At 68.2% G+C, this 56,140-nt stretch carries 53 protein-coding genes and 1 tRNA gene; 26 read left to right on the top strand and 28 right to left on the bottom strand.

The genetic code is table 11. The annotated features are described in order from the left end of the window. Window positions 1-34: 34 nt before the first annotated feature. The gene (locus ACFSCU_RS03650; RefSeq protein ID WP_180550579.1) at window positions 35-742 is read right to left on the bottom strand and encodes a response regulator; all 708 of its coding nucleotides are present in this window, start codon (window positions 740-742) and stop codon (window positions 35-37) included. A gap of 165 nt (window positions 743-907) precedes the next feature. Then, entirely contained in the window at window positions 908-2,260 is a 1,353-nt protein-coding gene (locus ACFSCU_RS03645; protein WP_180550578.1) for an AmpG family muropeptide MFS transporter, read from the bottom strand. Between the two features lie 91 nt (window positions 2,261-2,351). On the opposite strand from ACFSCU_RS03645, the gene ACFSCU_RS03640 reads away from it, so the two are divergent. The 4 genes from ACFSCU_RS03640 (at window position 2,352) to ACFSCU_RS03625 (ending at window position 8,574) form a co-directional block, all read left to right on the top strand. Next, window positions 2,352-3,320, top strand: a complete 969-nt coding sequence (locus tag ACFSCU_RS03640) for a M48 family metallopeptidase (protein WP_377559936.1) — start codon at window positions 2,352-2,354, stop codon at window positions 3,318-3,320. Between the two features lie 130 nt (window positions 3,321-3,450). Next, entirely contained in the window at window positions 3,451-5,274 is a 1,824-nt protein-coding gene (locus tag ACFSCU_RS03635) for an adenylate/guanylate cyclase domain-containing protein (RefSeq protein ID WP_377559934.1), read from the top strand. Between the two features lie 22 nt (window positions 5,275-5,296). Continuing rightward, window positions 5,297-6,451, top strand: a complete 1,155-nt coding sequence (locus ACFSCU_RS03630) for a phosphatase PAP2 family protein (protein ID WP_377559933.1) — start codon at window positions 5,297-5,299, stop codon at window positions 6,449-6,451. Next, the gene (locus ACFSCU_RS03625) at window positions 6,448-8,574 is read left to right on the top strand and encodes a S8/S53 family peptidase (protein WP_377559932.1); all 2,127 of its coding nucleotides are present in this window, start codon (window positions 6,448-6,450) and stop codon (window positions 8,572-8,574) included. The genes ACFSCU_RS03630 and ACFSCU_RS03625 overlap by 4 nt, the downstream gene beginning before the upstream one ends. On the opposite strand, the gene ACFSCU_RS03620 is transcribed toward ACFSCU_RS03625, so the two are convergent. From ACFSCU_RS03620 to ACFSCU_RS03600, 5 genes are all read right to left on the bottom strand, one after another. Beyond that, window positions 8,480-9,154, bottom strand: coding sequence for a Crp/Fnr family transcriptional regulator (locus tag ACFSCU_RS03620; RefSeq protein WP_333705270.1), 675 nt, complete (start codon window positions 9,152-9,154; stop codon window positions 8,480-8,482). The two genes, ACFSCU_RS03625 and ACFSCU_RS03620, sit on opposite strands and share 95 nt — an antisense overlap. Before the next feature lie 6 nt (window positions 9,155-9,160). After that, on the bottom strand, window positions 9,161-9,859 hold the full coding sequence (locus ACFSCU_RS03615) for a helix-turn-helix transcriptional regulator (RefSeq protein WP_377559931.1): 699 nt from the start codon (window positions 9,857-9,859) through the stop codon (window positions 9,161-9,163). A 161-nt stretch (window positions 9,860-10,020) separates the two neighbouring features. Continuing rightward, complete coding sequence (locus ACFSCU_RS03610; RefSeq protein WP_308645839.1) at window positions 10,021-10,668, bottom strand: MBL fold metallo-hydrolase; 648 nt, start codon at window positions 10,666-10,668, stop codon at window positions 10,021-10,023. Window positions 10,669-10,955: 287 nt separating this feature from the next. Continuing rightward, a complete protein-coding gene (locus ACFSCU_RS03605; RefSeq protein ID WP_180550569.1) occupies window positions 10,956-11,432 on the bottom strand; it encodes a glycine zipper domain-containing protein in 477 nt (158 codons plus the stop codon). Between the two features lie 266 nt (window positions 11,433-11,698). Next, complete coding sequence (locus ACFSCU_RS03600; RefSeq protein ID WP_180550568.1) at window positions 11,699-12,496, bottom strand: exodeoxyribonuclease III; 798 nt, start codon at window positions 12,494-12,496, stop codon at window positions 11,699-11,701. A gap of 13 nt (window positions 12,497-12,509) precedes the next feature. Between ACFSCU_RS03600 and pyrE the strand changes: the two genes are divergently transcribed. Next, the gene (gene pyrE, locus ACFSCU_RS03595; protein ID WP_180550567.1) at window positions 12,510-13,196 is read left to right on the top strand and encodes an orotate phosphoribosyltransferase; all 687 of its coding nucleotides are present in this window, start codon (window positions 12,510-12,512) and stop codon (window positions 13,194-13,196) included. A gap of 5 nt (window positions 13,197-13,201) precedes the next feature. After that, window positions 13,202-13,897, top strand: coding sequence for a DUF4124 domain-containing protein (locus ACFSCU_RS03590; protein ID WP_180550566.1), 696 nt, complete (start codon window positions 13,202-13,204; stop codon window positions 13,895-13,897). A gap of 67 nt (window positions 13,898-13,964) precedes the next feature. On the opposite strand, the gene gatB is transcribed toward ACFSCU_RS03590, so the two are convergent. From gatB to gatC, 3 genes are read right to left on the bottom strand one after another with little or no spacing between them, the layout of a single operon-like run. After that, the gene (gene gatB, locus ACFSCU_RS03585) at window positions 13,965-15,422 is read right to left on the bottom strand and encodes an Asp-tRNA(Asn)/Glu-tRNA(Gln) amidotransferase subunit GatB (protein WP_180550565.1); all 1,458 of its coding nucleotides are present in this window, start codon (window positions 15,420-15,422) and stop codon (window positions 13,965-13,967) included. Between the two features lie 17 nt (window positions 15,423-15,439). Continuing rightward, on the bottom strand, window positions 15,440-16,903 hold the full coding sequence (gene gatA / locus ACFSCU_RS03580; protein ID WP_180550564.1) for an Asp-tRNA(Asn)/Glu-tRNA(Gln) amidotransferase subunit GatA: 1,464 nt from the start codon (window positions 16,901-16,903) through the stop codon (window positions 15,440-15,442). A 2-nt stretch (window positions 16,904-16,905) separates the two neighbouring features. After that, on the bottom strand, window positions 16,906-17,205 hold the full coding sequence (gatC, locus tag ACFSCU_RS03575) for an Asp-tRNA(Asn)/Glu-tRNA(Gln) amidotransferase subunit GatC (protein ID WP_180550563.1): 300 nt from the start codon (window positions 17,203-17,205) through the stop codon (window positions 16,906-16,908). Window positions 17,206-17,408: 203 nt separating this feature from the next. On the opposite strand from gatC, the gene ACFSCU_RS03570 reads away from it, so the two are divergent. From ACFSCU_RS03570 to ACFSCU_RS03540, 7 genes are all read left to right on the top strand, one after another. Beyond that, a complete protein-coding gene (locus tag ACFSCU_RS03570; RefSeq protein WP_180550562.1) occupies window positions 17,409-18,452 on the top strand; it encodes a rod shape-determining protein in 1,044 nt (347 codons plus the stop codon). A 258-nt stretch (window positions 18,453-18,710) separates the two neighbouring features. Beyond that, on the top strand, window positions 18,711-19,709 hold the full coding sequence (mreC, locus tag ACFSCU_RS03565) for a rod shape-determining protein MreC (protein WP_333705278.1): 999 nt from the start codon (window positions 18,711-18,713) through the stop codon (window positions 19,707-19,709). Next, window positions 19,706-20,224, top strand: coding sequence for a rod shape-determining protein MreD (mreD, locus tag ACFSCU_RS03560; protein ID WP_180550561.1), 519 nt, complete (start codon window positions 19,706-19,708; stop codon window positions 20,222-20,224). The genes mreC and mreD overlap by 4 nt, the downstream gene beginning before the upstream one ends. Window positions 20,225-20,566: 342 nt before the next feature. After that, window positions 20,567-22,519: a penicillin-binding protein 2 gene (gene mrdA / locus ACFSCU_RS03555; protein WP_377560258.1), complete on the top strand. Its 1,953-nt coding sequence runs from the start codon at window positions 20,567-20,569 to the stop codon at window positions 22,517-22,519. Window positions 22,520-22,769: 250 nt separating this feature from the next. Beyond that, window positions 22,770-24,308 (top strand): catalase, encoded by a 1,539-nt coding sequence (locus tag ACFSCU_RS03550; RefSeq protein WP_180550560.1) that lies wholly within the window; start codon window positions 22,770-22,772, stop codon window positions 24,306-24,308. Window positions 24,309-24,680: 372 nt separating this feature from the next. After that, on the top strand, window positions 24,681-25,829 hold the full coding sequence (locus ACFSCU_RS03545; RefSeq protein ID WP_377559930.1) for a baeRF3 domain-containing protein: 1,149 nt from the start codon (window positions 24,681-24,683) through the stop codon (window positions 25,827-25,829). 72 nt (window positions 25,830-25,901) lie between these two features. After that, window positions 25,902-26,249 carry an HPF/RaiA family ribosome-associated protein gene (locus ACFSCU_RS03540; protein ID WP_377559929.1) on the top strand — a complete coding sequence of 116 codons (348 nt, stop codon included), beginning with the start codon at window positions 25,902-25,904 and terminating at the stop codon, window positions 26,247-26,249. Between the two features lie 194 nt (window positions 26,250-26,443). Here the strand turns inward: ACFSCU_RS03540 and ACFSCU_RS03535 are convergent. After that, window positions 26,444-26,519: transfer RNA gene (locus tag ACFSCU_RS03535), tRNA-Arg, on the bottom strand. Next, window positions 26,510-27,199, bottom strand: a complete 690-nt coding sequence (locus ACFSCU_RS03530; RefSeq protein WP_377559928.1) for a TetR family transcriptional regulator — start codon at window positions 27,197-27,199, stop codon at window positions 26,510-26,512. Before ACFSCU_RS03530 ends, ACFSCU_RS03535 begins: the two co-directional genes overlap by 10 nt. A gap of 207 nt (window positions 27,200-27,406) precedes the next feature. Here ACFSCU_RS03530 and ACFSCU_RS03525 point away from each other — a divergent pair, with 207 nt between their 5' ends. The 4 genes from ACFSCU_RS03525 (at window position 27,407) to ACFSCU_RS03510 (ending at window position 34,524) form a co-directional block, all read left to right on the top strand. Beyond that, complete coding sequence (locus ACFSCU_RS03525) at window positions 27,407-28,720, top strand: efflux RND transporter periplasmic adaptor subunit (RefSeq protein ID WP_377559927.1); 1,314 nt, start codon at window positions 27,407-27,409, stop codon at window positions 28,718-28,720. An 18-nt stretch (window positions 28,721-28,738) separates the two neighbouring features. Further along, window positions 28,739-31,933 carry an efflux RND transporter permease subunit gene (locus tag ACFSCU_RS03520; protein ID WP_377559926.1) on the top strand — a complete coding sequence of 1,065 codons (3,195 nt, stop codon included), beginning with the start codon at window positions 28,739-28,741 and terminating at the stop codon, window positions 31,931-31,933. Next, entirely contained in the window at window positions 31,930-33,450 is a 1,521-nt protein-coding gene (locus ACFSCU_RS03515) for an efflux transporter outer membrane subunit (protein WP_180550557.1), read from the top strand. The genes ACFSCU_RS03520 and ACFSCU_RS03515 overlap by 4 nt, the downstream gene beginning before the upstream one ends. Before the next feature lie 153 nt (window positions 33,451-33,603). Further along, window positions 33,604-34,524 carry a c-type cytochrome gene (locus ACFSCU_RS03510; RefSeq protein ID WP_180550556.1) on the top strand — a complete coding sequence of 307 codons (921 nt, stop codon included), beginning with the start codon at window positions 33,604-33,606 and terminating at the stop codon, window positions 34,522-34,524. A gap of 277 nt (window positions 34,525-34,801) precedes the next feature. Here the strand turns inward: ACFSCU_RS03510 and ACFSCU_RS03505 are convergent, their stop codons facing one another. From ACFSCU_RS03505 to ACFSCU_RS03495, 3 genes are all read right to left on the bottom strand, one after another. Beyond that, window positions 34,802-35,344 (bottom strand): DUF2946 family protein, encoded by a 543-nt coding sequence (locus tag ACFSCU_RS03505; RefSeq protein WP_180550555.1) that lies wholly within the window; start codon window positions 35,342-35,344, stop codon window positions 34,802-34,804. 196 nt (window positions 35,345-35,540) lie between these two features. Then, complete coding sequence (locus ACFSCU_RS03500; protein WP_333705287.1) at window positions 35,541-36,557, bottom strand: YheT family hydrolase; 1,017 nt, start codon at window positions 36,555-36,557, stop codon at window positions 35,541-35,543. Window positions 36,558-36,636: 79 nt separating this feature from the next. Then, on the bottom strand, window positions 36,637-37,083 hold the full coding sequence (locus tag ACFSCU_RS03495) for a YybH family protein (RefSeq protein ID WP_180550554.1): 447 nt from the start codon (window positions 37,081-37,083) through the stop codon (window positions 36,637-36,639). A 170-nt stretch (window positions 37,084-37,253) separates the two neighbouring features. On the opposite strand from ACFSCU_RS03495, the gene ACFSCU_RS03490 reads away from it, so the two are divergent. The 3 genes from ACFSCU_RS03490 to ACFSCU_RS03480 are packed head-to-tail and all read left to right on the top strand — an operon-like array spanning window position 37,254 to window position 39,404. Beyond that, the gene (locus ACFSCU_RS03490) at window positions 37,254-37,874 is read left to right on the top strand and encodes a LemA family protein (RefSeq protein ID WP_180550553.1); all 621 of its coding nucleotides are present in this window, start codon (window positions 37,254-37,256) and stop codon (window positions 37,872-37,874) included. Window positions 37,875-37,920: 46 nt separating this feature from the next. After that, complete coding sequence (locus ACFSCU_RS03485) at window positions 37,921-38,862, top strand: TPM domain-containing protein (RefSeq protein WP_377559924.1); 942 nt, start codon at window positions 37,921-37,923, stop codon at window positions 38,860-38,862. Between the two features lie 2 nt (window positions 38,863-38,864). Then, window positions 38,865-39,404 carry a TPM domain-containing protein gene (locus ACFSCU_RS03480; protein WP_377560257.1) on the top strand — a complete coding sequence of 180 codons (540 nt, stop codon included), beginning with the start codon at window positions 38,865-38,867 and terminating at the stop codon, window positions 39,402-39,404. Between the two features lie 21 nt (window positions 39,405-39,425). On the opposite strand, the gene ACFSCU_RS03475 is transcribed toward ACFSCU_RS03480, so the two are convergent. From ACFSCU_RS03475 to ACFSCU_RS03430, 10 genes are all read right to left on the bottom strand, one after another. Beyond that, window positions 39,426-40,043: a cyclic nucleotide-binding domain-containing protein gene (locus ACFSCU_RS03475; protein WP_180550552.1), complete on the bottom strand. Its 618-nt coding sequence runs from the start codon at window positions 40,041-40,043 to the stop codon at window positions 39,426-39,428. Window positions 40,044-40,173: 130 nt separating this feature from the next. Beyond that, a complete protein-coding gene (locus ACFSCU_RS03470) occupies window positions 40,174-40,593 on the bottom strand; it encodes a F0F1 ATP synthase subunit epsilon (protein ID WP_180550551.1) in 420 nt (139 codons plus the stop codon). A 176-nt stretch (window positions 40,594-40,769) separates the two neighbouring features. Further along, window positions 40,770-42,197, bottom strand: coding sequence for a F0F1 ATP synthase subunit beta (gene atpD, locus ACFSCU_RS03465; RefSeq protein WP_180550550.1), 1,428 nt, complete (start codon window positions 42,195-42,197; stop codon window positions 40,770-40,772). Between the two features lie 39 nt (window positions 42,198-42,236). Further along, complete coding sequence (gene atpG, locus ACFSCU_RS03460; RefSeq protein ID WP_180550549.1) at window positions 42,237-43,115, bottom strand: F0F1 ATP synthase subunit gamma; 879 nt, start codon at window positions 43,113-43,115, stop codon at window positions 42,237-42,239. A gap of 26 nt (window positions 43,116-43,141) precedes the next feature. After that, window positions 43,142-44,701, bottom strand: coding sequence for a F0F1 ATP synthase subunit alpha (gene atpA, locus ACFSCU_RS03455; RefSeq protein ID WP_180550548.1), 1,560 nt, complete (start codon window positions 44,699-44,701; stop codon window positions 43,142-43,144). Between the two features lie 49 nt (window positions 44,702-44,750). After that, window positions 44,751-45,281, bottom strand: coding sequence for a F0F1 ATP synthase subunit delta (locus tag ACFSCU_RS03450; protein WP_180550547.1), 531 nt, complete (start codon window positions 45,279-45,281; stop codon window positions 44,751-44,753). A gap of 31 nt (window positions 45,282-45,312) precedes the next feature. After that, a complete protein-coding gene (locus ACFSCU_RS03445) occupies window positions 45,313-45,783 on the bottom strand; it encodes a F0F1 ATP synthase subunit B (protein WP_180550546.1) in 471 nt (156 codons plus the stop codon). Window positions 45,784-45,819: 36 nt separating this feature from the next. Beyond that, window positions 45,820-46,068 (bottom strand): F0F1 ATP synthase subunit C, encoded by a 249-nt coding sequence (gene atpE / locus ACFSCU_RS03440; RefSeq protein WP_028603996.1) that lies wholly within the window; start codon window positions 46,066-46,068, stop codon window positions 45,820-45,822. 57 nt (window positions 46,069-46,125) lie between these two features. Then, a complete protein-coding gene (atpB, locus tag ACFSCU_RS03435; protein ID WP_377559922.1) occupies window positions 46,126-47,013 on the bottom strand; it encodes a F0F1 ATP synthase subunit A in 888 nt (295 codons plus the stop codon). Between the two features lie 18 nt (window positions 47,014-47,031). After that, window positions 47,032-47,547, bottom strand: a complete 516-nt coding sequence (locus tag ACFSCU_RS03430; protein ID WP_333705293.1) for an ATP synthase subunit I — start codon at window positions 47,545-47,547, stop codon at window positions 47,032-47,034. A 169-nt stretch (window positions 47,548-47,716) separates the two neighbouring features. Here ACFSCU_RS03430 and ACFSCU_RS03425 point away from each other — a divergent pair, with 169 nt between their 5' ends. Together ACFSCU_RS03425 and ACFSCU_RS03420 are read left to right on the top strand one after the other, a co-directional pair. Beyond that, a complete protein-coding gene (locus ACFSCU_RS03425) occupies window positions 47,717-48,625 on the top strand; it encodes an aminotransferase class IV (protein ID WP_180550545.1) in 909 nt (302 codons plus the stop codon). Then, entirely contained in the window at window positions 48,622-48,933 is a 312-nt protein-coding gene (locus ACFSCU_RS03420) for a YbeD family protein (RefSeq protein ID WP_377559921.1), read from the top strand. Before ACFSCU_RS03425 ends, ACFSCU_RS03420 begins: the two co-directional genes overlap by 4 nt. Before the next feature lie 276 nt (window positions 48,934-49,209). Here the strand turns inward: ACFSCU_RS03420 and ACFSCU_RS03415 are convergent, their stop codons facing one another. From ACFSCU_RS03415 to ACFSCU_RS03405, 3 genes are all read right to left on the bottom strand, one after another. After that, a complete protein-coding gene (locus tag ACFSCU_RS03415; protein WP_377559920.1) occupies window positions 49,210-49,893 on the bottom strand; it encodes a hypothetical protein in 684 nt (227 codons plus the stop codon). Between the two features lie 236 nt (window positions 49,894-50,129). Beyond that, a complete protein-coding gene (locus ACFSCU_RS03410) occupies window positions 50,130-51,020 on the bottom strand; it encodes a DMT family transporter (RefSeq protein ID WP_377559918.1) in 891 nt (296 codons plus the stop codon). A 112-nt stretch (window positions 51,021-51,132) separates the two neighbouring features. Continuing rightward, window positions 51,133-51,645, bottom strand: coding sequence for an O-acetyl-ADP-ribose deacetylase (locus ACFSCU_RS03405; RefSeq protein ID WP_180550541.1), 513 nt, complete (start codon window positions 51,643-51,645; stop codon window positions 51,133-51,135). A 25-nt stretch (window positions 51,646-51,670) separates the two neighbouring features. On the opposite strand from ACFSCU_RS03405, the gene lipB reads away from it, so the two are divergent. From lipB to ACFSCU_RS03385, 4 genes are all read left to right on the top strand, one after another. Continuing rightward, complete coding sequence (gene lipB / locus ACFSCU_RS03400) at window positions 51,671-52,363, top strand: lipoyl(octanoyl) transferase LipB (RefSeq protein ID WP_180550540.1); 693 nt, start codon at window positions 51,671-51,673, stop codon at window positions 52,361-52,363. Window positions 52,364-52,449: 86 nt separating this feature from the next. Further along, window positions 52,450-53,463 carry a lipoyl synthase gene (gene lipA / locus ACFSCU_RS03395; protein ID WP_180550539.1) on the top strand — a complete coding sequence of 338 codons (1,014 nt, stop codon included), beginning with the start codon at window positions 52,450-52,452 and terminating at the stop codon, window positions 53,461-53,463. A 324-nt stretch (window positions 53,464-53,787) separates the two neighbouring features. After that, window positions 53,788-54,975 carry a serine hydrolase domain-containing protein gene (locus ACFSCU_RS03390; RefSeq protein ID WP_377559916.1) on the top strand — a complete coding sequence of 396 codons (1,188 nt, stop codon included), beginning with the start codon at window positions 53,788-53,790 and terminating at the stop codon, window positions 54,973-54,975. Between the two features lie 38 nt (window positions 54,976-55,013). Continuing rightward, on the top strand, window positions 55,014-56,027 hold the full coding sequence (locus ACFSCU_RS03385) for an AraC family transcriptional regulator (protein ID WP_180550538.1): 1,014 nt from the start codon (window positions 55,014-55,016) through the stop codon (window positions 56,025-56,027). Window positions 56,028-56,140 lie beyond the last annotated feature (113 nt).

The following is a 56,140-nucleotide window of genomic DNA, read 5'->3' as shown; positions in this document are numbered from 1 at the left end:
TCCACTATCAATTCAATAACATCCGTCACCGTGCTCAATCCTGCTGCTTGGCGAAGACGTAGCCCACGCCGCGCACCGTCAGGATGCGCTTGGGGTTCTTCACGTCGGCCTCGATGGCGGCGCGGATGCGGCCCATGTGCACGTCGATCGAGCGGTCGAAGGCCTCCAGCTCGCGCCCGCGCACGGCCTCCATGATCTGGTCGCGCGTCAGCACGCGGCCGGCGCGCTCGGCCAGCGTCACCAGCAGGTCGAACTGGTAGCTTGTCAGCTCGGCCGGCTGGCCGCCCACGGTGACGACGCGCGCATCGCGGTCGATCTCCAGCGTGCCGAAGCGCAGCACCTGGGCCTCGGGCGCGGCGCCCGGCTGGTGGCGGCGCAGCACGGCACGGATGCGTGCCAGCAGCTCGCGCGGCTCGAACGGCTTGGGCAGGTAGTCGTCGGCGCCCAGCTCCAGGCCGACGATTCGGTCCATCGGGTCGCCCTTGGCGGTCAGCATCAGCACCGGCACGCGCGCCACCGGGCCGGGCAGCGCGCGAATGCGGCGGCACACCTCCAGGCCGTCGATGTCGGGCAGCATGAGGTCGAGGATCACCAGGTCGACCGCCTTGTCCTGCAGCGCCGCCAGGCCCGATTCGCCGTCGGCCATGTGCGTCACCGTGAAGCCGGATTGCGTCAGGTACTCGCCCACCATGGCGGCCAGGCGGGTGTCGTCTTCGATCATCAGCAGGTGGTGGGTGCTCATGGGCTCCTTTCAGCGGCCGGGCGCGCTGGCGCCGTCCAGCCGATCATGATGGGGCGCCGGTGCAGTGCGCGCTTGAACCGGGGGTAAAGATAGGTAAACCGCGCGCCGCTCGGCCCAGCAATCAACTATACAAAATATAGCTACCCGCGCCCGGCACACTTGCGCTCAGGCCGGTTTTGGCTTTGAACTTACCCGCTGCGCCCGCGCCGCCAGCGCCACCAGCACCAGCACCGGCAACCCCAGCAGCGCGGTGCTGGTGAAGAAGCCCGCGTAGCCGAAGGCGTTGACGTAGTCGCCCGAGAAGCCCGCCACGAACTTCGGCAGCATCAGCATCAGCGACGAGAACAGCGCGTACTGCGTGGCCGAGTAGCTGATGTTGGTCAGGCTGCTCAGATACCCCACGAACGCCGCCGAGGCAATGCCGCTGGCCAGGTTGTCGGCCGACACCACGGCAATCAGCGCCGACACGCTGTGACCATGGCCTGCCAGCCAGGCGAACAGCAGGTTGGTCAGCGCGCTCAGCACCGCGCCCAGCATCAGGATGCGCATCACGCCGAAGCGCAGCGACAGCGATCCGCCCACGAAGGCGCCCACCAGCGTCATGATGACGCCGTAGATCTTGGTCACCGCCGCCACCTCGTCCTTGGTGTAGCCCATGTCCACATAGAACGGGTTGGCCATGATGCCCATCACCACGTCGCTGATGCGGTACACCGCGATCAGCGCCAGGATCAGCGCCGCCTGCCACTTGTAGCGGCGGAAAAAGTCGGCAAACGGCGCCACCAGCGCGCTCTGCACCCACTCCTGCGCGCTGCGCGCCGCCGGCAGCGGCAACGGCGCCGGCTCGGGCGAGACCAGCACCGTCAGCACGCCCAGCGCCATGCTGGCAGCCATCACGAAGTACGCCACCTGCCAGGCGTGGTTGTCGTAACCCGCCGCGCCGCCCTGTGCCCGCGCGGCCAGCCACAGCACGCCGGCGCCGGCCCAGATCATGGCCAGGCGGTAACCCGTCTGGTAGGTGGCCGCCAGCGCGGGCTGCTGCTCGGTCGGGGCCGATTCGATGCGGTAGGCGTCCAGCGCGATGTCCTGCGTGGCCGAGGCAAAGGCTACCGCCAGCGCGCACCACACCACGGCCGTGAGCGACACGCGCGGATCGGCCAGCGCCATGCCCACCAGCCCCGCCGCCACGCCCAGCTGCGCCAGCAGCAGCCAGCTGCGCCGCCGGCCCAGCAGGCGCGTCAGCCCCGGCAGCGGCACACGGTCCACCAGCGGCGCCCAGGCCCACTTGAAGCCGTAGGCCAGCCCCACCCAGCTGAGGTAGCCGATGGTGCTGCGGTCGATGCCCGCCTCGCGCAGGCGGAACGACAGCGTGCCCAGCACCAGCAGCAGCGGCAGCCCGGCCGAAAAGCCCAGCGCCAGCATGCGCAGGCTGGCCGGCTGCAGGTAGACCTTGACCGTGTCGATCCACGACGGCTTGGGCGCCGCCGCGGTGGTGGCGGGATTGGCGCTGTCAGACAAGGCCTGCACCCGTTTGCGCCGCGCGCGCCATCCGGCCGGTGCCCGGCTGCGTTATCTTGACCATCCTCATCGGCCTCATTATTCACCCGCCATGTGCTGGATCTGCAACGCCAAGACTTCGCTCTCGCCCGCCCCCCGCCAGCCCGCGGGCCGTTCGATGTGGTCGCCGCGCCGCGCCTTCCTGCTGGCCGCCGGCAGCGCTGCGGCGGCGCCGGTGCTGGGGCAGGTGGACGTGGGGCGCTCGTCGTCGCTGCGCACCCTGGTGCCGGCCGAGGCCTTGGAACAGGCCTCGCAAAAGGAATACAGCGAGCTGATGGCCCAGGCCCGCGCCCAGCGCGCGCTGGGCCCCGACAACCACCCCCAGGTGCGCCGCCTGCGCAGCATTGCCAGCCGGCTGATCCCGCACACCGCGCAGTGGAACGACCGCGCCCGCGGCTGGCGCTGGGAGGTGAACCTCATCGGCAGCCAGCAGATCAACGCCTACTGCATGCCCGGCGGCAAGATCGCCTTCTTCAGCGGCATCCTCGACCAGCTGAAGCTGAGCGACCATGAAGTCGCCATGATCATGGGCCACGAAATGGCCCACGCGCTGCGCGAGCACGCGCGCGAACGCATCGCCAAGACACAGGCCACCGGGCTGGGGCTGTCGGTGGCGGCCTCATTGTTCGGGCTGGGGCAGCTGGGCGAGCTGGGCGCCAACATCGGCACCCAGCTGCTGAGCCTTAAATACAGCCGCGACGACGAGACCGAGGCCGACCTGGTGGGCCTGGAGGTGGCCGCGCGCGGCGCCTACGACCCCGATGCCAGCGTCAGCCTGTGGAACAAGATGATGGCCGCCAGCAAGCGCCAGGGCGGCACCAGCTTCCTCAGCAGCCACCCCAGCGGACCCGACCGCATCCGCCAGCTGCAGGCCAACATCCCGCGTGTGGAAGGGTTGTACCGGCAGGCGCAGCGTACGCAACCCGCCGCCAGCCCCGCGCTGGCGCGCCAACCTGTCGGCACGCCCACGGGCACGCCGCGCTACGACACACCCATCGGCCGCGCCATCGACGCGCGCTGAACCGGCCCCGACCATTCCCTGGCGGCCCACGGGCCGCTTTCTTTTTTGGCCAGGACGCCATCCGCGTTAGTAGCGACTGAAAGGCGCAGCCGGCACAATGGGTTCTTCACCCCTTTCACCCCTACAGGGTATGACGCCGCCGCCCCCGCCCTCCGACACTGTCCATCTCAACGCTTTGACCGACGAGGCGCTGGCATGGGGCTTGCCCCGTCGGCAGAAGGTGGTGCTGGTGATGGACCTGGTGGAATCCGTGCGCCTGATGGCGGCCAACGAGGCCGCCGTCGTGCAGCGCTGGCACGCCTTCGTGCAGCATGCGCGTGCCCAGGTGCTCCCCGCGCGCCATGGCCGCCACGTCAAGAGCCTGGGCGACGGCCTGCTGGCCGAGTTCGATTCGGCGCCCGAGGCGGTGCAGGCCGCGCACGAGTTGCACCATTACTTCGACGACAGTAACCGCAGCCTGCCGCCCGATCAGCAGTTCCACCTGCGCGCCGGCCTGAACGCGGCGCAGATCTACGTCGACGCCATCGACATCTACGGCTCTGGCGTCAACCTGGCGGCCCGCGTCGCCAGCCTGGCCGGGCCGGGCGAGACCACCGTGACGGCCGAAGTGCACGATCTGCTGACCGCTGGGCTGGACGCCGATCTGGAAGACTTGGGTGAGTGCTACCTCAAGCACATCGCCCAGCCAGTGCGCGTGTGGCGGGTTGGGCCCGTCGGGCCCGCGCCCGTGATTCAGCAAGGTGATGCCACGCCGCAGGATTTGCGGCCGACCATCGCCGTCATCCCCTTCGCCGCACAGGGCGGCGAGGCAGGCCACGAAATGCTGGGCGAGGCGCTCGCCGACGAGGTGATCGCGGCGCTGTCGCGTACGTCCGAACTGCACGTGATCTCGCGTCTGTCAACCACTGTGTTTGGCCAGCGCACCCAGCCCATCGCCGACATCCGGCACCACTTGGGCGCCAACTACGTCCTGTCGGGCACCTGCCGGTCCAGCCAGACGCAAGTGGCTTTGTTTGTCGAACTCACCGACACGCGCAGCGGCTTGGTGGTCTGGGCCGAGCAATTGCGCGGACAGGTGCAAGGCATCTTTCTGGACGACGACGACTTGATCGCTCGGCTGGTCGCCGGGATTACCTCGTCCGTCATGTCGTCCGAGCTGGAGCGTGGCCGCACGCAGGCCTTGCCCACACTGGAAAGCCACACCCTGCTGCTGAGTGCGGTGTCGCTGATGCACCGGCTGTCGCGTGCGGACTTCGAGCGCGCCAAGGCCATGCTCGACCATCTGGCCGAACGCATGCCGCGTCACCCGCTGCCGCATGCGTCGCTGGCGCAGTGGCACGTGCTGAAGGTGCAGCAAGGCTGGGCCACGGACCGCCAATTGCAGGCACGTCTGGCGCTGGACAGCACCCGACGCGCCCTGGACATCCGACCCGACTGCGCGGCCGCCATGACAGCTGAGGGATTCGTTCACGTCAACCTGCTGCGTGATCCGGACGCCGGCATGCAAAGCTATGAACAGGCCTTACAGATCAATCCCAACGATTCGGTGGCGTGGCTGCTCAAGGGCACGCTGCACGCGTTCCGCGACGAAGGTGCTGCGGCGGTGGCCGACACGGGCCGCGCACTCAATCTGTCGCCGCTGGACCCGCTGAAGTATTTCTACGACTCACTGGCGGCCACTGCGGCCCTGGCCGCGCAGGACTACAAGCTTGCCCACACCTTGGCACTGCGCTCGTTGCGCGCCAATCGCACGCACACATCGACGCTGCGGGCATTGATCGTGGCTCAAGCCATGTTGGGCGACACCGTGGCCGCCCGTGAGACGGTGGCGCAACTGCACCAGCTGGAACCGGACTTCAGCGTGAGCAGTTTCCTGGCCAAGTCTGCGAGCAACATGTCCGAACTCGGACAGCGCTGTGCACAGGCTTTTCGACTGGTCGGCGTGTCGGAGTGATCAACGCAATGGAGGCAGCACCATGAGTCAGATGGGCGGGATCGGGGGAATTGGCGGAATCGGTGGTATCGGAGGGATCGGTGGCATCGGGGGGATTGGGGGTATCGGAGGCATTGGCGGAATCGGAGGGATCGGTGGCATCGCCAGCGTGTCCGCGCTGGTGGACCCTGCCAACCCGTTGCTTTCCACGGCCAAGAATCTCAGCCGAGCGGCCTTGGCGGGGCCGTTTCAGCCGCCACCGAACCCGCCGATGCTGCCCGCACTGGATCAACCCGATGCCCTAACGCGCTGGGATCCTGCGCCGCGGCTGCAGGCCTGCGTGCTCGACCTGCTGTCCGGCATGGATGTCGCCAAGGATGCCTCGAATGCCGAGCGCATGCACGTGGCCTTCGTCGACCTTGCCACCACCGCGCGGGTCGAGTTGGTGTCGCTGACGCGGCCGACGCCGGCGATCTTCCAGCAGCAGACCAGTCTGGTCGCCAATTACGCCGAACTGCGCGGAGACCGGCAGGCCGAAGTCCTGACCCAGATGCCCAACCAGAACGAGTTCTGGGGCGGCGTCATCGGCCTCAGCGGCGAGCGTCACAAGTGGACGCTGCAACTGGCGGCCCTGCTCATGACCCTCGTCAACGCGGTGGAGATGCGGCTCAAGCATGCGTTCGCCTGCCCACGCCCCGTCGAGCAGTCACCGCAGGTGCAACCACTGATCCCGACGCCCGGACACGCCAGCTGGCCCAGCGGGCATGCGACCGAGATTTACGCCACGGTCGAACTGCTCAAGATGCTGCTGCCCGCACGGCTGATGACACCGCTGATGCAGGCGCAACTCGACCGCCTGGCGGCGCGCGTGGCGGTCAACCGCACGGTGGCCGGCGTGCATTACCCGGTGGACAGCGCTGCCGGCCGGCTGCTTGGCACGGCACTGGGTCGGTTCTTCGCCGCGCGCTGCGGCAGCGCCGTGACGCCCACTGCAACCGACGCCCAGGCCACGGTGGACCATTGGGGTTTCGACGGTCCGGCCTTCGTCGGGCCGGGCGGCGCGATGCTCGACTTCGACCCGCGCGTGTCCCTGGTCAACGGGGCGCCCTATTACCGCCACACCGCGAGTGCCACCGCCATTGCTTTCTCGCCCATGCTGCACCTGGTCTGGAGCAAGACGCTGGAAGAGTGGGCATGAACTGGACGCCGCTGCCCAGGGGCACGTTCACCGGCATCGACTGGGCACGGGACGGCGCCATCGACGGGGCCGACCCCTACCTGGCCTGGGCCGAAGCGACAGGCTTCGAGAGCTACGGGCGCCGTGTGGACGAGCGTGGCCCCATCCAGCACCTTTGGTTGCCCGTGGCGCTGGAGTTGGAAGAAGGCCGTGGTGTGGCGGACCTGCTGGCGGTGCCGGGCGCTGCCGCCTGGCTGCGCATACCGCGCGTCTACCATGGCGGGCCGTTCTCGGCCGGTACGGCGGTGCCGGCTTCGGTGCGCTTCTGCAGCGCACGCGTGCGGCGCGAGTTCTTCCGGCAATTGGGCCCGCGCGGGCGCCTGCATGGTCTGGTTCGGCGTGTCGAGCTGGGCTTGCCGGTGCGTGATGCGGTCAACTACGAAACCATGGCCGTCCTCGCACCTGGCCGTCGACTTGGCGCTGGCGAGGCGCCGCCCCCGGTGGCAGCCAACCGGGTATTCGGCCTGATTGACGACGGCCTGGCGCTCGCGCATGCGCATTTTCTCGATGCGGCAGAGTGCAGCCGCGTGGCCTATTTCTGGCGCCAGGATGGCTTGGGCCGGGGCGTACGGCCCAAGGCGCTCGGCTACGGGCGCGAGCTCGGCGCGGCGCAGATCGACAACGCCATGAATGCCGTGCGCGATGCCAGCGGTGCGGTGGATGAGGATGCCGTCTACACGGCACTGGGCCTGTCCAGGCTGGGCAAGCCGTGGCCGGCGGGGCGCGTGCCGTATCACGCCCTCGACACGGCAATCAGCCACGGCACACATGTCATGGACCTGGCGGCCGGCCCCTGGGACGTGCTCGCCCGCCTGTCCAACCCACCGTCCGACCTTGACGCGCCGCCCAACTGGCACCGCCTGCAGGACCCGGCCAGCCAGGCACCCATCGTCGCGGTGCAGCTCGACTACCGCACCGTGCAGGACACGTCGGGCGGGTCGATGAACGTGCACGTGCTGGACGCGCTGATGTACATCCTGGCGCGCTGTCAGCCAAGCGCCGAGGTCGTGGTCAACATCAGCTTTGGCGCGCTGGCGGGACCACACGATGGCAGTTCGCTGCTGGAAGCGGCCATGGACGACCTGGTGCAGCGCTGCGCCGGCCGGCTGCAGATCGTGCTGGCTGCCGGCAACAGCTACCAGTCGCGCACGCACGCCAACCTGACATTGCAGGCGGGGGAAAGCCACAGCCTGCGCTGGCTGGTGCCACCGGATGACACGACACCAAGCTTTCTTGAGCTCTGGCTTCCCGAGGGCGCCTCTGCGGTGCAGCTTCAACTCACGCCACCCGGCCACCCTCCACTGCCGCCATTCGTGCCAGGCCAATCTGGCGCGTGGCTGCAGGACAAGCTGCTGCGCTGCGCCATGATCTATCCGCGCCGCTCTGCCAGCGGCGCCAACGGCACCTGCGCGCTGCTGGCACTGCAGCCCACCACCGCTTTCGAGCCCGCCGTCGCGACGGCGCCCAGCGGGGTGTGGGAGATCACCCTCACGCAGCAGGGTGGCGGTGCGGTCACGATCGACGCCTATGTGGAGCGCGACGACATCACCATCGGCACGCGCACTGGTGCGCGCCAGTCACGCTTCGAGGACGAGAGTTACGACACCAGCGGCAACCCGTGGGCGTTCGTCGACGATCCGGCCAACCCAAGTCCGATCCGGCGCAGTGGCAATTTCAGCGACATCGCCACCGGCGGCCGCACCGTGTCTGTTGGCGGCATACGTGCGCGCGACGGCAGTTGGGCGCGCTACAGCCCGCGCTGGCCCGACCCGGACGCCGCGCGCGCGGCGCGGCCCGGCGTCAGCAGCATTCCAGATGAGCAGGCGTACAGTGACGAATGCGCCGCGGTGGAAGGCTGGAGCGCTGCCGGCACGCGCAGCGCCAGCACCGTGCGGCTGCGCGGCACCAGCGCCGCCGCGCCGCAGGTCGCGCGGCGCTTGTTCAATCGGCTGTCAGCCCACGCCGCAGCCCCGGCCGCCCCACCACCGGCTACCACCGCGCCGGCAGCGCCTTCAGCAGCACCAGCCGCCGCTCGCGCAGCGCCACGTAGCCGCCGATCTCCAGGTCCTTCAGCAGGCGGCTGACCATCTCGCGCGAGCAGGCCAGGTGGCTGGCGATCTGCTGGTGCGTCAAACGCTCGCGCAGCAGGCGGTGGCCCTCTGCGTCGGGCGGCTCGGCCAGGCGGTGCAGCAGGCTGGTGAGGCGGCCGTACACGTCGATCAGCGCCACGCTGCGCGCGTTCTCGGTGGCCAGGCGGGCGCGGCGGATCAGGCGCGACATCAACTCCAGCGCGAAGTCGGGGTGGTCGGCGATGTAGGCCAGCAGGTCGTCGCGCGTGATGACGGCGCACACGGTGGCCTCGGCCGCCTCGACGCTGGCCGAGCGCGGGCCGCCGTCGAGCGACATTTCGCCCACGTATTCGCCGGGGCCGTACAGGCCCAGGGTCAGTTCCTTGCCGCTGGCGTCGGCCACGAAGGCGCGCAGGCGGCCCGAGCGCACGATGTACAGCGTGTCGCCACGGTCGCCTTCCTGGATGATGAGCGTGCCGCGCCGGTAATGGCGTTCGGCGCCCCGATGCGCCAGCGCCTCGACGTGGGCCGAGGCGCTGTCTGCCGCTGGCAGGCTGTGGGGGGGTGAGCGAAGACCGTCAGGCGCGGGGGGCATGCCCCATCATACGAACTGGAACCCCGCGGCGGCTGACCGCCGCGGCGCGCACCCTTCGCTGCGCAGCGCGGGCACCACGGGCGGCAAGGCCAGCACGCGCTGCACCAGCTGGCGGATGCCGTTGGCGCCGGTCTTGTCGCGCAGCGAACGCACCTGCGTGCGCACGGTGGATTCGGCCACGCCGTGCTGCACGGCAATCTCGTCCACGTCGCGGCCATCGCACAGCGCGCGCAGCACCGATTCCTCGGTGGGTGTCAGGCTGTGCTCGCGGGCGAACATCTGCAGCGCCAGGTTGTCGCCCACGCGCTGGCGCGCCATGACCAGCAGCACGCTGCCGCAGGATTCTTCCACCGCGTGCGACAGCGGGATCACGGCCACGGGCAGCGTGTGCTCGCCGTGCGTGAGGTACAGCAGGCGCCGGCGCCCCTGCAGCGCACCGTGCACGGCCGACATCAGTTGCTGGCCGAGGGTGGCGGTGCGGCCGGTGATGGTCTCGCCGATGGCGCCGTCGAGCAGCCGGCCGCGCGCCAGCTCATGCCGCGCCAGGTGGTTGGCGTGCTGGATCTTGCCTTGCTCATCGACCAGCACCAGCCCGTAGTCGATCTCGTCCAGCAGCCGCAGCAAGAAGCCGGGCGGCAGGTCGTCGGCCTTTTCGGTCGTGACGGGTTGGTGGGTCTCCTCCCTGATGGTGGCGACAGCTTCCATGTGTTCCTCCATGTCGTTGCTTTGCGTGAGGGCCAGTCTAGGAACGCGCTGCCGCCAGGGCCAGTAACTGGCTAACACCTGGTTTGTGATCTATTCACCTTTTGCTTGCCGCGCCGGGGATCGTGCGATACGCCCTTGCCTTGCAGCGTCGGCGCGACACGTCAGCCGCCGCGCACGAACGGGTTGTGCCGGCGCTCTTCGCCGAAGGTGCTTTCAGGGCCATGGCCGGGGATGAACACCGTGTCGTCGCCCATGGGCCACAGGCGTTCGCGGATGCTGGCGATGAGCTGCGCGTGGTTGCCGCCCGGAAAGTCGGTGCGGCCGATGCTGCCGGCGAACAGCACGTCGCCCACGAAGGCGCGCTGCGCCTCGGGCGAATGAAACACCACGTGGCCCGGCGTGTGACCGGGGCAGTGGCGCACGGCCAGCACGCAATCGCCCACCTGCACCGTGTCGCCATCCTGCAGCCAGCGCGTGGGCGTGAAGCCGGCCACCTGCGGAAAGCCGAACATGCGGCCCTGTTCGGCGATGCCGTCGATCCAGAACTGGTCGCCCGGGTGCGGGCCGATGATGGGCAGGCTCAGCCGCGCGCTCAGCTCGGCCGTGCCACCGGCGTGGTCGATGTGGGCGTGGGTGAGCCAGATCTGCTTCAGGTCGACGCCCAGCTGTTGCACCGCCGCCTCGATGCGCGGCAAGTCGCCACCGGGGTCGATGACGGCGGCCTGCTTCGTGGCATCGCACCAGACGATGGAGCAGTTCTGCGCGAACGGGGTGACGGGGATGGTGTGGTAGCGGAAGGTAGTGGTCACGAGGTCGAAAACGGAAGCTGACAATCTGCGCCTATTGTGCGCAAGCTGCAGGCGCCCTGCCGCTCGCCCTGCCGGGCGCGCGGCGCAACGGACCGGCCTTGGACGCCGATGCGCAGGCGCTGGCATGGCACGCGATGGCAGCGTGCGCCTTGGCGCACGTAGGCAGAGCCACCATATACTCCCCATATAGATAGCCTGCAGCGCCCGTCAATCAAGCGCCGGAGACATATACTCCCACAATCAACGACATGGCGCACGCTGCGCCATGCCCCGCGAACGGGCCGCCCTCAGACCGCGCCGCGATCGCGCTGGGCGCGCTCCCACGCGGCGCGGGCCGCCGGGCTGGCCTCGGGCCAGGTCAGGCGCGATTCACCGCGGTAGATATCCCAGTCGCGCGCCAGGTCGGCCTCGTACTCGTCGAACGGGCGGCCGCGGTACTTCTCGGCCAGCGTGCTGCCCATGCCCACGCCGTAGGCCGGCGCGTAGTCGTCGTAGGTGTAGCCGTCGCGGTAGTAGGGCTCGCTCACGTAGCGGTCGCGCCAGTAGGCGTCTTCCACCGTAGGATCGATGGCTTCGGCCGTGGCCTTGCCGGCCAGGCCGCCGGCCACCGCGCCGATCACGGCCCCCAGCGCCGTGCCCAGCGGGCCCACCACGCTGCCGATGGCCGCGCCGGTGGCGCCGCCCGCGGCAGCGCCCACGCCGGTACCCACGGGGTGGGCGCCCGGTGCGCCGGTCAGGGGATCTCGGTTTGCGTCGTTCGTCATGGTCTGAATCCTTTGAAGTCTGTGCATCTGCCAACGAGATGCTGGAATCAGGTTAGGGCACGCGCCGGCCCGAGGCTGTAGGACAGGCGTTGCCGCCCACGTCGGCCGATGTGTTTGAACGCGGTGCATAGCGGCCGGATGGGCCACGCTTGTGGATGCGTGCTTGCCCGCGATGCGGCACTTGCGGCGACGGATGCGCTGGCATCGCGGGCCAGCCCGCTCCACAGCAGGTCAGGGGCACGCCACCGTGCGCCGCAAAACAGCCTTCAGACGACCCGCATGGCGTAGTCGATGGTGATCGGCGCGTGGTCGCTGAACTTCTGGTCCTTGTAGATCGCCGCCGTGCGCGCGGCCTCGGCGATGGCGGGGGTGGCCAGGTGGTAGTCCAGCCGCCAGCCCACGTTCTTGGCGTAGGCCTGGCCGCGGTTGCTCCACCACGTGTACGACTCACCCGTCGCCTCTGGGTGCAGGCGGCGGTACACGTCGACCAGGTTCAGTTCGTCGATGACCTTGGTGACCCAGGCGCGCTCTTCGGGCAGAAAGCCGCTGTTCTTCTGGTTGCTCTTCCAGTTCTTCAGGTCGATTTCCTGGTGCGCCACGTTCACGTCGCCGCACAGCACGAACTCGCGCTCGGCCTTCAGGCGGTGCAGCACGGGGTAGAACTCGGCCAGGAAGCGGTACTTGGCCTCCTGCCGCTCGGGGCCGGACGAGCCGCTGGGAAAGTAGCAGCTGATGACGGAGAACTTGCGCGAGGGCGTGTCAAACCGCGTCTCCAGGTAGCGGCCCTCCTCGTCGAACTCGGGCGAGCCGTAGCCGGCGATCACCTCGCTGGGCTCATGCCGCGTGTAGATGCCCACGCCCGAATAGCCCTTCTTGGCCGTGGCCAGGTGAAAGTGGCCGCGCATGCCGGCCAGGATCTCGAAGCGGCCTTCGATGTCAGGCATCTGGGCCTTGATCTCCTGCACGCAAATACAATCCGGCGCGTGTTGCTCCAGCCAGGCTTCCACGCCCTTGGTGGCGGCAGAGCGGATGCCATTGAGGTTGAGGCTGGTGAGCTTGAACAAAGGGGTATCTCCAATGAACGGACCACAGGCGGCCAGCGGCGAGCGCGACCAGCTGGCGCAGGATTTCGTGCAATTCGCCATCGAAAGCGGCGTGCTGCGCTTCGGCGAATTCAAGACCAAGGCGGGGCGCATGAGCCCCTATTTCTTCAACGCCGGCCTGTTCGACGACGGGGCCAAGCTGGGCCGGCTGGCGCAATTCTATGCCCGCGCCCTGCTGGCCTCGGGCATCGAGTTCGACGTACTCTTCGGCCCGGCCTACAAGGGCATTCCGCTGGGCGCGGCGGTGGCGGTGGAACTGGCGCGCCTGGGCGTGAACAAGCCCTTTGCCTACAACCGCAAGGAGGCCAAGGACCACGGCGAAGGCGGCACGCTGGTGGGCGCGCCGCTGAAAGGCCGCGTGCTGATCGTGGACGACGTGATCTCGGCCGGCACCGCGGTGCGCGAGTCGATCGCGCTGATCCAGGCCGCCGGCGCCACGCCGCACGCGGTGGCGATCGCGCTGGATCGTCAGGAGAAAGCAACCGAGAACGGCGAAGATGTTTCCTGGTCGGCCGTGCAATATGTCCGCGATACGCTGGGTTTGCAGGTGTGCGCCATCGCCAACCTGGCCCAGTTATTGCAGCACCTGTCCAAGACTGACAATTTTTGTACTCATTTTGAAGCCGTGTCGGCCTACCGGGCCCGGTACGGCGTTGATTGAAGGCAATGATCTTTTCCGCTCGTCGATTCGTGGTGAATGCGCTGCCGGCCATCGGCCTGGCGGCCGCTGTGCTGGGTGGGGCGCCGGCGTGGGCGCAGGCCGGCAAGCAGGGTGCCGCGGGCGGCATCTATACCTGCATCGACGCGCACGGCCGCCGGCTGACGTCGGACCGTCCCATCCTGTCCTGCATCGACCGCGAGCAGCGCGAGCTGAACAGCAGCGGTACCACGCGCCGCGTCATCCCGCCGACGCTGACCGCCGCCGAGCGCGAGGCGCGCGAAGCCCGCGAGCGCGAGCTTGCCATCGAGCGCCAGCGCGCGCAGAACATCATCCGGCGTGATCAGGCGCTGATCACCCGCTACCCCGACAAGGCCGCCCACGACGCGGGGCGTGCGGAAGCTTTGTCGCAGACGCAGATCGTGGTCGACGCCGCCGAGGCGCGCCTTGCCGAGCTGGCCAAGGAACGCAAGGCGCTGGACGATGAGATGGAGTTCTACAGGAAGGACCCGTCGAAGGCGCCCGCCAAGGTGCGCCGCGGCATCGAGGACAACGCCCAGGCCGTGGAGGCGCAGCGCCGCGCCATCGCCGGCCAGCAGGACGAGCGCAACCGCATCAACGCGCGCTTCGACGAGGAAGCCGCGCGCCTGCAGCAGCTGTGGCAAGCCCGGGCCGACCATGCGGCCGGCAGCGCCAAGCGCTGATTTCAAGCCAAATCAGCCTCCAGCGCCCGCCCACCGGGCGCTGATAGCTATATTTATTGCAGCAAACTCAGCCGCCCAGCTTGCTGCGCAGCAGCTCATTCACCTGCGCCGGGTTGGCCTTGCCCTTGCTGGCCTTCATGACCTGGCCGACCAGCGCATTGAAGGCCTTGTCCTTGCCGGCCTTGAACTGCGCCACGTTGTCCGGGTTGGCGGCGATGACCTCGTCGACGATCTTTTCCAGCGCGCCGGTGTCATTCATCTGCTTGAGGCCCTTGGCCTCGATGACGGCGTCGACCTCGCTCGCCTCGCCATTCCACAGCGCCTCGAACACCTGGCGCGCGGCGGCGTTGCTGATGGTGCCGTCCTGGATGCGGCCGATCAGCGCGGCCAGTTGCGCCGTCGACACCTTGGCGGCCTCGATGCCGATCTCCTCGGCGTTCAGCCGCTTGGAGATTTCGCCCATCACCCAGTTGCTGGCCAGCTTGGGCTGGCCGCTGGCGTTGGCGGCGGCTTCAAAGTAAGCACCCATCGCCGGCGTCTGCGTCAGCGTGGTGGCGTCGTACTCGGGCAGGCCGTAGTCGGCCACGAAGCGCTCGGCCATCCTGCGCGGCAATTCGGGCATCTGCGCCCGCGTGTTCTCGATCCATTGCTCTGAAATGCAGAGCGGCGGCAAATCGGGATCAGGGAAGTAGCGGTAGTCGGCGCTGTCTTCCTTGCTGCGCATGGCGCGCGTCTCGCCCGTGTCGGGGTCGAACAGCACGGTGGCCTGCTGGATCTTGTGGCCGTCTTCCAGCTGCTCGATCTGCCAGCGGATCTCGTAGTCGATGGCCTGCTGCATGAACCGGAAGCTGTTCAGGTTCTTGATCTCGCGCCGCGTGCCCAGCGGCTGGCCCGGCTTGCGCACGCTGACGTTGGCGTCGCAGCGGAAGCTGCCCTCCTGCATGTTGCCGTCGCACACGCCGATCCAGGTGACGATCTTGTGCAGCTCCTTCGCATACGCCACCGCTTCTTCGCTGCTGCGCATGTCGGGTTCGGTCACGATCTCGAGCAGGGGCGTGCCGGCGCGGTTCAGGTCGATGCCGCTCATGCCGTGGTAGTCCTCGTGCAGCGACTTGCCGGCGTCTTCTTCGAGGTGGGCTCGCACGAGCCTGACGACTTTGCGCACCGTCTGCTTGTCTTCTTCCACGAAGAACGACACCTCGCCGCCCTGCACCACCGGAATCTCGAACTGGCTGATCTGGTAGCCCTTGGGCAGATCGGGGTAGAAGTAGTTCTTGCGGGCAAAAATGCTGCGCGGCGCAATGTGGGAGCCGAGGGCCAATCCCAATTTGATAGCACACTGCACCGCTTCGCGGTTCATCACCGGCAGCGCGCCGGGCAGCGCCAGATCGACCGCGCTGGCCTGCGTGTTGGGTGCCGCACCGAAGGCGGTGGCGGCACGGCTGAAGATCTTGCTTTGCGTTTGCAGCTGGGCGTGCGTCTCGAAGCCGATCACGACTTCGTAGCCCTGGATAAGTTTGCTCATGTCGATCACGCCCCTCTTCAAATGCCCTGGGGCTTCTTCGTGTGCCAGTCCGTCGCCTGCTGCAGTCGGTGCGCCACGTTCAGCAGCCTGGACTCCTGCAGGTAGTTGCCGATGAGTTGCAGGCCCACGGGCATGCCGCCGGCGCCGAAGCCGGCCGGCACGCTCATGGCCGGCAGGCCGGCGAGTGACGCGGACAGTGTGTAGATGTCGGCCAGGTAGTCGGCCAAGGGGTCGTCGCAGCAGGCGCCGATGCCGCGCGCCACCGTGGGCGCCACCGGGCCGGCGATGACGTCGCACTGCTGGAAGGCGCGCTGCAGATCGTCGGCGATCATGCGGCGGATCTTCTGCGCCTGCAGGTAGTAGGCGTCGTAGTAGCCGTGGCTCAGCACGTAGGTGCCGGTGATGATGCGGCGCTTGACCTCGTCGCCGAAGCCTTCGGCGCGGGTCTTGCAGTACATGTCGATCAGGTCGGTGTAGTGGCTGGCGCGGTGACCGTAGCGCACGCCGTCGAAACGCGACAGGTTGGAGCTGGCCTCGGCCGGGCTGATGATGTAGTAGACCGGGATCGAGAGCTGCGTGCGCGGTAATGAAATATCGACCAGTTGGGCGCCCAGCTTCTGCAGTTCGGCCAGCGCGCCATCCACGGCAGTGCGCACGTCGTCGGCCAGACCGCCTGTGAAGAACTCCTTGGGCACGCCGATGCGCAGGCCGTCCAGGCGCTCGTTCAGCGCGCGCGTGAAGTCTTCGGCCGGCACGTCGAGCGAGGTGGAGTCGCGGTCCGGATCAGGGCCGCACATGGCGGACAGCAGCAGCGCGCAGTCCTCGGCCGTGCGTGCCATCGGGCCGGCCTGGTCCAGGCTGGAGGCGTAGGCAATCATCCCGTAGCGCGAGGCGCGGCCGTAGGTCGGCTTGATGCCGGTGAGGTTGCAGAACGCGGACGGCTGGCGGATCGAGCCGCCGGTGTCGGTGCCGGTGGCGGCGGGCGCCAGGCGCGCGGCCACGGCGGCCGCGCTGCCGCCCGACGAGCCGCCCGGCGTGCGGCTGGTGTCCCACGGGTTGTGCGCCTGGCCATAGGCCGAGGTCTCGTTGGCCGAACCCATGGCGAACTCGTCGCAGTTGAGCTTGCCCAGGCACACCATGCCGGACTCGGCCAGTTTGCGCGTGACCGTGCTCTCGAAAGGCGAGCGGTAGCCGGCCAGCATCTTCGAGCCGGCGGTAGTCGGGAAATCGGTGGTGACGAACACGTCCTTGTGCGCCACCGGCACGCCGGCCAGCGGCGGCGCGTCACCGGCGGCGATCCGCGCATCGACCGCGCGCGCCTGCGCCAGGGTGGCGTCGTCGTTCATCGCCAGGTAGGCGCCGAGTGGGGTGTGCGCCTTGGCGCGCGCCAGGAAGTGCTGCGCCGCCTCGACGGCGGACAACTCACGCGACTTCAGCTTGGCGGCCATCTGGGCCACCGTCAGGTCATGCAGGGCGCTCATACTTATTCGATCACTTTCGGCACCAGGTACAGGCCGTCCTCGACCGCCGGGGCGCTGCGCTGGTTGGCTTCGCGCTGGTCGGGCTCGCTGGCCACGTCTTCGCGCAGGCGCAGCTGCACGTCCTGGATGGCGGCGATGGGCTGCGTGAGCGGCTCGACGCCCTGCGTGTCCACCGCGCACATGGCTTCGACGATGCCGAAGAAGTCGTTCAGCCGGGTGAGCATTCGCTCACTTTCGTCGGCACTCAGTTCGAGCCGCGCCAGATGCGCGATGCGCCCGATATCGTCAGATGTCAAAGCCATGAAAAAGACACTGGAAAGCAGATGTAAATTTGAACTTTCGACCTCATGCCGATGAAGGGCGTGAGAGAGCGATGCGGTATTATCCCGCCTTTGGTGTAACGGCCCTGAAACGGGCCGTATTTGCACGAAATCACGCTTAATTCGCATCGAATCACGGGGTTGCGGCGTCTGGTGCGCGCGCGCGGCCCGTCAAAGGACACTTCATGTTTGGAGCTTTTCGTCGGTATTTCTCCACCGACCTGGCCATCGATCTCGGCACCGCCAACACCCTGATCTACGTGCGCGACAAAGGCATCGTGCTGGACGAGCCCTCGGTGGTCGCCATCCGCCACGAGGGCGGCCCGCAGGGCAAGAAGAGCATCCAGGCCGTGGGCAGCGAGGCCAAGGCCATGCTGGGCAAGGTGCCGGGCAACATCGAGGCCATCCGCCCGATGAAGGACGGCGTGATCGCCGACTTCACCGTCACCGAGCAGATGCTCAAGCAGTTCATCAAGATGGTGCACCCGCGCGGCCTGTTCAAGCCGAGCCCGCGCATCATCATCTGCGTGCCCTGCGGCTCCACGCAGGTCGAGCGCCGCGCCATCCGCGAGTCGGCCCTGGGCGCGGGTGCATCCGAGGTGTACCTGATCGAGGAGCCGATGGCCGCCGCCATCGGCGCCGGCCTGCCCGTCAGCGAGGCCAGCGGCTCGATGGTGGTCGACATTGGCGGCGGCACCACCGAGGTGGGCGTCATCAGCCTGGGCGGCATGGTCTACAAGGGCAGCGCGCGCGTGGGCGGCGACAAGTTCGACGACGCCATCATCAACTACATTCGCCGCAACTACGGCATGCTGATCGGCGACCCGACGGCCGAGCTGATCAAGAAGGAAATCGGCAGCGCCTTTCCCGGCAGCGAAGTGCGCGAGATGGAGGTCAAGGGCCGCAACCTCAGCGAAGGCGTGCCGCGCAGCTTCACCATCAGCAGCAACGAGATTCTGGAAGCGCTGACCGAGCCGTTGAACAACATCGTCTCGGAAGTGAAGAAGGCGCTGGAGGAAACGCCGCCCGAGCTGGGCGCCGACATCGCCGAGCGTGGCATGATGCTGACCGGCGGCGGCGCCCTGCTGCGCGACCTGGAGCGCCTGCTGGCCGAAGAAACCGGCCTGCCCGTGCTGGTGGCCGAAGAGCCCTTGACCTGCGTGGTGCGCGGCTGCGGCCTGGCGCTGGAGCGCATGGAGCGGCTGGGCAACATCTTCACGAATGAATAGGCCCACCCCTGTGGCGCTGCGCGCCTTCCCCTCAAGGGGACAACGCCAGTGGCCGGTACAAGCCCGGCCACGGCGTTCCATGGTGGCCTGCTCCGCGGCCTTCTGAAAGGGCTGGCTGCGCAGCCCTCGAGGCAGGCGCGGCTGATGGCTTCAGGTGGTTGCCGGCTTGGGCACAAATAGTCACCCGGCGCAGGCGCAACCAGCGGATAATGCTCTTGTTTTGGTAGTGAATTCTCCCGTGTCGCCGCGTTGACGCCCATGCCGCTCGAAACCCTCGACCGCTCGCCGCCGCCCTTCTTCAAGCAAGGGCCGTCGGCGCTGTCGCAGTTGGTGTTCTTCAGCGCGCTGGCGCTGTTCCTGATGGTGGCGGATGCGCGCTTCCAGATCGTGCAGCCGCTGCGCGCCGTGATCGCCACGGTGCTGTACCCGGCACAGTGGCTGGCGCTGCAGCCGGTGCAGATGGTGCAGACCGGCCTGGGCTACCTGACCGACCTGAAGACCGCCCGCGTGACCGAGGAAGCCGCGCGCGTGAAGCTGGCCGAGCAATCGCAGCGCGCCGGCCAGGTGGAGCAGCTGCTGCTGGAGAACGAGCGCCTGCGCCAGCTGCTGGGCCTGCGCGAGCGCCTGCAGGTGGCCAGCGTGGCGGCGCAGGTGCTGTACGACGCCACCGACCCCTACAGCCGCCGCGTGGTGATCGGCAAGGGGCAGTTGCAGGGCATCGAGCCGGGCTCGCCAGTGATGGACGAATCGGGCGTGCTGGGCCAGGTGACGCGCGTGTACCCCTTCGTCAGCGAGATCACGCTGCTGATCGACCGCGAGCAGGTGATTCCGGTGATGAACACGCGCACCGGCACGCGCGCCGTGGCGTACGGCGATCCGTCGCCGCGCGGCGGCATGATGGAGTTGCGCTACATGGCCGTGACCGAGGACGTGAAGGAAGGCGATCTGCTGGCCACCAGCGGCGTCGACGGCGTCTACCCGCCGGGGCTGCCGGTGGCGCGCGTGGTGTCGGTCGACCGGCGCAGCGACACCTCGTTCACCCGCATCCAGTGCGCGCCGCTGGCCAAGCTGCAGGGCGTGACGCACGTGATGGTGCTGGCCCCGGTGACCCGCCAGGTGCCGCAGGATGCCGACGGCAACCCGCAGCAGGTGGCGGCTGCGGCGCCGGCATCGGCCCCTGCTTCGGCGGCCTCGCCGGCGCGGCCCGCGTCGGCACCGCCCGCGCGCCGCGCCGCGGCACAGGGGGCGCGCCGATGATCATGCCGCGCGGTCAGCAGTTGCTGCTGCCGGCCAGCCCCGCCTTCATCTGGGGCAGCCTGCTGGTGGCGCTGATGCTCAACCTGCTGCCGCTGGGGCGCGTGCTGTGGATGCCCGACTTCCTGGCGGTGGTGCTGGTGTTCTGGAACGTGCACCAGCCGCGCCGCGTCGGGCTGCTGGCGGCCTTCCTGTTCGGGCTGGCGCTGGACGTGCACCAGGCCTCGCTGCTGGGCCAGCACGCGCTGGCCTACACGGTGCTGATCTACTGCGCCATCATGATCCACCGGCGCATCCTGTGGTTCTCGGTGCCGGGGCAGGCGCTGCAGCTGCTGCCCTTGTTCGCGCTGGCCCACGCCATTACCATTTTGCTGCGCCTGATCGGCGGCGCCATGTTCCCCGGCTGGCAGGTGCTGCTGGGGCCGGTGCTGGAGGCCGCGCTGTGGCCCATCGTTGCCGTGCTGCTGCTGGCACCGCAGCGCCGCGCGCCGAACCCGGATGCCAACCGGCCGCTGTGAGGGAGTCGGAATGAAACTCTCTTGCATCGCCTACCCAATAAGCGCAAGCAGCTATTGCTTTAATAGTTTCTGCGAGATCATTCCGCAGCGCGTCAGTGACGGCAGTTGCGCCGCCATGACCAGTGACAGCTGTCGGCGATGGGCCCGGCCACGCCCCACCATTGCCGCATCGCGGCCAAGGCCGCTCCCACAGCCGATGCAATTGCCGCGCCAAATCAAAGGGCCGCGGAGCAGGCCATGCCAGCGATCGCCGTGGCCTCATCTACACCGGCCACTGGCGATGTCCCCCCTCGCGCAGCAGAGGGGGGGCGCGTCAGCGCCTCAGGGGGGTGTCACCCAATGATGACCGAGATCCGCAACCTCGAAGCCGAGCTGATGCGCTTTCGCCTGCGGCTGGGCGTGGTGGCGCTGGTGGTGCTGCTGGGCTTCGGCCTGCTGGCCTGGCGGCTGTACCACCTGCAGGTGCTGCGCCACGACGAGCTGGCGCAGCGCGCCGAGACCAACCGCACGGCGGTGGTGCCCATCGTGCCGCACCGCGGCGAAATCCTCGACCGCAACGGCGTGGTGCTGGCCACCAACTACCGCGCCTACACGCTGGAGATCACGCCCTCGCGCCTGGGCCGCCCCGTCAGCGAGGCGATCGACGCCGTGGCGCAGGTGGTCGAGGTCACGCCGCGCGACCGGCGGCGCTTTCAGCGCCTGCTGGAAGATTCGCGCAACTTCGAGTCGCTGCCGATCCGCATGCGCCTCTCGGACGAGGAGGTGGCGCGCTTCGCCGCCCAGCGCTACCGCTTTCCGGGCGTCGAGATCAAGGCGCGCCTGTTCCGCACCTACCCGCTGGGCGAAACCGGCGCGCACGTGGTGGGCTACATCGGCCGCATCAACCAGCGCGAAAAGGAGCGCATCGAGGATTCCGACGACGCCGCCAACTACCGCGGCACCGACTACATCGGCAAGCTGGGCGTGGAGAGCAGCTACGAGAAGGTGCTGCACGGCACCACCGGCGTCGAGCAGATGGAGACCTCGGCCGGCGGCTACGCGGTGCGGCGGCTGGCCAGCCACCCGGCCACGCCGGGCGATTCGGTGCGGCTGTCGATCGACATCCACCTGCAGCAGCTGGTGGAGCAGATGTACGGCGAGCGCCGCGGCGCGCTGGTGGCCATCGACCCGCAGAACGGCGAAGTCCTGGCCTTCGTCAGCAAGCCCACCTACGACCCCAACCTGTTCGTCGAAGGCATCGACCACGAGACCTGGGACGAGTTGAACAACTCCATCGACAAGCCGCTGCTGAACCGCGCGCTGCGCGGGACCTACCCGCCCGGCTCCACCTACAAGCCCTTCATGGCGCTGGCCGCGCTGGAAACCGGCAAGCGCACCACCGGCACCACCATCATGGACGGCGGCTCATGGACCTTCGCCGGCCACACCTTCCGCTCGGGCCACGCGCTGGGCGCGGTCGACCTGCACCGCAGCATCGTCAAGTCGAGCAACGTGTACTACTACATGCTGGCCAACGACATGGGCGTGAACCTGATCCACGACTTCATGAAGCCGCTGGGCTTCGGCCAGGTCACCGGCATCGACATTCCGGGCGAGACGCGTGGCGTGCTGCCCTCCACCGACTGGAAGCGCCGCACCTACAAGCGGCCCGAGCAGCAGCGCTGGTACGCGGGCGAAACCATCTCGCTCGGCATCGGGCAGGGCTACAACAACTTCACCATGCTGCAGCTGGCCAGCGCCACCGCCACGGTGGCTGCCGGCGGCGTGCACCACACGCCGCACCTGGTGAAGGCGCAGCAGGACGCCATCAGCCTGCAGGTGAAGGAGCTGCCGCAGCCGCCCGGCCAGTCGATGGGCTACAAGCCCGATCACGTGGCGGCCGTCAAGCGCGGCATGGTGGGCGTGACGCTGGAGGGCACCTCGCGCGGCGTGTTTGCCGGCGCGCCCTACCTGTCGGGCGGCAAGACGGGCACGGCGCAGGCCGTCAGCATCGGCCAGAAGAGCCGCTACAACGCCGCCAAGCTGGCCGAGCACCAGCGCGACCACTCGCTCTACATCGCCTTCGCCCCGGCCGACAACCCGCGCATCGCCGTGGCCGCCATCGTCGAGAACGCCGGCTTTGGCGCCGCCCACGCCGCGCCGCTGGTGCGCCGGGTGATGGACTACTGGCTGGCCGGCGTGTACCCCAGCGAGGCCGACATCGCCGCCCTGCAGCGCGGCCAGGCCACCGCCCCCATCGGCACGCCGCGGCGCGTGGCCGACGTGGTCGGGCAGGCGGGCGCACTGGCACCCTGACACGCGCCGGCCCGTGCGGGCCCAGGGGCGCGGGCCGCCACCTTCCGGCGCACACCCGGCCTTGTCCTGCACACGGCAGGCCACCCCTGACGTAAGCTGTGCCAGGCCGTCGCTTTGCCACACCATGCCCTCAGGCTATGAAGTCAATAAATACTATTGACTTTGACGTGCCATAAACACTATTTATCATTTGACTGCCGGCCGCCGATGCCGGCCTTCAGCCCTCTCCGACCGCCCGAAAGGACCCCCGATGACCGACAACGCCAAGAAGTGCCCCGTGACCCACCTGACCACCGACTTCGGTGCCCCGGTGCCCACCAATCGCGACAGCCTGACCGCCGGCCCGCGCGGCCCGCTGCTGGCGCAGGACGTGTGGCTGCAGGAGAAACTGGCCGGCTTCGTGCGCGAGGTGGTGCCTGAGCGTCGCATGCACGCCAAGGGCTCGGGTGCCTTCGGCACCTTCACCGTGACGAACGACATCACGAAATACACGCGCGCCAAAATCTTCAGCGAAGTCGGCAAGAAGACCGAGATGTTCGCCCGCTTCACCACCGTGGCCGGCGAGCGCGGCGCCGCCGACGCCGAGCGCGACATCCGCGGCTTCGCTCTGAAGTTCTATACCGAAGAGGGCAACTGGGACATGGTGGGCAACAACACGCCCGTGTTCTTCATCCGCGACCCGCGCCAGTTCCCCGACCTGAACAAGGCCGTCAAGCGCGACCCCAAGACCAACCTGCGCAGCAAGCGCAACAACTGGGACTGGTGGACGCTGATCCCCGAGGCGCTGCACCAGGTGACCATCGTGATGAGCGACCGCGGCATCCCGAAAAGCTACCGCCACATGCACGGCTTCAGCTCGCACACCTACAGCTTCTGGAACGCGCAGGGCGAGCGTTTCTGGGTCAAGATGCACTTCCGCACCCAGCAGGGCATCCAGAACCTGACCAACGCCGAGGCCGCCGAGGTGGTGGGCCAGGACCGCGAAAGCAACCAGAAAGACCTGTTCGAGGCCATCGAGCGCGGCGACTTCCCCAAGTGGAAGATGTACATCCAGGTGATGCCCGAGGCCGAGGCCGAGCAGTACCGCCTGCACCCGTTCGATTTGACCAAGGTCTGGTACAAGGGCGACTACCCGCTGATCGAAGTCGGCGAGTTCGAGCTGAACCGCAACCCCGAGAACTTCTTTGCCGACGTCGAGCAAAGCGCCTTCGCGCCCGGCAACCTGGTGCCCGGCATCGGCGCCAGCCCCGACCGCATGCTGCAATCGCGCCTGTTCAACTACGCCGACGCGCAGCGCTACCGCCTGGGCACCAACTACCAGCAGATTCCGGTGAACAAGGCGCGCTGCCCGGTGCACAGCAACCACCGCGACGGCATTGGCCGCGTCGACGGCAACTACGGCGCCCTGCCGCACTACGAGCCCAACAGCTTCGGCCAGTGGCAGGCGCAGCCCGAGTTTGCCGAGCCGCCGCTCAAGATCACCGGCAACGCCCAGCACTGGAGCTTCCACGAGAACGACAGCAACTACTTCGAGCAACCCGGCAAGCTGTTCCGCCTGATGACACCCGCGCAGCAGCAGGCGCTGTTCGACAACACCGCCGCCGACATGAACGCCGACGGCACCGTGCCCGACTTCATCAAGTTCCGCCACATCCGCAACTGCCACGCGGCCGACCCGGCCTACGGCGCCGGCGTGGCCAAGGCGCTGGGGATCGATCTGGACAAGGCGCTGGCCTCGAAGCAGGACGACCCGATGTTCGGCAACCCGCTGGTGGCCTTGCCGGCATGAGTGTTTTTTTAAGTCAAAAAGGGCTTGAGCGCTTGCTGCACAAGCGTAGACAGCTACATTATTCATAGCAATCACCCCTGAAAAAGCCTTGGCACCCGCCAAGGCTTTTTTTTCTCCGCCCGCCCCTGCCCTGCTGGCGCCCTCAGGCAAGAACACGTCCTGGGGTGATCTCCTCGGAGAGAAGCTGGCGGTTGCCCCAGCCTCGATGCACCCGGCCCCAGATGGGCTATAAGGTCCATGGCGGTGCCGAGATCACCGCCCATCATCGATGCGAGCGCGCGGCCTTCTCCGTGCCCTCGCTGAACGTCCCCCGAGTCGCCCCCGGATCCAAGGGATGAGCAGCGCATCGCGAACGCCTCAGGAGATTCAACCGTGGCCAACCTCAGCAACGATTACCCCGCCAGGATTCTGGGCACACACGAAGCCCCCTGCCTGTCGCTGTACCAGCCGACCCACCGGCAATTTCCCGACCGGCAGCAGGACCCGATACGCTTTCGCAACCTGGTCAAGCAGCTGGAAACCTCGCTGCAACAGAAGTACGCGGACCGCGACATCGCCCCGCTGCTGGCACCGTTCAACGCGCTGGCGGACGATGCCGAGTTCTGGAACCACGGCGCCGAGGGCCTGGCCGTGCTGGGTGCCGCGGACATGTTCGGCGTCTATCGGCTGCAGCGCCCGGTGGAAGAACTGGCCATCGTCGCCGACAGCTTTCACACCAAGCCCCTGATGCGCATCGTGCAGTCGGCCGACCGCTATCAGATCCTGGCGCTGAGCCGGCATTCGGCGCGCCTGTTCGAGGGCAACCGCGACCGCGTGGACGAGATCGCACTGGCGCCGGAGGTGCCTCGCGACCTGGACGACCTGGCCATGCGCGAAGCGCAGCGCGACCGCGCCTCGCGCACGCACGGCCGGGTCGAACCCGGCGTGATGGGGCGGCACGGCGCCAGCGACGTGAAGCAGGATGGCATCGAGGGCGACACCGAGAAGTTCTTCCGCGAAGTCGATCGTGCGGTGCTGGAGCACCACTCGCGGCCGAGCGGCTGGCCGCTGCTGCTGGCGGCCCTGCCGGAGCACCACCACCTGCTGCGCCAGGTCAGCACCAACCCGCACCTGATGGACGCCAGCCTCGACGTCGATGCCAGCCAGCTTTCGCTCGACGAATTGCGCGAGCGCGCCTGGGCGGTGGTGCAGCCGCGTTACCTGGAGCGACTGGCGGGCCTGATCGACGCTTTTGCGGCCGCCCAGGCCAGGCAGCAAGGCAGCGCCGATCTGTCCGACGTGGCCCGCGCCGCGACCGAGGGGCGTGTCGCCACCCTGCTGCTGGAGGCCGACCGCCACATCCCCGGGCGCATCGACGCCGACACCGGCGCGCTGGTCGAGGCCAGGCTGGACGATCCGCGGATCGACGACATGCTGGACGACCTGGGCGAGCGGGTGCTGCGCAGCGGCGGCGAAGTGGTGATCGTGCCGGCCGACCGCATGCCCACCCGCAGCGGCCTGGCGGCCACCTACCGGTTCTGAATTTGTCCAATGCCCGTGCCCGCGTCGCGGCATCCAAAACGTGACGCGGCCACACACCGAGGAGAGTTGTCCATGCAGGTTTTCATCCAAACCGACCTCCACATCGCACTGACGGAAAAGCAGCGCGAACGCTTCGAGCAGGACCTGGCCAAGGCGGTGGGCCATTTCGATGCCCGGCTCACCCGCATCGAGGCGCATCTGAGCGACGTCAACAGCGCCCGTGGCGGCGACAACGACAAGCGCTGCCTGCTCGAAGCCCGCCCCTCGGGCCGCCAGCCGCTCGCCGTCGACCACCAGGCGCCGACGCTCGAACTGGCCATCGCGGGGGCCAGCAGCAAACTCGTCAGCGCCATGGAAAGCACCTTCGGCCGCCTGGCCAGCGCGCGCGGCGCGGATGGCGGCCTCCCCCCGGTCGACTAAGCGCGTTCCACTCGCGATCAGGAGGCTGCAGCGCGGGTCCGGTGCGAACGACGGAAAGCGGTCTTACGCCGGCCACCGGCGTGGCTCAACAGCCACCCGGCGGAAAAGCCCATTCATCGATCACCCTTTGCAGCAGGGCGATGTAGCGGGGACATCAATTGATGCAAGTCGTTGATTTATAACGACTTTTTAAGTGGCGCGGCTGGCGGGGATCGAACCCACGACCCTCGGCTTCGGAGGCCGATACTCTATCCACTGAGCTACAGCCGCTTGTCTGGACAGCCCGCGATTATCCCTGATTGCGCCAGCAGCGGCGCCGGGGGTGCCAGCAGCAGCTGGCGCGGCAGGCCGATGCCGGCAAGGTAGGCATCGATGGCGATGCTGGCGGTGGCTTCCAGGTCGAACGAGCGCTGCAGCAACCAGCTGTAGACCAGACCGCGCACCATGGCGTGAAAGCCCTCGGCCAGCTGTTCGGCGTTGGCCGGCAGCGGCTGGTGCCGCAAGGCGCTGGAGCGCGTGAACACCTGGCACACGCGCTCGACGTTGGCGCGGTCGATCTGCACGTGGCGGTCACGCACGGGCCACAGGTCTTCCACGTGTTCGACCATCATCACGGCGATGTTCAGCACCCGCTGGGTGCGCGCGTCGTTCGCGATCTGCCCGACCGAGCGCAGCAGCTGCATGACCAGGACGTCGATGGGATCGCCGGGCGCCTCGGCCAAGCCGGCCAGTTCGGACTCCAGCGGCAGCGTCACGCGCTCCATCATGGCGTTGAACAGGTCGGCCTTGTCCTTGAAGTGCCAGTACACCGCGCCGCGCGTGACGCCGGCGGCCTTGGCGATGTCGGACAGCGAGGTGCGCGACACGCCGCGCTGCTCGAACACCAGTTCGGCAGCGTCCAGCAACGCCTCGCGGGTCGCCAGGGCATCTTCCTTGGTGCGGCGCGCCATGCGCTCAGTCCTCGAAATCCTGCAACATTTCACGGGATCTTAACATACATACATTCAACAATGTATGTATAATTGCCGGTTTCCCCTGCATGGGGTCAGGAGCTGGCGTTCGCGCAAAGCCGAGCCGCCCGCTGTAACCTTTCGCCTTTTTCGCGCCTGGCGTGGCCGTTCGCCGCCCGGCGCGCGCCACTCAACCAGAGAACAACCATGCCCGACCATCCCGCCATCCGCCGCCTTTCACCGCGCCGCCTGCTGCCCGTGGGGGCCGCCGTGCTGCTGGCCGCCGCCCTGGCCGCCTGCGGCAACAAGAATGACCAGGCCGCAGGCCCGGGGGGCCCGGGCGGGGCCATGCCGCCGCCTGAGGTGGGCGTGGTTACCGTGCAGCCCGGCACCGTGAGCCTGTCGACCGAGTTGCCCGGGCGGCTGGAGCCCTCGCGCGTGGCGCAAGTGCGCGCCCGCGCCACCGGCATTCTGACCAAGCGCGTGTTCACCGAAGGCAGTGACGTGCGCGCCGGCCAGGTGCTCTACCACGTCGACCCGGCCCCCTACCAGGCGGCGCAGCAGAGTGCGCAGGCGCAACTGGCGCAGGCGCAGGCCAGCCTGGCCAATGCCAGCGCGCTGGTGGCACGCTTTCGGCCGCTGGTGGCCGCCAACGCGGTGAGCAAGCAGGAGTTCGATGCCGCCGTGGCGGCCGAGAAGGCGGCGCAGGCCCAGGTGGCCGCGGGGCGCGCGGCCGTGCGCACGGCCAGCATCAACCTGGGCTATGCCACGGTGACGGCGCCGATTTCGGGCCGCATCGGCCGCTCGCTGGTGACCGAGGGCGCGCTGGTAAGCGCGCAGGAAGGCACGCAGCTGGCGGTGATCCAGCAGACCAACCCGCTGTACGTGAACCTCACCCAGCCGGCGGGCGATGTGCTGCAGCTGCGCCAGGCGCTGCAAAGCGGCCAGCTGGCGCGCTCGGGCACCAACGCGGCGCGCGTGCAGATCCTGCTGGAGAACGGCCAACCCTACGCCGAAGCCGGCCGCCTGCTGTTTACCGACCTGACGGTGGACCCCGGCACCGGCCAGGTGAGCCTGCGCGCCGAGGTGCCCAACCCGCAGCAACTGCTGCTGCCCGGCATGTACGTGCGCGTGCGCCTGCAGCAGGCGCAGGTGGAGAACGCCATCCTGCTGCCGCAGCAGGCCATCACGCGCGGTACGCCGCAGGGCGACGTGGCCACGGTGGTGGCGGCCGACGGCTCGTTCACGCGGCGCCCGGTGACGCTGGGCGAGGCCCAGGGCAACCAGTGGATCATCCTGGGCGGCCTGCAGCCCGGCGAGCAGGTGATGGTGGACGGCTTCATGAAGCTGATGCCGGGCGTGAAGACGGTCAAGCCCGTGCCTTACAAGCCAAATCAGGCTCCAGCGCAGGCAGGGCAAGCGCCGGCAGCTCCTAAATCAGGAGCATCCTCGTCCGTCGCGCCGGCGCAGGCGGCGGCGAGTGCCGCGGCATCGGGCCCCGCAGCGGCGGCCTCGCGCTGATCGGAAGAGGCGCCCACCATGCCCAAGTTCTTCATCCACCGCCCGATCTTTGCCTGGGTGATCGCCATCTTCGTGGTGATCGCCGGCATCGTGTCGATCACGCAGCTGCCGGTGTCGCAGTACCCCTCGGTCGCGCCGCCCACCATCCGCGTGATGACCACCTACCCCGGCGCCAGCGCCAAGACCATCGACGAAACCGTGATCTCGCTCATCGAGCGCGAGATGAACGGCGCCGAGGGCCTGATGTACATGGAGGCCACTTCGCCGGCCGCCGGCTTCGCGCAGCTGACGCTGACCTTCGAGCCCGGCACCGACCCGGACATCGCCCAGGTCGAGGTGCAGAACCGCCTCTCGCGCGCCGAACCCCGCCTGCCCGATCTGGTCAAGCGCACCGGCGTGCGGATCGACAAGGCCAGCACCAACTTCCTGATGGTGGTGAGCTTCAACTCGAGTGGCAACGCCACCCGTGACGACGTGGCGGACTACGTCAACCGCAACCTGCTGCCCGAGTTCAAACGGGTGCCAGGCGTGGGCGATGCCCAGCTGTTCGCGTCCGGCCGCGCCATGCGCATCTGGATCGACCCGGCCAAGCTGGAAGGCTACGGCCTGACGGCGGCCGACGTCAACAGCGCCATCACCAGCCAGAGCATGCAGATTGCCGGCGGCTCGCTGGGCGATACGCCCAGCCTGCCGGGCCAGACCATCAACGCCACCATCACCGTGCCGAGCGGCCAGCTGGACACGCCCGAGGAATTCGGCGACGTGGTGCTGCGCGCGCGCGCCGACGGCTCGTCGGTGCGCATCCGCGACGTGGCGCGCGTCGAACTGGGCATTGAAACCTACACCTTCAACTCGCGCCAGAACGGCCAGCCCTCGGTGGCGGTCGGCATCCAGCTGACCTCCACCGGCAACGCCATGGCCACGGCCACCGCCATCAAGCAGCGGATGAGCGAGCTGGAATCCTTCCTGCCCGAGGGCGTGAGCTGGGCGGTGCCCTACGACACCTCCAAGTTCGTCGAGATCTCGATCCAGAAGGTGGTGATGACGCTGCTGGAGGCCATCGCGCTGGTGGTCATCGTGATGTTCGTGTTCCTGCAGAACTGGCGCTACACGCTGATCCCGACCATCGTGGTGCCCATCGCGCTGCTGGGCACCTTCGCCGTGCTGCTGTACCTGGGCATGTCGATCAACATCCTGGCAATGTTCGCCATGGTGCTGGTGATCGGCATCGTGGTGGACGACGCCATCGTGGTGGTGGAGAACGTCGAACGCATCATGGCCGAGGAGGGGCTGCCGCCCAAGGCGGCCACCATCAAGGCCATGAGCCAGATCTCGGGCGCGGTGATCGGCATCACGGTGATTCTGGTGGCGGTGTTCCTGCCGCTGTCCTTCTTCGCGGGCGCCACCGGCAACATCTACCGCCAGTTCTCCCTGGTGATGGCGGTGTCGATCGCGTTCTCCGGCTTCTTCGCGCTGACGCTGACGCCGGCGCTGTGCGCGACCATGCTCAAGCCCATCCCCAAGGGCCATGCGCACGACAAGAAGACGGGCTTCTTCGGCCCCTTCTTCAACTGGTTCAACCGCCATTTCGGCCGCGCCACGCGCGGCTACGAGCGCGGCATGGTGCGCGTGATGCGCCGCAGCTGGCTCATGATGGCGGTGTACGCGGCCATCATCGCCGTTGTGGCGCTGCTGTTCATGCGCCTGCCCACCGCCTTCCTGCCGACCGAGGACCAGGGCAACGTGATCGTCAACGTCCAGCTGCCGCCAGGCGCCACGCAGGAGCGCACGCTCAACGTGATGAAGGAGGTCGAGGCCTACATGATGGAGCAGCCCGAGGTCGACAACATCGTCAGCATCATCGGCTTCAACTTCTCCGGCACCGGGCAGAACATGGCGCTGGCCTTCGCCACGCTGAAGGACTGGGGCGTGCGCACCAAGCCGGAGGAAAGCGCCATGTCGCTGGCCGGGCGCGCCACCGGCGCGCTGCAAAGCATCCGCGACGCCTTCGTGATCGTCATCACGCCGCCGGCCATCCCCGAGCTGGGCACCGGCAGCGGCTTTGTGTTCCGCCTGCTCGACCGCAACGCCATGGGCCACGAGGCGCTGGTAGCCGCGCGCGGTCAGCTGCTGGGCACGGCGGCACAAAGCCCGATCCTGGTCGGCGTACGTCCCGAGGGCGTGGAAGACGCGCCGCAGTGGGAAATCGAGATCGACCGCGACGCCGCCGCAGCGCAGAACGTCAGCGTGGCCGCCATCTCCAACACGCTGGGCACGGCGCTGGGTTCGGCCTACGTCACCGACTTCCCGAACCAGGGCTACATGCAGCGTGTGACGGTGCAGGCCGACGCCGACAAGCGCATGACACCCGAGAGCGTGCTGGCACTCAAGGTGCCCAACAACCAGGGCCAGCTGGTGCCGCTGTCCACCATGGTCAGCGCCAAGTGGGTCAGCGGCCCCATGCAGCTCAAGCGCTACAACGGTTATCCGTCCATGTCCATCACCGGCGAGCCGGCGCCCGGCTATTCGACGGGCGACGCCATGGCCGAGATGGAGCGCATTGCCGGGACGCTGCCGGCCGGCTTCGGCTACGAGTGGACCGGCATCTCGCTGGACGAGAAGAAGGCGGGCGCCTCATCGGCCATCCTGTACGCGTTCTCGATCCTGGCGGTGTTCCTGTGCCTGGCCGCGCTGTACGAGAGCTGGACCATTCCGCTGTCGGTGATCCTGGTGGTGCCGCTGGGCGTGCTGGGCACGCTGTTCGGCGTGTGGATACGCGCCATGCCCAACGACGTGTACTTCCAGATCGGCCTGATCACGGTGATCGGCCTGTCGGCCAAGAACGCCATCCTGATCGTCGAGTTCGCCAAGGACCTGCAGGCGCAGGGCATGAGCGTGCTGCAGGCCTCGCTGGCGGCGGCGCGGCTGCGCTTTCGACCCATTCTGATGACCTCGCTGGCCTTCATCATGGGCGTGGTGCCGCTGTACATCGCCTCGGGCGCCAGCTCGGCCAGCCAGCGCGAAATCGGCACCGGCGTGTTCTGGGGCATGACCGTGGGCACCACGCTATCGGTCATGATGGTGCCGGTATTCTTCCTGCTGGTGCGCACCATGTTCCGCAGCCGCGAGCAACGCGCGCATGATCGCGAACTGGCCGCCGGCGAGGAAATCACCCCGGCCGACCAAGCCCCCAAGGAGGTCATGATTCCATGACGACAAGCACCCCTCTGCCCGGCCTGCGTGCCGGCCTCAGCACCCTGGCCCTCGCCGTCCTGGCCGGCTGCTCCTTCGTGCCGAAGTACGAGCGCCCGGCCGCGCCCGTCACCGCCACCTGGCCCGACAGCGCCGGCGCCCAGGAAGTGGGCGGCATCGCCGCCGCCGACCTGCCGTGGCAGCAGTTCGTGCACGATGCGCAGCTGCGCGAACTGATCGCCATGGCGATCGAGAACAACCGCGACCTGCGCGTGGCGGTGCAGAACATCGAGCAGGCGCGCGCGCAGTACCAGATCCGCAGCGCCGACCAGTTCCCCACGGTGGGCGCCTCGGCCAGCGGCACGCGCTCGGCCCCGAACCCGATGCAGGCGCTGGGCGGGCCCAGTGTGTCGTCGAACTACACAGTGGGCATCGGCGTGGCCGGTTGGGAGCTGGATTTCTTCGGTCGCGTGGCGGCGCTCAAGGATGTGGCGCTGGCCAACTACCTGGCGACCGAGGAAGCGCGCAAGGCGGCGCAGATCAGCCTGATCGCCGCCGTCAGCAGCACCTGGCTGCAGCTGAAGACCGACACCGAGCTGCTGCTGCTGACCGAGCGCACTCTGGGCACGCGCGAGCAGTCGCTGCGCCTGACCAGGCTGCGCTTCGACAACGGCGCCTCGTCCGCGCTCGACATGCGCCTGGCCGAATCGCTGGCCGCCAACGCGCAGGCCACGCGCGCCCAGCAGCAGCGCCTGCGCGCGCAGGACATCAACCTGCTGACGCTTCTGGTGGGCCAGCCGATCCCCGAGCGGCTGATCCCGCCCGTGCCGGCAGTGGTCACGCCCGAGGCGCCGCGCAGCCTGTCGCAGCCCACCGCCGCGGTCGAGCCGGTGGCCGAACTGCCCACCTTCACCGAGGTGCCTCCCGGCCTGCCGTCCGACCTGCTGCTGCGCCGCCCCGACATCCGCGCCGCCGAGCAGCAGCTGATCGCCGCCAACGCCAACATCGGCGCGGCGCGCGCCAACTTCTTCCCGCGCATTTCGCTCACCGGCTCGCTGGGCCGCGTCAGCGGCGATCTGGACGGCCTGTTCGGCTCGAGCGGCAGCAAGGCCTGGTCGTTCGGGCCCAGCATCACGCTGCCGATCTTCGACATGGGCCGCAACCAGGCCAACCTGGACGCCGCGCGCGCCGGCCGCGAGATCGCCGTGGCGCAGTACGAGAAGTCGATCCAGACCGCCTTCCGCGAGGTGGCCGACGCGCTGGCCGGCCGCGCCACGCTGGCCGACCAGCTGAGCGCGCTGCAGGCGCAGGCCGCGGCCGAGCGCGACCGCTTCCGCCTGGCCGACCTGCGCTACCGCAACGGCATCGCCAACTACCTGGACTTGCTGGACGCGCAGCGCTCGCTGTTCGCCATCGAGCAGGCGCTGGCCCAGGTGCGGCTGGCACAGCGCGCCAACGAAGTGCAGCTGTACAAGGCCCTGGGTGGCGGCTGGACCGACTACCAGCCGCCGATGCCGCCCGTCGCGGCCGCCAGCTGACGAACAGCGCGCCGCCCGGCGGCTGTCTGCGCCCGATGGCCGCCTGGGCGCGGCCTATAATCGCCCTTCGTCGCGCGCGAGCCCCGGTGGTTGCTGGCTGGCTGCGTGCCGCGCACCCCGCACAACCCACGACCGAGCCCTCCCGAGGACGCCATGAGCGACATCACGCACGAAGCACACACCGGCCCCATCAAGACGCCCAAGCAGTTGTTCTGGGCCAGCGTTCTGGCTTTCGTGCTGCCGGTGTTCATCATCATCGGCCTGGTCTATTACGTCACCTCCGCCACGCTGCCGGCGCCGGGCGTCAGCGAAGTGCAGCGCGGCATCGCCGAGCGCCTGCAGAAGGTGGGCACGGTCGAGATCCGCGATGCCAACCGCCCGCTGCAGACCGGCGAAGCGGTCTACAAGGCCCAGTGCACGGCCTGCCATGCCACCGGCGTGTCGGGCGCGCCCAAGTCGGGTGACCACGCGGCCTGGGCGCCGCGCATCGCGCTGGGCTACGACGCCCTGCTGACCTCGGCGCTGAAGGGTAAGGGCGCCATGGCACCGCAAGGTGGCGGCAACTTCTCCGATCTGGAAATCGGCCGCGCCGTGGTTTACATGGCCAACGCCGCTGGCGGCAAGCTCGCCGAGCCGGCGGCTCCGGCCGATGCGGCCAGTGGCGCCCCGGCTGCCGCAGAGCCGGCAGCGGCTGCTGCACCGGCGCCTGCACCTGCAGCCGCCTCCGAGCCGGCTGCTGCCGCGCCTGCTGCCGCAGAAGCCTCGGCGGCCGCGCCTGCCGCTGCCGTTGTTGCAGCGGCACCGGGCGCCGCCGCAGCCGCCACCACGTCCGACCCGGCAGTGGGCAAGGCGCTGTACGAAAAGTCGTGCACCGTGTGCCACGCCGCCGGCGTGGCGGGCGCGCCCAAGTCGGGCAACAAGGAAGAGTGGGCACCGCGCATCGCCAAAGGCATGGACGCGCTCTACAAGTCCTCCATCAACGGCCTGAACGCCATGCCACCGCGCGGCGCCTCCACCGCCACCGACGACGAGATCAAGGCCGCCGTGGATTACATGGTGAACGCCGCGCGCTGAAAGCCCCTTGCGCCAGCACTCAAAAAGCCGCTTGATGAGCGGCTTTTTTATGGCCAAATTGGCCGCCAGGCCAATCCCATCAAGCGCCGGCCGCTATCAAAACAGCGTGATCGGCAACCAGTGTCAGACAGCGTTGTGGGAGCGGGCTGGCCCGCGATGAGGCGCCTGGTCGCCACCACCGCTTGATCGCGGGTCAGCCCGCTCCCACACGGCGGATGCGATCCGCGCGGCATCCGAGACTTCTTGACGATCAAGCCAGACAGAAGCAATCAGTTGCTCACCGGCCGCCAGCCTGCGCTTGGGGACTGGGCACATAGCCTTCCCGCACCGGCAGTTCAGCCGCCTGCACCGCCTGCGGCGTCCAGCGGCCGGCTTCCACCGCCTCGGCCACGCCGGCCACGTCTTGCGTGTGCACCAGGCCGAAACCCCGGTCAGTGCGCAGGTACACCCGCCCCTGCTCGTCGGTGAACACCGCGTGCACCTGCGCCGGGCGGCCGTCGTGCGCGGTCACGCTGCCGTCGGCCGCCACGCGCCAGATCCAGGGCGTGGCTTCGAGTTCGACGAACACGCGCTGCGGCCCGTTCTGGAAGAACCAGCGGCCGGCCTCGTCGACTTCGTAATTGCGCTGGATGAAGTCGACCAGCTTCTCCAGCTGCACCAGCGCGCCCTTGGCGCCCGGTCGGCCGCTGGCAAACGCGCCGGCCGCCTGCGCCTGCTCGTCGCGCAGGTACCAGTTGCCGCGCGCGTCCAGCCCCAGCCAGCCATAGGCGCTGGGCACATTGGGCCACTTGGCCATGGCCTGCCTGACGATGTCGTCCATGCGGCCATTATGGCCAGCAGTGCGGGCAGGTGTGTCCAGGCGCCTTGTCAACGGCCCATGAGGCGAGGATTCCGGCGACAACAATTTGACGCCGTTGATCGCTCTTTTTTGATGAGCTGTCAGCGCCGATCAGTAAAGCGCTGGAACCATTCAGTGATCATCAAGAAATTCACCCAAGTCCCCCCCTTCATGCCAGTCACGAGCTGGCATGGCCGGCCCGCGCCGGGACCTCTGCCTGCGCCAGCAGCCAGCCACCCACCGCCCGCGGCAGCCAGAACACATGGCCCGGCGCCCGGCCCTGGCAGAAGCCGACGTGGCCGCCCTCGGGCGGCTGCCACAGCGTCACGTGGCGGCCGACCTCGCCCGCGCGCGGCAGCGAGGCAGCGGGCACGAACGGGTCGTTCTGCGCGTTCAGCGCCAGCGCGGGCACGCGGATGTCGGCCAGCACCGGCTTGGCCGAGGCGCGGCGGTAGTAATCGCCGGCCCCCGCAAAGCCGTGCAGCGGCGCGGTGAACAGGTCGTCGAAGGCGATCAGGTCGCGTGCGGCGCGCAGGCGCCCGGCGTCGAACAGGCCGGGGTGCTGCGCCAGCTTGGCGCGCGCCTTGGTCTTCATGCTGCGCAGGAACAGGCGGGTGTAGACCTGCCGGTTGAAGCCGCGTCCGATGGCCTGCGCGCCCGCCGCCAGGTCGAGCGGCGAACACACCGCCGCCACCGCCGCGACCAGCGTCCCCGCGCTGACGCCCGCCTCGCCCGCCCAGCGCAGCAGCGCATTGCCGCCCAGCGACACGCCCACGGCCAGCACCGGCCCGCCGCCGCGCGCCCGTTGCGCGCCCTGGAAGCGCGCCAGAAGCCAGCCGACCTCGGCGAAGTCGCCCGAGTGGTAGGCGCGCGGGGCGCGGTTGGGTTCGCCCGAGCAGCCGCGGAAATGCGGCACCGCCAGGCCCACGCCGTGCGAGCGCGCCCAGCCGGCGAAGGCCTCGGCGTAGTGGCTGCGCGACGAGCCTTCGAGGCCGTGGAACAGCACCAGCAGCGGCGCGCCGGCCGGTGCGGCAGGTTCGAGCCAGTCGACATCGACGAAGTCGCCATCGGGCGTGTCCCAGCGCTCGCGCCGGTAGGCGATGCGCGGCCCGGCCACACGGCGCGCGTGGAGCGCCGGCCACAGCGTCTGCAACTGGCCGCCCGGCAGCCAGGCGGGCGCGCGATAGGGGGTCACTTCTATTTTGATAGCTGCCTGCGCTTGCCCGTCGGGCGCTGAAGCCACTTTTTTCTTGAAAAGGCCGCAGCCCGCAGCTTCAATGCAGCAGCTGCGCCGGCTGCGACACCTCGGCCACCTCGCTGCGGCCGGGGCTGGCATGGTGCGCCACCAGGCGCCAGCCCTGTGCCGTCTTGAAGTACACGTTGGTGGCCACCACCCAGGCGTGCTGCGTGCCTTCGGCGGTCACCAGGTCCACGCGCTCCAGCACGTTGTGGAGGGCGGCGCCGAGCGATTCGACCTTGCGCAGGCGCTCGGGGTGGGCGCGCACGGCACCGTTGGCGAACATGGCCTCGAACGCGGCGCGGATGGCCGCCGCGCCCACCAGCCGCGGCCCGCCGGGGTGCACGCAGACGATGTCGTCCTCGTCGGCCCAGCAGGCCATGAGCTGCTCGATGTCGCCGGCCTGCAGCGCTTCGTAGAAGGCGGCTTCGACGTCGTCGGCAGAACCGCCGTGCTGGGCGGCGCGGTAGCGGGACTTGGGCATGGCACGCGAAGGCTCGGGTGATGACAGCCCCGCATTGTGCCGCGTGGCCAGCACACCACGCGAACATGGGGTGGGCGCAGAACGAGCGCTCAGCCTACAGAACAAAGCATTCGTTTCATGCTAACTTCCGCGCCTGTTCAAAACCACTCTCTGAGTTCGGAGGAATTCCCATGAAAAGCTGGCTGCTCAAGATCGGCGCCGTGCTGGCGATGGCCGTGTCGCTCACCGGCTGCGGCTACAACGACTTCCAGCGCCTGGACGAAGCCACCAAGTCGGCCTGGAGCGAGGTGGTCAACCAGTACCAGCGCCGCGCCGACCTGATCGACAACCTGGTCAACACCGTCAAGGGCGAAGCCCAGTTCGAGCAGGACACGCTCAACCAGGTGATCAACGCCCGCGCCAGGGCCACCAGCATCCAGGTGACGCCCGAAACGCTGAACAACCCCGAAGCCTTCAGGCAATTCCAGGCCGCGCAGGGCGAGCTGTCCAGCGCACTGAGCCGCCTGATGGTGACGGTGGAGCGCTACCCCGACTTGAAGGCCAACAAGGCCTTCGCCGATCTGCGCGTGGCGCTGGAAGGCACCGAGAACCGCATCGCCGTGGCGCGCAACCGCTACATCGAGGCGGTGCAGCAGTACAACGTGCTGGCACGCAGCTTCCCGACCAACCTGACGGGCATGGTGTTCGGCTACAAGCCGAAGGAAAACTTCACCGTGGCCAACGAGGCCGCCATCTCCACCGCGCCGCGCGTGGACTTCACCACTGGTCCGGGCCCGGCGGCATCGCGCTGACGCTCACAGGCCTTGCTCGCCTGCGGCCATCGTTTACATATAAAAAGTGCCTCTGAAGCCCTTCCTTCGTGCCCTGATAGCTATTTTATTAATAGCGCTCTCGGCGCTCGCCGCCCACGCCCAGCAACTGGTGCCGGTGCCGCCGCTGACCGCGCGCGTCGTCGACACCTCGGGCACGCTGGACGAGGCCCAGAAGGCCACGCTGGAGGCCAAGCTGGCGGCGCTGGAGCAAGACAAGGGCGCGCAGGTGGTGGTGCTGGTGGTGCCGACCACGGCGCCGGAAGACATCGCCGCCTTCGCCAACCGCGTCGGCAACACCTGGAAGATCGGCCGCAAGGACGTCGGCGACGGCCTGATTCTGCTGCTGGCGGTGCAGGACCGGCGCGTGCGCATCGAGGTGGCCAAGACGCTGGAAGGCGCGGTGCCCGACATCGCCGCCAGCCACATCATCAACGAGGCCATCACGCCGCATTTCCGCAACGGCGATTACGCCGGCGGGCTGAACGCCGGCGTGGACCGCATCGGCGCGCTGGTGCGGGGCGAGGCGCTGCCGCCGGTGACGCAGCCGCAGGGGCGCAGCGGCCAGGGCGACCTGGGGCTGGGCCTGTTCGAGCTGGCCATTTTGCTGTTCGTCGCCATGCCGATGATCAACGCCTTCGCGCGTGGCATCTTCGGCCGCAAGCTGGGGGCGCTGGCCACCGGCGCGGGCGTGGGCGGGCTGGCGTTCGTGGTCACGGCCAGCCTGGCACTGGCCATCATCGCCGGCGTCATCGCGCTGGTGTTCGCGCTGTTCAGCGGCATCGTGTCGGCCCTGCCGCAACCGCGCTCGCGCGGGCGCTCGGGCGGCTGGGGCGGCCCGGTGATCCCGCCGCCCTCGGGGGGCAGCTGGGGCGGCGGCGGTGGCGGTTTTGGCGGCGGCTTCGGGGGTGGCTTCGGCTCTGGCGGCGGCGGCAATTTTGGTGGCGGCGGCGCCAGCGGGGGGTGGTGACCGTGTTCAAGACCATCGCCCGCCTGATCCGCCACCGCTGGCTCGACCACACCGATGCCGCGCGCGCCATTCCCCCGGCGCTGGCCGAACAATTGCGCCGCCGCGTGGCCGCCAGCGAGCAGCGCCACACCGGCGAGGTGCGCATCTGCGTCGAGGGCGGGCTGCCCACCAGCTACCTGTGGCGCCACCTGCGCGACCGCATCCCCATGACCGAGATCGTGCGGCAGCGGGCGCTGATGCAGTTCTCCAAGCTGCGCGTGTGGGACACCGAGCACAACAACGGCGTGCTGATCTACCTGCTGCTGGCCGAACACGCCATCGAGCTGGTCGCCGACCGCGGCGTCAACCGGCTGGTGGCGCCGGGCGCCTGGCAAGCCATGGTGACGCGCCTGGGCGGCGCGCTGCACGAGGGCCGCTTCGAGGACGGGCTGACCAAGGCGCTGGAGGAGGTCTCGGCGGTGCTGGTGGCGCACTTTCCCGAATCGCCCGAGGCGTCGCGCGACGAGCCCAACCAGTTGCCGGACGAGCCGGTGCTGCGCTGACGCGGCGCGGGCTCCGCTTCTTCAGAGCTTGTTGGCGCCGGGGGCGCCCATCACCGGCTTGCCCTGGAGCGCAGCCACCTGGTCCAGCAGGCGCTTGTTCACGCCGTGGGCGGCATCCAGCTCCTGCTGCAAGGCCTTGCTGACCTGGGCGAACGTCATCAGCTTGCGGTTGGTTTCGCGCAGATGATCGGCAATGCGCTTGGACATGGCCAGCAGCAGGCGCGCCGCCACGCCGGGCTTGTTCTCCATCAAACGGGTCAACGAGTCGCGCGTGAGCACGGCCAGCGCCAGATCGGTCGACGCGGTACAGGTGGCCGAGCGCGGGCCGCCGTCGATGATGCCCATGTCGCCGATCAGACTGCCCGGCCCCAGCACCGACACCACCATGCTGTCGTGCGCCGCGGCGACGGAGTTCTCCACGGTCACCTCGCCATCCAGCACCAGCGCCATGAAGTCGTTGCGGGTGGATTCGCCTTCGCGAATCACCACCTGCCCGGCCTTCACCAGTTCGGGCCGCATGTAGCCCACCACTTCGCGCGCGTCGGCAGCGCTCAGTTCGACCAGCGCGCCCGACGTGATGAGCAGCGCCGCAGCCTTCACCTGGACGTTTTCGCCCGCCTTGGCCTTGCCTAGAAACATGGTGTGGATTTTAGGCAGTGCCTGGCTGTCGCCCAAAGGCATTAGTTATCAAAAAAACAAGGCCCGCACGAGGCGGGCCTGGAAAGTACGGCGCCGGCGTCGAATGCGGCGCGCATGGGCTGTCTCTCGATCAGCGCTTCTGGCGATACTTGCGCAGCGCGGCGATCTGGGCCGCCAGGATGGCCAGCTCCGACGTGGCACGGGCCATGTCGATCTCGCTCTTGGCGTTCTTGAGGGCTTCCTCGGCCTGCTTGCGCGCATCGGCCGCCTTGGCCTCGTCCAGGTCCTTGCCGCGGATGGCGGTGTCGGACAGCACGGTGACCAGGTTGGGCTGCACTTCCAGAATGCCGCCGGCGACGAAGACGAACTCTTCCTCGCCGTTGGCCTTGGTGATGCGCACCGAACCGGGCTTGATGCGCGTGATCAATGGGGTGTGGCGCGGATAGATGCCCAGTTCGCCGGCCTCACCGGGCAGTGCCACGAACGTGGCCTCGCCCGAGAAGATCGACTCCTCGGCGCTGACCACGTCGACATGAATGGTATTGGCCATGCTTTTATTCCTCGTTGTACCCCTGCCGCGACACCTGCATGTCTGGCACGCTTCCCCGATCCGAGGGTCGCGGAGCAGACCATGTCCGTGCCGCCGTGGAGCGGGTTTGGCCCGGCCACTGGCGGCGTCCCCCCTCTGGGGGGAAGGCGCTAAGCGACTCAGGGGGGGGCGTCACTTCAGACTTTCTTGGACTTCTCGATGGCCTCGTCGATGGTGCCGACCATGTAGAACGCCTGCTCGGGCATGTGGTCGCACTCGCCGTTCACGATCATCTTGAAGCCGTTGATCGTGTCCTTCAGCGACACGTACTTGCCGGGCGAGCCGGTGAACACCTCGGCCACGTGGAACGGCTGGCTCAGGAAACGCTGGATCTTGCGCGCACGGGCCACGGCCAGCTTGTCTTCCGGCGACAGCTCGTCCATGCCCAGAATGGCGATGATGTCGCGCAGTTCCTTGTAGCGCTGCAGCGTGCCCTGCACCTGGCGGGCCACGCCATAGTGTTCTTCGCCGACCACCAGCGGATCGAGCTGGCGGCTGGTCGAGTCCAGCGGGTCCACGGCGGGGTAGATGCCCAGCGCCGCGATGTCACGCGACAGCACCACGGTCGAATCCAGGTGGGCAAAGGTGGTGGCGGGCGACGGGTCGGTCAGGTCGTCCGCCGGCACATACACGGCCTGGATCGACGTGATGGAGCCCACCTTGGTGGAGGTGATGCGCTCCTGCAGGCGGCCCATTTCCTCGGCCAGCGTCGGCTGGTAGCCCACGGCGGAAGGCATGCGGCCCAGCAGCGCGGACACTTCGGTACCGGCCAGCGTGTAGCGGTAGATGTTGTCGACGAAGAACAGCACGTCGCGGCCTTCGTCACGGAAGGATTCGGCGATGGTCAGGCCCGTCAGCGCCACACGCAGGCGGTTGCCCGGCGGCTCGTTCATCTGGCCGTACACCATGGCCACTTTCGACTCGCCCAGGTTCTCCAGGTTCACGACGCCGGATTCGGCCATCTCGTGGTAGAAGTCGTTGCCCTCGCGGGTACGCTCACCCACGCCAGCGAACACCGACAGGCCCGAGTGCGCCTTGGCGATGTTGTTGATGAGTTCCATCATGTTCACGGTCTTGCCCACGCCGGCACCGCCGAACAGGCCCACCTTGCCGCCCTTGGCGAACGGGCAGATCAGGTCGATCACCTTGATGCCGGTTTCCAGCAATTCCTGCGACGGCGACAGCTCGTCGTAGGTGGGCGCCTTGCGGTGGATGGAAGCGGTCTGGGTCTGGTCGACCGGACCGCGCTCGTCGATCGGGTTGCCCAGCACGTCCATGATGCGCCCCAGCGTGGCGGGACCCACGGGCACGGTGATGGGGTTTGCGGTGTTGGTCACCATCATGCCGCGGCGCAGGCCGTCACTTGACCCCAGCGCAATGGTGCGCACGATGCCGTCGCCCAGCTGCTGCTGCACTTCCAGCGTCAGCGCCGAGCCTTCCATCTTGAGCGCGTCGTACACCCTGGGCATCTGGTCGCGCGGGAACTCCACGTCGACCACGGCGCCGATGCACTGAACGATTTTTCCCTGAACGCCCTTGGTGTTCGTCATGTTCTCTTGAGCCATTTGTCTTGCTCCAATACTTGTATTCGGGTGTGATCGGTGTCAGACCGCCGCAGCGCCCGCCACGATCTCGGACAGTTCCTTGGTGATCGCCGCTTGGCGGGTCTTGTTGTAGACCAGCTTCAGTTCGTTGATCACGTTGCCGGCGTTGTCGGTGGCGGCCTTCATGGCCACCATGCGCGCCGACTGCTCGGACGCCATGTTCTCGGCCACGGCCTGGTAGGCCAGCGCCTCGACGTAGCGCACCAGCAGGTCGTCGATGACTGACTGCGCATCCGGCTCGTACAGGTAGTCCCAGGAGTGCTGCTTGCCGCTGTCGCGCGTTTCCTGCTGCATCTGCTCGGCCGACAGGGGCAACAGCTGCTCGATCACCGACTCCTGCTTCATGGTGTTGATGAAGCGGGTGTAGGCGATGTAGACCGCGTTCAGCTCGCCCTTCTCGTACTGGTCGAGCAGCACCTTGACGGGGCCGATCAGCTTTTCGAGGTGCGGCGTGTCGCCCAACTGCGTGGCCTGCGACACCACCTTGGCGCCGACGCGCGTCAGAAAGCCAAGCCCCTTGTTGCCGATGGCCACCGTCTCCGTCTGCACGCCCTCGCCCTGCAGCTCACGCAGCTTGGCGGTGACGGCGCGCAGCACGTTGGTGTTCATGCCGCCGCACAGGCCCTTGTCCGTGGTCACCACGATCAGGCCGGTTTTCTTGACGTCGTTCGACTTCATGAAGGGGTGCACGTACTCGGGGTTGGCCGCGCCGAGGTGGGCGGCGATGTTGCGCACCTTCTCGGCGTAGGGACGGGCCGAGCGCATGCGATCCTGCGCCTTGCGCATCTTGGACGCGGCCACCATCTCCATGGCCTTGGTGATCTTCTTGGTGTTTTCCACCGATTTGATCTTGCCGCGAATTTCCTTGCCGACTGCCATTGCTTATCGTCCTTTCAGTGAAAGGATCAGGCGAAGGTCTTCTTGAAGGCTTCGACCGCAGCCTTCAGGGCCGCTTCCAGATCCTTGTCCTTGTCGATGGCCTTGCCGGACTCGAGCTTGCTCAGCAGATCGCCGTGCTTGTCCTTCAGATAGCCATGCAGGCCGGCCTCAAACGGCAGGATGTCCTTGACTTCCACGTCGTCCATGTAGCCATTGTTGACGGCGAACAGCGAGGCCCCCATCAGGCTGATGGGCAGCGGGCTGTACTGCGGCTGCTTCAGCAGCTCGGTCACACGGGCACCGCGGTCCAGCTGCTTCTTGGTGGCGGCGTCCAGGTCGGACGCGAACTGCGCGAAGGCGGCCAGTTCACGGTACTGCGCCAGGTCGGTACGGATACCGCCGGCCAGCTTCTTGATCAGGTCGGTCTGGGCCGCACCACCGACGCGCGACACCGAGATACCCGCGTTGATGGCGGGACGGATGCCGGCGTTGAAGAGGTTGGTTTCCAGGAAGATCTGGCCGTCGGTGATCGAGATCACGTTGGTCGGCACGAAGGCGGACACGTCGCCGGCCTGCGTCTCGATGATCGGCAGGGCCGTGAGCGAGCCGGTCTTGCCCTTGACTTCGCCCTTGGTGAAGGCTTCGACATAGTCGGCGTTCACGCGCGCGGCGCGCTCCAGCAGGCGACTGTGCAGGTAGAACACGTCGCCAGGGTAGGCTTCGCGGCCCGGCGGGCGGCGCAGCAGCAGCGACACCTGGCGATACGCCACGGCTTGCTTGGACAGGTCGTCGTAGATGATCAGGGCGTCTTCGCCGCGGTCGCGGAAGTACTCGCCCATGGTGCAACCCGAGTAGGCGGCCACGTACTGCATGGCGGCGGACTCGGAGGCCGAGGCGGCAACGACGATGGTGTAGTCCATGGCGCCGGCCTTCTCCAGGGCGCGCACCACGTTCTTGATGGACGACGCCTTCTGGCCGATGGCGACGTACACGCAGGTCATGTTCTGACCCTTCTGGTTGATGATCGTGTCGATCGCCACCGCGGTCTTGCCGGTCTGGCGGTCGCCGATGATCAGCTCGCGCTGGCCGCGGCCCACGGGCACCATCGAGTCGATGGCCTTGAGGCCGGTCTGCACCGGCTGGCTGACCGACTGGCGCGCAATCACGCCCGGCGCGACCTTCTCGATCACGTCGGTCATCTTGGCATTGATGGGGCCCTTGCCGTCGATCGGCTGGCCCAGGGCGTTGACCACGCGGCCGATCAGCTCGGGGCCGACGGGCACTTCCAGAATGCGGCCCGTGCACTTGACGGTATCGCCTTCGGAAATGTGCTCGTACTCGCCCAGAATCACGGCGCCGACGGAGTCGCGCTCGAGGTTCAGCGCCAGGCCGAAGCTCGGCTGGCCATCGGGCGAGGGCGGGAACTCCAGCATCTCGCCCTGCATGGCATCGGACAGGCCGTGCACGCGCACGATGCCGTCGGTGACCGACACCACGGTGCCCTGGTTGCGCACGTCGGCGCTGACACCCAGGCCCTCGATGCGGCTCTTGATCAGTTCTGAAATTTCTGCGGGATTGAGTTGCATGACTCTTTCCTTGTCCTATGAGGTTTTATCGAGGAGCCTGGCCTGACGTTCAGGCGGTCAGGGCCATCTTCATTTGTTCCAGGCGCGCCTTGACCGAGGTGTCGAGCACTTCGTCGTCAACCACCACCCGCACGCCGCCGATCAGCGAGGGATCAACCTCCACCGTGGGCTCGAGCTTGCGGCCGAAGCGCTTCTCCAGCGTGCCGACCAGCTCAGCCAGTTCGCCCTGCCCGATCGGGAAGGCGCTCTGGATCAGGGCGTCGGAACTGCCGCTCACGCTGTTGGCCAGCTGGCGGAACTGGCGCGCCACCTCGGGCAGCGCGGCCAGTCGCTCGTTGTCGATCACGGTGCGCAGGAAGTTGGTGCCACGCTCGGGCAGCGGGTTCTTCAGCACGCTGGTGACGATGTGGAACACCTGGCTGGCGTTGACCTTGGGGTTAGCCGCGAACTGCAGCAACTCGTTGTTGCCTGCCGCGTTCGCCAAACCGTCCAGCCAGGCTTGCGTGCCGGACAGGTCGGCACGGGACACCTGGAACAGGGCCTCGGCGTAGGGTCTTGCAATGGTGGCGAGTTCTGCCATGGAGCGTTTCCTTTGAGCGAGCGCTGATGAATCAGAGCTCGGTCTTCAGACGGGACAGCAGATCCGCATGCACCGTCGGGTTGACTTCCTTGCGCAGGATCTGCTCGGCGCCCTTGACGGCCAGCGCAGCCACCTGCTCGCGCAGGGTTTCGCGTGCCTGCACCACCTGCTGCTCGGCATCGGCCTTGGCCGTCGCCACGATCTTGTTGGCTTCCTCGGTGGCACGCACCTTGGCCTCCTCGATGATCTGCTGCGCACGGCGCTCGGCTTCCGCCAGGCGGGCCGCGGTCTCGTTGCGCGAGCTGGCCAGCTGTTCCTCGACGCGCTGGTTGGCAGCGGCGAGTTCAGTCCTGGCCTTGTCGGCGGCAGCAAGCCCGTCGGCGATTTTCTGAGCCCGCTCGTCCAGTGCCCTCGTGATCGGCGGCCACACGAACTTCATCGTGAACCACACCAGGATCGCGAAGACAACGGCCTGCAGGAACAGGGTCGCGTTGATATTCACGGTTCGACTCCTTTCAGTCTCGAAAGGCTACGCCGATTAACCGAGGGTGAACGGGTTGGCGAAGGCGAACAGCAGGGCGATGGCGACGCCGATCAGGAACGCAGCGTCGATCAGACCGGCCAGAACGAACATCTTGGTCTGCAGTTCGTTCATCAATTCGGGCTGGCGAGCGGAGGACTCGAGGAACTTGCCACCCATCAGGGCGATACCGATCGACGCGCCGATGGCACCCAGACCGACAATCAGACCACAAGCCAGAGCGACGAGGCCGAGAACGTTTTCCATGATTGCTCCTAGAGAAAAGAAAGGGAAAGTTGAAGGAAAAAAAGGAAATTGCGGAACTCAGTGCGCGTCGTGCGCCTGACCCACGTAGATCAGCGTCAGCATCATGAAGATGAACGCCTGCAGCGTAATGATCAGGATGTGGAAGATCGCCCACACAGATCCCGCAATCACGTGCCCGACACCCAGCCAGAAACCGCCCGAGAGGGGGTTGAACTGCCAGGCCCATACGCCGCCCATCAGGGCGATCAGCATGAAGACGAGTTCGCCGGCAAACATGTTGCCGAACAGTCGCATGCCGTGCGAGACGGTCTTGGCGACGAATTCGATGATCTGCATCAGGAAGTTGATGGGCCACAGCAGCGGGTTGGCTCCGAACGGCGCAGTGACCAACTCGTGCGCCCAGCCGCCGGCACCCTTCATCTTCACGTTGTAGACCAGACAGACGATCAGCACACTGACCGACAGGCCCAGCGTGGTGGACAGATCGGCCGTGGGCAGGAAGCGCATCACATCGGGCTCGCCCATGGCCGGGCCGGCGGAGTGCCAGATGGTGGGAATCAGATCGACCGGCAGCAGGTCCATGGCGTTCATCAGGAAGATCCAGACGAACACGGTGAGCGCCAGCGGCGACACCAGCTTGCGGCTCTTGGCGTTGTGGATCACGCCCTTGGCCTGGTTCTCGACCATTTCGGACATGATTTCGACCGCGGCCTGCAAGCGCCCCGGCACCCCCGAAGTGGCCTTGCGCGCGCCCAGCCACAGCAGCCAGCAGCCCAGTGCGCCCAGCAAGATCGACCAGACCACCGAGTCCAGGTTGAAGATGCTGAAGTCGATGATGTCCTTCTGCGTGACCGTCTCGAACGAGAAGTTCTTCTGCAGGTGATGCAGGTGGTGCTGGATGTATGCCCCAGCGGTTGGTCCGTTTGCAGCGGTTTCAGCAGCCATAAGTCACCAGTTCCTACGTCACTCTTGTCGTTTTGCCGAGCGGCGCCTTGCCGACATCAGCCACAAGGCCAGCCAGGCCGCCTTGATCGTCACCACAAACCCGGCCAGCAAGGCCAGCCAATGCACTTGCGTCAGCACCTTGGGCGCTGCCAGCAGCAGGGCCACGGTGAGCGCGATCTTGATCCCCTCCCCCACCATCAGCGCCATCAGGGCGCTGCCGGCGTTGGCTTGCCGTCGCATCCGGCGGGCCACCATGCGGGCAAACAGCACCGCGGGCAACCATGCCGCCAGCGCGCCGTAGGCCACCGACCAGACCGGGGGCCGCTGCCCTGCCGATACCAGCCAGGCCACGGCCACCGCCATCAGCCCCACCGCTGCCTGCACCCCGACCACCGGCCAGGGCGACAGCGGCGGATTCGCCGCACGCCATTGTTGCGCCTGCTCGGCGCTCCAGGGCTTGAATCCGTCCTCGGCGGCATCATCTGCCTCTTCAGCAGACCCCACCCGCGCCGGATCAGGTGCGATTGTGGTCATCTCGGATTACGTGCAGTTGACGTGTGTCTGTCTGCGACTGCAAAGCCTCTGATTATAGGGGGAAGTCCTGATGAGGCGGCGCGCAGTCCTACAAGCGTGCGCGGCCGTTGCTGCGCACGGGCAGGCGCTGGGCCACAATGGTCGCCGCCACCACCCATTGCACACCCCCATGAGCCCAGACCCCGCCGCCCACCTGCCGCCGCTGCCTTGCCACCTGAACGGCGAGCTCACCACGCTGCGCGAAGCGCGCATCAGCCCGCTGGACCGCGGCTTCATCTTCGGCGACGGCATCTACGAGGGCATCTCCATCTACGGCCAGCCGGGCCACGCGCCGCAGCCGTTCCGCTTCGAGCAGCACATGGCACGGCTGGAGCGCGGGCTTGCGGAAACGCGCATCCCCAACCCGCACACGCACGCCGAATGGCGGCAGATCGCGCTCGACCTGATCGCCGCGCACCCCGAGCGCGACAGCGTGCTCGACTGGTTCTACTACTTCCAGGTCACGCGCGGCGTGGCGCTGCGCGACCACCCCATGCTGCCGGGCCTGACGCCCACCGTGTTCGCCACCTGCCTGCCAATGAAGCCGCCCACGCCCGAGCAGCGCGCGCAGGGCGTGCCTTGCGTCACAGCCGACGACTTCCGCTGGAAGAAGGCGCACCTGAAGTCCATCAGCCTGCTGGGCGCGGTGTTCGCGCGGCAGATCAGCTACGAGCAGGGCGCGCTGGAGACTGTGATGTTCCGCGACGGTTTTTTGAGCGAAGCCGCCGCCAGCAACGTCTGGGTGGTGAAGAACGGCGTCGTGATGGGCCCGCCCAAGGACCACCTGGTGCTCGAAGGCATCCGCTACGGCGCCATCGAGGAGCTGTGCGCGCAAGAGGGCATCGGCTTCGAGCTGCGCCGCATCCCGCGCGCCGAGGTGCTGGCCGCCGACGAGCTGATGCTGTCGTCGGCCACCAAGGAGGTGCTGCCCATCACCACGCTCGACGGCCAGCCCGTCGGCAACGGCCGGCCCGGCCCCATCACCCAGCGGCTTTACGCCGCCTACCAGCGCGCCAAGCAGGCGCTGTTCACCGCATGACCGAACCCACCCAGCCCCCTCAGCCCCCGATCGAGCTGACGCCCGAGCAGCGCGAATCGCTGATCGAATACCCCTCGCGCTTCCCGATCAAGGTCGTCGGCGTGAACGAGAACGGCTTCGTCATCGCCATGACGCACATCGCCAAGCAGTTCGACCCCACGTTCGACGCCGCCACCGTGGAGCTGCGCGAAAGCGGCGGCGGCAAGTACCTGGGCGTCACGCTCACCGTGCTGGCCACCAGCCGCGAGCAGCTCGACGAGCTGTACCGCACGCTCAGCACGCACCCAATGGCCAAGTGGGTGCTGTGACGGGGGCGACGGGGCGCTGATCGAGGCAGCGGGGCCGAGCCCCTGCGCGCCAGAAGGGGGAAACAAGGGGGGGGACTTTGCTTATTTTTTTCAAGTACTGAATAGGGCTCTAGCGCCCGATTACCAAGCGCAAGCAGCTATCTATTCAATACCGTAAAACGGCGTCAAATCACTATCGCTTGTTTTTGTGCCGCACCTGTTCTGACCGCTGAGCCTGCGCACCCCCCACTGCCGGCGCCCGGCCATCCCGCGCACAGCGCTGCCCCCAGCGCAGCCTCAGCGGCGATACCGATCCACCCAGCCGATGCGCAGCGTCTGCTGGCGCTCCAGCCAGCCCTCGGGCAGCGCTACCCAGAAGCGGCTGTCGCGCTGCCAGATGCTGAAGCCATCCGGCGGCAGGGGCGGCACCTCGTCGCCCGCCGTGTGCGCCGGATTGACCACCTGAAAACGCACGCCCTCCAGCACATCGAAGGGGCGCCCGGCCGCGTACTCGAACTCCACCTGCACCCGGTGCGGCCACACGCCGCGCACCGGCCGCACCTCCACCTGGCCGACGCCGGCGCTGGACGTCACCACCAGCCGCACCCCGCGGCCCCAGCCTTGCGGCACCACCGTCACGCCATCGCCCTCGGCGCGCACCGGCGGCCGCTGCCAGTGCAGCGCGTAGCCGTGGCTTTCGGTGCGCGCCGGCGGCGGGGCCGAGGCGCGCGACGCCGGCGGCTCGGGCACCGATGCCGCACCCAGCGGCGCGGGCCGCTGCGGCAGCGCGGCAGCCGCCGTGCTGGCCGCCGCGGCCGGTGCCGACGCGGCGGCGGCCACCACGGAATCGGTCGGCGGGCTGGATTCGCAGGCCACCAGTGCCAGCCCCAGCAAGCCCGCCGGCGCCGCCCCTTGAATCCGAACAAAAACCCGCTTCAGCGCCCGTCCAGAAAGCGCGGGCAGCTTCTTTATCGATAGCATTCAGTTCCTTTGTTGACTCGAAAGAACACAACTTGAAAAACCCTTGAACGCAGAAATCGCCAAGGCAGCGCAGAAGACGCACAAGCATCATCTGCCGGCCATCACCGAAGATGGCCACCATCGCTGGTGAAAGCGCGCGCCAGGTTTTCGCCCGCTTGTTCTGCGCCTTTTGCCAAGTCTCGGCGTTCTTTTGCGTTCAAAAAATCCAGCGCATCTTCAAGCCGATAGCTTTCCCATCAATCACCACGGCGCCGCGCCTGCACCGTCAGGCCGATGCCGACCGCGATCAGGCCCGTGCCCCACCACACCTGCGCCGGGTAGCGCTCGCCCATCAGCCCCGCGCCGATCAGCACGCCGACGCCCGCCGACACGGTGCCGATCTGGCTCAGCAGCACCGGCCCGCCCGCGTGCTGCAGGCGGAAGAACAGCGGAAACATCGCCACCGCCGCCGCCACCTGCAAGGCGCTGATGCCCGGCAGCGCGGCCAGCGCCGGCAGGCCGCTGAACGCCCCCGTCACCGCGCCCGCCGCCAGCAGCAGCGCCGCTGCCACCCCGTGGCTGCCCACCGCCAGCCAGGTGGGGTCGGCGCGCGGCGGCCAGTCCAGGCTGCGGTACACGTTGCCGATGGCCAGCAGCACGGGCACCAGCAGCCCCAGCCCCACCCACAGCCAGTCGGCCGGCCGCCCGGCCTCGCCACGCGCCAGCGCCACCAGCAGCGCGCCGGCAAAGCCGATGGCGATGCCCGCGTATTCCAGCCGTGCCGGCGCACGCAGCCCGGCCAGGGCAGACAGCAGCGCCGTCAGCAGCGGCGACAGCGTGAACAGCATGGCCGTGGCGCCGCTGCCCAGGTGCGTGATCACGCTCAGCACCAGCACGTTGGGCACCGCGTACGACACCAGCGCCGTGACCACGAAGTAGCGCAGGTGCTGCGCATCCCACACCAGCGCCCGGCGCCGCAGCAGCAGCCACGCCCCCAGCACCGCGCTGGCGCCCAGCGAAATCAGCGCCGCCCACAACAGCGGCGGCACCCCACCCAGCCGCGCCAGCTTGCCCAGCGGAAAGTACAGACCCAGCAGCGTGCCGACGGCCAGCAGCAGCCTGGCGGGGGAATGCAGACGGGGGTTCACGACGTTGGCAGGCGGATCGCGGCACATGGCGCCGGGTCTGCCGCAGGATATACATGAAATATGGCCACAGCGCCCGTCGGACGAGCGCGAACAGCTACATCAATAAGAGCAATCACCCCGGCTGCAGCGCCGCTTGCAGGGTGTGCAAATCGTCCGCGCTGAAGCAGCAGAACACCACCTCGTCGATGGCGCCTGCGTGCGCTGCCAGGGCCGCGCGCACCGCTGCCACCGCCACCTGCGCCGCCGGCGCCTTCGGGTAGCCATACACCCCGGTGCTGATGGCCGGAAACGCGATGCTGCGCGCCCCCACGCGCACCGCCTCCTCCACCGAGCGGCGGTAGCACGACGCCAGCAGCGCCGGCTCGCCCTGATCGCCGCCGTGCCACACCGGCCCCACCGTGTGGATCACCCACTGCGCCGGCAGCCGGTAGCCGCGCGTCGTCTTGGCCTCGCCCGTCGGGCAACCGCCCAGCGCGCGGCATTCGGCCAGCAGCTCCGGCCCCGCCGCACGGTGGATCGCCCCGTCCACCCCGCCGCCGCCCAGCAGGCTGGAGTTGGCGGCGTTCACGATGGCATCCACCGCCAGCGTGGTGATGTCGGCCTGCACGGCGCGCAAGGTGGTCATGGGGCGATGGTGTCACACTCGCCGCATGGATGTCCGCTTGCTCGGCCGCGTGGATTACGCGCCCACCTTCGACGCCATGAAGGATTTCGTGGCCCAGCGCTTGCCCGGCGAGCGCGAGCAGCTATGGATTTGCGAGCATCCGCCAGTCTTCACGCTCGGCCTGGCGGGCAAGCCCGAGCATGTGCTGATGCCGGGCGACATCCCGGTGGTGCCCACGGATCGCGGCGGGCAGGTGACTTACCACGGGCCGGGGCAGGTGGTAGCGTATCCGCTGATCGACCTGAAGGCGCGCAGCTACTTCGTCAAGGAATACGTGCACCGGTTGGAGGAGGCGGTGATCCGCACGCTGGCGCACTTCGGCGTCACCGGCCACCGCGTGGCGGGCGCGCCGGGCATGTACGTGCGGCTGGATGACCCCTTCAGCCACGCCGTGCTGCCCCAGCGCCCGCAGCGGCGCGAGCCCGGCAGCCCGGCGCCGCAGCCCGACTTCAGCGGCCTGGGCAAGATCGCCGCGCTGGGCATCAAGGTCAGCAACCACCGGACGTATCACGGCGTGGCGCTGAACGTGGCCATGGACCTATCTCCCTACCAGCGCATCAACCCCTGCGGCTATGCGGGTTTGCAGACGGTGGACCTTTCTACAATCGGCGTTTCCGCCACGTGGGACGAGGCCGCGCAGCAGTTGGCCGCACAGTTGACCCGCTTGCTGGCGGTGTGATCGAACCCGAGCGCCATCGCGGCCAAGGCCGCTCCTACAGCGATGGCGCGCCCTGCTTGGTGTAGGAGCGGCCTTGGCCGCGATTGATGCCCTCCACAACCTCGAACACCACCATCGGCCCCGACGCCCCCGTCGTGCGCGAACACCAGCCCGCCGAAACCTACGACGCCACCGCCAAGCAGAAGGCCGGCGCCAAGCTCTCGCGCATTCCCATCAAGGTGCAGAACGACGGCCCGGCGCTGAAGAAGCCCGATTGGATCCGCGTCAAGGCCGGCAGCAGCACCACACGCTTCTACGAGATCAAGGACATCCTGCGCCAGAACAAGCTGGTGACGGTGTGCGAAGAGGCCAGCTGCCCCAACATCGGCGAGTGCTTTGGCCACGGCACGGCCACCTTCATGATCATGGGCGACAAGTGCACGCGCCGCTGCCCGTTCTGCGACGTGGGCCACGGCCGACCCGACCCGCTGGATGTGAACGAGCCGGTCAATCTGGCGGGCACCATCGCGCAGCTCAAGCTGAAGTACGTGGTCATCACCAGCGTCGACCGCGACGACCTGCGCGACGGCGGCAGCCAGCACTTTGTCGACTGCATCCGCGAAACGCGCGCGCGTTCGCCGCAGACGCAGATCGAGATCCTGACGCCCGACTTCCGCGGCCGCGACGACCGCGCGCTGGAGATTTTGAAAGCCGCGCCGCCCGACGTTATGAACCACAACCTCGAGACGGTGCCGCGCCTGTACAAGGAAGCGCGCCCGGGCAGCGACTACGCCTTCAGCCTGAACCTGCTGAAGAAATTCAAAGCCCTGCACCCGGGCGTGCCGACCAAGAGCGGCCTGATGGTGGGCCTGGGCGAAACCGACGAAGAGATTCTGGACGTGATGCGCGACCTGCGCGCGCACGGCGTCGACATGCTGACCATCGGCCAGTACCTGGCGCCCAGCAACGCGCACCTGTCGGTCAAGCGCTACGTGCACCCCGACACCTTCAAGATGTTCGAGCGCGAGGCGTACGCCATGGGCTTCACCCACGCGGCCGTGGGCGCGATGGTGCGGTCGAGCTATCACGCCGACAAGCAGGCACAGGCTGCCGGCGTCTGACGGCGCGGCGCGCCAGTTGCCCCGCGTCGTCCGTGCACGGGCGGTGCGTGGGTCGCGCCGGCCGCTTCGGCCGCCGCTTGGGGCGGTCTTCTTGAGGTGATGACTTTGGCGCACATGCACGCGCCGCGCTGGCGCTCGCGTGGCCAGCGCCAGCCGCCGGGCCGCCATGGCCCCCCTTGTACGTCACCACGATTCCTGCCAGCCAGAGACATTGCCGCGCCAGTTCCAGACAGCGCCACGCCGCAGCCAGCCCTAGAGTGAAGGCGCGTCGGACGCCGGGCCGCCGGGCGGCGCGAAACCACACCAAAAACAGGAGACAAAGACATGCCACAAGGCACCATCACGTCTGCGCTGGACGCGCTGCTCACCCAGACCACCCAGCGCCACGGCGGCGTACCCGGCGTCGTCGCCATGGTCACCGACCGCGACGGCAACTTCTACGAAGGCGCGGCCGGCACGCGCGAGCTGGGCCAGGACCAGCCCATGACCACCGACGCGGTGTTCGCCATCTTCTCGACCACCAAGGCGCTGACCGGCGCATGCGTGATGCAGCTGGTGGAAGAAGGCAAGATCCGCCTGGACGACCCCGCCGGCCGCTACGTGCCCGAGATCGACGAGCTGCAGGTGCTGGACGGCTTTGACGCCGCCGGCCAACCCCGCACCCGCCCGCCCAAGCGCGCGATCACCGTCAACGACCTGATGCTGCACACCTCGGGCCTGGCGTATGAGTTTTTTAGCGCCGACGACCTGGCCTACCGCACGGCCAAGGGCATCCCGACGGTGGTGGGCTGCGACTTTGCCTACATCCGTACCGTGCTGGTGCATGAGCCGGGCGCCGCCTGGACTTACGGGCCCAACATCGACTGGCTGGGCCGCATAGTCGAGCAGCAGCGCGGCCAACGCCTGGGCGCGATGATGGCCGAGCGGATCTTCGGCCCGCTGGGCATGAAGGACATCGGCTTCGGCATGACCGAATCCATGCGCAGCCGCCGCGTGACCATCCACGACCGCGCGGCCGACGGCAAGCTGACGCCGCTGCCCGTGCTGGCGCTGCCCGATCCGCCCCCCATGGACATGGGCGGCCACGGCCTGTACGCCACGGTGGGCGAATACATGAAGTTCATCCGCATGATGCTGAACGACGGCGCCGGCCCGCACGGCCGCGTGCTCAAGCCCGAGACGGTGCAGGCGATGAGCCGCGACGGCCTGGCGCCCATGGGCCTGTCGACCGGCGGGTGGACGACCTCGATCCCCTCGCTCAGCAACACCGGCGAATTCTTCCCGGGCTCGCCCAAGGGCTGGGCGTACACCTTCCTCACCAACCGCGAGCGCACGCCGTCCGGCCGCGCAGCGGGCTCGTTGATGTGGGCGGGCCTGGCCAACTGCTACTATTGGATCGACCGCGCCAGCGGCATCGGCGGCTACTGGGCCACGCAGATCCTGCCGTTCCAGGACGCGGTGTCGTACCCCGGCTTTGTCGAGTTCGAAACCACCGTTTACCATCATCGCTGAGCCGCAGCACCGCGCGGCGCCCCAAGGAGCGTGCCGGTATGCAAGCGATGCGCGATGTGCTGATCACCAGCGCCGATGGCGCGCCCTCGCAGCGCCACCGGCTGGTGGCGTCCACCGACTGGGACGAGGTGCAACACTGGTGCCGGCAGATCTACCTGCCGTACGACGCAAAGCCCGCCGGCCCGGCGCGCCAGCCCAACGCGGTGCTGGACGCCATGCAGATCGGGCAGCTCACGCTCAGCCGGTTCAGCTACGGCGTGCCGGTGCACCTGAGCGGCTTTGACGAAGGCGCCGGCATTGGCCTGGTGCTGACCACGCTGCAAGGCGCGGTGCGGCACTGGTCCAGCGGCCGCACGCACGCCGACACCGGCGTGGGCGATTCGTACCTGGTCGATCTTTCGCGCGCGCACTACCGCCTGGACGCCGACGCCCGGCACCTGCAGGTCAACCTGACGTTTCGCCACGACGCCATGGCCGCGCTGCACCAGCGCTGGTTCGGCTGCCCCGCCGATGAACGCATGTGGGCGCGCGCCTACCGCTTTGGCGGCGCGCAATCCAGCTGGATGCAGCTGCTGGGCTACGTCTGCCGCTGCATCACCGAGATGCCCGACGCGGTGCAGCACGGCCCGCTGGGGCGCCACCTGGAGGAAATGATCGGCGTGCACCTGCTGACGCAATGGCGCCAGCAGCTGGACGTGCCCACATCGCCCACGCTGCACAGCCTGGCGCCGCGCCACGTGCTGATGGCCGAGCAGCACATTCGCGACCGCGCGCGCGAGGCGCCCACGCTGAGCGCGCTGGCCAGCCATGCGGGTGTCAGCGTGCGCACGCTCAACGCCGCGTTTCGCGAATACCGCCAATGCACGCCGATGCAGGCGCTGCGCGACGCGCGCCTGGCTGGCGTGCGCGCAGACCTGCTGGCGGCGCGGCCCGGCGCGCGCGTGCGCGACGTGGCCGAGGCCTGGGGCTACGCGCAGCTGGGCATCTTCGCGGCCAACTACCGCCAGCGGTTCGGCGAGTCGCCTTCTGAAACACTGAATCGCCGCGCTTGACGCCCGGCGGCGCTGCCGCGGCGAATGACTGTCAAAAGAAAACGGGCTCTAGCCCGGATATTTCACCGTAGTAGAGCCACAAACGAGTACGGCATTGCCCTTGTGTGCCCGAA

Origin of the sequence: Ottowia beijingensis, from assembly GCF_042680925.1 — a bacterium.
Classification (GTDB): Bacteria; Pseudomonadota; Gammaproteobacteria; order Burkholderiales; family Burkholderiaceae_C; genus Ottowia; species Ottowia beijingensis.
The sequence above is the reverse complement of the archived record's forward strand: the minus strand, read 5'-3'. Positions and strand labels throughout refer to the sequence as shown.

Coding starts and splice junctions, on each gene's coding strand:
- ACFSCU_RS03415 (WP_377559920.1), bottom strand. CDS start 49,893: ATGCTATCGATAAAGAAGCTGCCCGCGCTTTCTGGACGGGCGCTGAAG.
- ACFSCU_RS03605 (WP_180550569.1), bottom strand. CDS start 11,432: ATGACGAACGACGCAAACCGAGATCCCCTGACCGGCGCACCGGGCGCC.
- ACFSCU_RS03525 (WP_377559927.1), top strand. CDS start 27,407: ATGCCCGACCATCCCGCCATCCGCCGCCTTTCACCGCGCCGCCTGCTG.
- gatA (WP_180550564.1), bottom strand. CDS start 16,903: ATGAGCGCCCTGCATGACCTGACGGTGGCCCAGATGGCCGCCAAGCTG.
- ACFSCU_RS03590 (WP_180550566.1), top strand. CDS start 13,202: ATGATCTTTTCCGCTCGTCGATTCGTGGTGAATGCGCTGCCGGCCATC.
- ACFSCU_RS03390 (WP_377559916.1), top strand. CDS start 53,788: ATGCCACAAGGCACCATCACGTCTGCGCTGGACGCGCTGCTCACCCAG.
- ACFSCU_RS03570 (WP_180550562.1), top strand. CDS start 17,409: ATGTTTGGAGCTTTTCGTCGGTATTTCTCCACCGACCTGGCCATCGAT.
- atpE (WP_028603996.1), bottom strand. CDS start 46,068: ATGGAAAACGTTCTCGGCCTCGTCGCTCTGGCTTGTGGTCTGATTGTC.
- ACFSCU_RS03635 (WP_377559934.1), top strand. CDS start 3,451: ATGACGCCGCCGCCCCCGCCCTCCGACACTGTCCATCTCAACGCTTTG.
- ACFSCU_RS03450 (WP_180550547.1), bottom strand. CDS start 45,281: ATGGCAGAACTCGCCACCATTGCAAGACCCTACGCCGAGGCCCTGTTC.
- pyrE (WP_180550567.1), top strand. CDS start 12,510: ATGAACGGACCACAGGCGGCCAGCGGCGAGCGCGACCAGCTGGCGCAG.
- mrdA (WP_377560258.1), top strand. CDS start 20,567: ATGACCGAGATCCGCAACCTCGAAGCCGAGCTGATGCGCTTTCGCCTG.
- ACFSCU_RS03620 (WP_333705270.1), bottom strand. CDS start 9,154: ATGCCCCCCGCGCCTGACGGTCTTCGCTCACCCCCCCACAGCCTGCCA.
- ACFSCU_RS03425 (WP_180550545.1), top strand. CDS start 47,717: ATGAGCCCAGACCCCGCCGCCCACCTGCCGCCGCTGCCTTGCCACCTG.
- ACFSCU_RS03510 (WP_180550556.1), top strand. CDS start 33,604: ATGAGCGACATCACGCACGAAGCACACACCGGCCCCATCAAGACGCCC.
- atpD (WP_180550550.1), bottom strand. CDS start 42,197: ATGGCTCAAGAGAACATGACGAACACCAAGGGCGTTCAGGGAAAAATC.
- atpB (WP_377559922.1), bottom strand. CDS start 47,013: ATGGCTGCTGAAACCGCTGCAAACGGACCAACCGCTGGGGCATACATC.
- ACFSCU_RS03540 (WP_377559929.1), top strand. CDS start 25,902: ATGCAGGTTTTCATCCAAACCGACCTCCACATCGCACTGACGGAAAAG.
- gatC (WP_180550563.1), bottom strand. CDS start 17,205: ATGGCTTTGACATCTGACGATATCGGGCGCATCGCGCATCTGGCGCGG.
- ACFSCU_RS03430 (WP_333705293.1), bottom strand. CDS start 47,547: ATGACCACAATCGCACCTGATCCGGCGCGGGTGGGGTCTGCTGAAGAG.
- ACFSCU_RS03420 (WP_377559921.1), top strand. CDS start 48,622: ATGACCGAACCCACCCAGCCCCCTCAGCCCCCGATCGAGCTGACGCCC.
- ACFSCU_RS03615 (WP_377559931.1), bottom strand. CDS start 9,859: ATGGAAGCTGTCGCCACCATCAGGGAGGAGACCCACCAACCCGTCACG.
- ACFSCU_RS03475 (WP_180550552.1), bottom strand. CDS start 40,043: ATGTTTCTAGGCAAGGCCAAGGCGGGCGAAAACGTCCAGGTGAAGGCT.
- atpG (WP_180550549.1), bottom strand. CDS start 43,115: ATGGCAGTCGGCAAGGAAATTCGCGGCAAGATCAAATCGGTGGAAAAC.
- ACFSCU_RS03490 (WP_180550553.1), top strand. CDS start 37,254: ATGAAAAGCTGGCTGCTCAAGATCGGCGCCGTGCTGGCGATGGCCGTG.
- gatB (WP_180550565.1), bottom strand. CDS start 15,422: ATGAGCAAACTTATCCAGGGCTACGAAGTCGTGATCGGCTTCGAGACG.
- ACFSCU_RS03515 (WP_180550557.1), top strand. CDS start 31,930: ATGACGACAAGCACCCCTCTGCCCGGCCTGCGTGCCGGCCTCAGCACC.
- ACFSCU_RS03405 (WP_180550541.1), bottom strand. CDS start 51,645: ATGACCACCTTGCGCGCCGTGCAGGCCGACATCACCACGCTGGCGGTG.
- ACFSCU_RS03530 (WP_377559928.1), bottom strand. CDS start 27,199: ATGGCGCGCCGCACCAAGGAAGATGCCCTGGCGACCCGCGAGGCGTTG.
- ACFSCU_RS03625 (WP_377559932.1), top strand. CDS start 6,448: ATGAACTGGACGCCGCTGCCCAGGGGCACGTTCACCGGCATCGACTGG.
- ACFSCU_RS03630 (WP_377559933.1), top strand. CDS start 5,297: ATGAGTCAGATGGGCGGGATCGGGGGAATTGGCGGAATCGGTGGTATC.
- ACFSCU_RS03520 (WP_377559926.1), top strand. CDS start 28,739: ATGCCCAAGTTCTTCATCCACCGCCCGATCTTTGCCTGGGTGATCGCC.
- mreC (WP_333705278.1), top strand. CDS start 18,711: ATGCCGCTCGAAACCCTCGACCGCTCGCCGCCGCCCTTCTTCAAGCAA.
- ACFSCU_RS03650 (WP_180550579.1), bottom strand. CDS start 742: ATGAGCACCCACCACCTGCTGATGATCGAAGACGACACCCGCCTGGCC.
- ACFSCU_RS03385 (WP_180550538.1), top strand. CDS start 55,014: ATGCAAGCGATGCGCGATGTGCTGATCACCAGCGCCGATGGCGCGCCC.
- lipB (WP_180550540.1), top strand. CDS start 51,671: ATGGATGTCCGCTTGCTCGGCCGCGTGGATTACGCGCCCACCTTCGAC.
- ACFSCU_RS03470 (WP_180550551.1), bottom strand. CDS start 40,593: ATGGCCAATACCATTCATGTCGACGTGGTCAGCGCCGAGGAGTCGATC.
- lipA (WP_180550539.1), top strand. CDS start 52,450: ATGCCCTCCACAACCTCGAACACCACCATCGGCCCCGACGCCCCCGTC.
- mreD (WP_180550561.1), top strand. CDS start 19,706: ATGATCATGCCGCGCGGTCAGCAGTTGCTGCTGCCGGCCAGCCCCGCC.
- ACFSCU_RS03505 (WP_180550555.1), bottom strand. CDS start 35,344: ATGGACGACATCGTCAGGCAGGCCATGGCCAAGTGGCCCAATGTGCCC.
- ACFSCU_RS03640 (WP_377559936.1), top strand. CDS start 2,352: ATGTGCTGGATCTGCAACGCCAAGACTTCGCTCTCGCCCGCCCCCCGC.
- ACFSCU_RS03495 (WP_180550554.1), bottom strand. CDS start 37,083: ATGCCCAAGTCCCGCTACCGCGCCGCCCAGCACGGCGGTTCTGCCGAC.
- atpA (WP_180550548.1), bottom strand. CDS start 44,701: ATGCAACTCAATCCCGCAGAAATTTCAGAACTGATCAAGAGCCGCATC.
- ACFSCU_RS03550 (WP_180550560.1), top strand. CDS start 22,770: ATGACCGACAACGCCAAGAAGTGCCCCGTGACCCACCTGACCACCGAC.